The sequence below is a fragment of the Embleya sp. NPDC001921 genome (genome assembly GCF_053594475.1).
The window spans coordinates 1-57,671 of record NZ_JBSFEO010000046.1 but is presented as its reverse complement, the minus strand read 5'-3'; the positions used below and the strand labels follow the sequence as shown (position 1 = coordinate 57,671).

At 72.0% G+C, this 57,671-nt stretch carries 53 protein-coding genes (1 of these 53 running past the window's edge); 41 read left to right on the top strand and 12 right to left on the bottom strand.

The genetic code is table 11. The features are described 5' to 3' along the window. Positions 1-1,315: the 3' portion of a phosphocholine-specific phospholipase C gene (locus ACWCPW_RS39625; RefSeq protein ID WP_449766449.1), read on the top strand. 698 nt of this gene lie to the left of the window's left edge; only the last 1,315 of its 2,013 coding nucleotides appear in the window; its start codon lies off the left edge, out of view; its stop codon occupies positions 1,313-1,315. 123 nt (positions 1,316-1,438) lie between these two features. Here the strand turns inward: ACWCPW_RS39625 and glgX are convergent, their stop codons facing one another. Beyond that, complete coding sequence (gene glgX / locus ACWCPW_RS39620; protein WP_449766448.1) at positions 1,439-3,553, bottom strand: glycogen debranching protein GlgX; 2,115 nt, start codon at positions 3,551-3,553, stop codon at positions 1,439-1,441. 280 nt (positions 3,554-3,833) lie between these two features. Between glgX and ACWCPW_RS39615 the strand changes: the two genes are divergently transcribed. Beyond that, entirely contained in the window at positions 3,834-6,032 is a 2,199-nt protein-coding gene (locus tag ACWCPW_RS39615; RefSeq protein ID WP_449766447.1) for an MMPL family transporter, read from the top strand. A gap of 75 nt (positions 6,033-6,107) precedes the next feature. Here the strand turns inward: ACWCPW_RS39615 and ACWCPW_RS39610 are convergent, their stop codons facing one another. Further along, on the bottom strand, positions 6,108-6,620 hold the full coding sequence (locus ACWCPW_RS39610) for a type II toxin-antitoxin system RatA family toxin (RefSeq protein WP_449766446.1): 513 nt from the start codon (positions 6,618-6,620) through the stop codon (positions 6,108-6,110). Positions 6,621-6,784: 164 nt separating this feature from the next. On the opposite strand from ACWCPW_RS39610, the gene ACWCPW_RS39605 reads away from it, so the two are divergent. From ACWCPW_RS39605 to ACWCPW_RS39595, 3 genes are all read left to right on the top strand, one after another. Next, entirely contained in the window at positions 6,785-6,976 is a 192-nt protein-coding gene (locus ACWCPW_RS39605; RefSeq protein WP_355541728.1) for a hypothetical protein, read from the top strand. Beyond that, complete coding sequence (locus tag ACWCPW_RS39600; RefSeq protein WP_449766445.1) at positions 6,969-7,946, top strand: hypothetical protein; 978 nt, start codon at positions 6,969-6,971, stop codon at positions 7,944-7,946. Before ACWCPW_RS39605 ends, ACWCPW_RS39600 begins: the two co-directional genes overlap by 8 nt. A 125-nt stretch (positions 7,947-8,071) precedes the next feature. Further along, positions 8,072-8,905: a hypothetical protein gene (locus tag ACWCPW_RS39595; protein WP_449766444.1), complete on the top strand. Its 834-nt coding sequence runs from the start codon at positions 8,072-8,074 to the stop codon at positions 8,903-8,905. A gap of 108 nt (positions 8,906-9,013) precedes the next feature. Here ACWCPW_RS39595 and ACWCPW_RS39590 read toward each other — a convergent pair whose 3' ends face one another. The 3 genes from ACWCPW_RS39590 to ACWCPW_RS39580 form a co-directional block, all read right to left on the bottom strand. After that, a complete protein-coding gene (locus tag ACWCPW_RS39590; RefSeq protein WP_449766443.1) occupies positions 9,014-9,277 on the bottom strand; it encodes a hypothetical protein in 264 nt (87 codons plus the stop codon). A gap of 94 nt (positions 9,278-9,371) precedes the next feature. Next, a complete protein-coding gene (locus ACWCPW_RS39585; protein ID WP_449766442.1) occupies positions 9,372-9,692 on the bottom strand; it encodes a hypothetical protein in 321 nt (106 codons plus the stop codon). Positions 9,693-9,738: 46 nt separating this feature from the next. Then, complete coding sequence (locus ACWCPW_RS39580) at positions 9,739-11,175, bottom strand: MFS transporter (RefSeq protein WP_449766441.1); 1,437 nt, start codon at positions 11,173-11,175, stop codon at positions 9,739-9,741. A 184-nt stretch (positions 11,176-11,359) separates the two neighbouring features. Between ACWCPW_RS39580 and ACWCPW_RS39575 the strand changes: the two genes are divergently transcribed. From ACWCPW_RS39575 to hypE, 15 genes are all read left to right on the top strand, one after another. After that, positions 11,360-12,070, top strand: coding sequence for a TetR/AcrR family transcriptional regulator (locus ACWCPW_RS39575; RefSeq protein WP_449766440.1), 711 nt, complete (start codon positions 11,360-11,362; stop codon positions 12,068-12,070). A gap of 217 nt (positions 12,071-12,287) precedes the next feature. Then, complete coding sequence (locus ACWCPW_RS39570; protein WP_449766439.1) at positions 12,288-13,373, top strand: NADH-quinone oxidoreductase subunit B family protein; 1,086 nt, start codon at positions 12,288-12,290, stop codon at positions 13,371-13,373. 83 nt (positions 13,374-13,456) lie between these two features. After that, positions 13,457-15,241, top strand: a complete 1,785-nt coding sequence (locus ACWCPW_RS39565; RefSeq protein WP_449766438.1) for a nickel-dependent hydrogenase large subunit — start codon at positions 13,457-13,459, stop codon at positions 15,239-15,241. Then, positions 15,238-15,771 carry a hypothetical protein gene (locus ACWCPW_RS39560; protein ID WP_449766437.1) on the top strand — a complete coding sequence of 178 codons (534 nt, stop codon included), beginning with the start codon at positions 15,238-15,240 and terminating at the stop codon, positions 15,769-15,771. The genes ACWCPW_RS39565 and ACWCPW_RS39560 overlap by 4 nt, the downstream gene beginning before the upstream one ends. Beyond that, positions 15,768-16,418 (top strand): DUF5947 family protein, encoded by a 651-nt coding sequence (locus ACWCPW_RS39555; protein WP_449766436.1) that lies wholly within the window; start codon positions 15,768-15,770, stop codon positions 16,416-16,418. The genes ACWCPW_RS39560 and ACWCPW_RS39555 overlap by 4 nt, the downstream gene beginning before the upstream one ends. Beyond that, positions 16,415-17,149, top strand: coding sequence for a DUF6084 family protein (locus tag ACWCPW_RS39550; RefSeq protein ID WP_449766435.1), 735 nt, complete (start codon positions 16,415-16,417; stop codon positions 17,147-17,149). The genes ACWCPW_RS39555 and ACWCPW_RS39550 overlap by 4 nt, the downstream gene beginning before the upstream one ends. Continuing rightward, positions 17,146-18,567 carry a hypothetical protein gene (locus ACWCPW_RS39545; protein ID WP_449766434.1) on the top strand — a complete coding sequence of 474 codons (1,422 nt, stop codon included), beginning with the start codon at positions 17,146-17,148 and terminating at the stop codon, positions 18,565-18,567. Before ACWCPW_RS39550 ends, ACWCPW_RS39545 begins: the two co-directional genes overlap by 4 nt. Beyond that, entirely contained in the window at positions 18,564-19,193 is a 630-nt protein-coding gene (locus tag ACWCPW_RS39540) for a hydrogenase maturation protease (RefSeq protein WP_449766433.1), read from the top strand. Before ACWCPW_RS39545 ends, ACWCPW_RS39540 begins: the two co-directional genes overlap by 4 nt. Further along, positions 19,178-19,276 (top strand): DUF6893 family small protein, encoded by a 99-nt coding sequence (locus tag ACWCPW_RS39535; protein WP_449766432.1) that lies wholly within the window; start codon positions 19,178-19,180, stop codon positions 19,274-19,276. Before ACWCPW_RS39540 ends, ACWCPW_RS39535 begins: the two co-directional genes overlap by 16 nt. A 176-nt stretch (positions 19,277-19,452) precedes the next feature. After that, on the top strand, positions 19,453-19,842 hold the full coding sequence (locus ACWCPW_RS39530) for a hydrogenase maturation nickel metallochaperone HypA/HybF (protein WP_449766431.1): 390 nt from the start codon (positions 19,453-19,455) through the stop codon (positions 19,840-19,842). Between the two features lie 6 nt (positions 19,843-19,848). Then, positions 19,849-20,745, top strand: coding sequence for a hydrogenase nickel incorporation protein HypB (hypB, locus tag ACWCPW_RS39525; protein ID WP_449766430.1), 897 nt, complete (start codon positions 19,849-19,851; stop codon positions 20,743-20,745). Beyond that, positions 20,742-23,102, top strand: coding sequence for a carbamoyltransferase HypF (gene hypF / locus ACWCPW_RS39520; protein ID WP_449766429.1), 2,361 nt, complete (start codon positions 20,742-20,744; stop codon positions 23,100-23,102). Before hypB ends, hypF begins: the two co-directional genes overlap by 4 nt. 71 nt (positions 23,103-23,173) lie before the next feature. After that, a complete protein-coding gene (locus ACWCPW_RS39515; RefSeq protein WP_449766428.1) occupies positions 23,174-23,521 on the top strand; it encodes a HypC/HybG/HupF family hydrogenase formation chaperone in 348 nt (115 codons plus the stop codon). After that, entirely contained in the window at positions 23,518-24,645 is a 1,128-nt protein-coding gene (gene hypD, locus ACWCPW_RS39510; protein WP_449766427.1) for a hydrogenase formation protein HypD, read from the top strand. Before ACWCPW_RS39515 ends, hypD begins: the two co-directional genes overlap by 4 nt. A 70-nt stretch (positions 24,646-24,715) precedes the next feature. Next, on the top strand, positions 24,716-25,792 hold the full coding sequence (gene hypE, locus ACWCPW_RS39505) for a hydrogenase expression/formation protein HypE (protein WP_449766490.1): 1,077 nt from the start codon (positions 24,716-24,718) through the stop codon (positions 25,790-25,792). A gap of 62 nt (positions 25,793-25,854) precedes the next feature. On the opposite strand, the gene ACWCPW_RS39500 is transcribed toward hypE, so the two are convergent. The 3 genes from ACWCPW_RS39500 to ACWCPW_RS39490 form a co-directional block, all read right to left on the bottom strand. Further along, positions 25,855-26,583, bottom strand: coding sequence for a gamma-glutamyl-gamma-aminobutyrate hydrolase family protein (locus ACWCPW_RS39500; protein ID WP_449766426.1), 729 nt, complete (start codon positions 26,581-26,583; stop codon positions 25,855-25,857). Positions 26,584-26,640: 57 nt separating this feature from the next. Next, positions 26,641-28,092, bottom strand: a complete 1,452-nt coding sequence (gene eat / locus ACWCPW_RS39495; protein ID WP_449766489.1) for an ethanolamine permease — start codon at positions 28,090-28,092, stop codon at positions 26,641-26,643. Positions 28,093-28,269: 177 nt separating this feature from the next. Further along, positions 28,270-29,013 carry a FadR/GntR family transcriptional regulator gene (locus ACWCPW_RS39490; RefSeq protein WP_449766425.1) on the bottom strand — a complete coding sequence of 248 codons (744 nt, stop codon included), beginning with the start codon at positions 29,011-29,013 and terminating at the stop codon, positions 28,270-28,272. A gap of 83 nt (positions 29,014-29,096) precedes the next feature. On the opposite strand from ACWCPW_RS39490, the gene ACWCPW_RS39485 reads away from it, so the two are divergent. From ACWCPW_RS39485 to ACWCPW_RS39475, 3 genes are all read left to right on the top strand, one after another. Continuing rightward, on the top strand, positions 29,097-30,464 hold the full coding sequence (locus ACWCPW_RS39485; protein ID WP_449766424.1) for a glutamine synthetase family protein: 1,368 nt from the start codon (positions 29,097-29,099) through the stop codon (positions 30,462-30,464). 11 nt (positions 30,465-30,475) lie between these two features. Continuing rightward, positions 30,476-31,882 (top strand): aldehyde dehydrogenase family protein, encoded by a 1,407-nt coding sequence (locus ACWCPW_RS39480; protein ID WP_449766423.1) that lies wholly within the window; start codon positions 30,476-30,478, stop codon positions 31,880-31,882. A gap of 295 nt (positions 31,883-32,177) precedes the next feature. Further along, the gene (locus ACWCPW_RS39475) at positions 32,178-32,963 is read left to right on the top strand and encodes a 3-oxoacyl-ACP reductase (RefSeq protein WP_449766422.1); all 786 of its coding nucleotides are present in this window, start codon (positions 32,178-32,180) and stop codon (positions 32,961-32,963) included. Positions 32,964-33,102: 139 nt separating this feature from the next. Here the strand turns inward: ACWCPW_RS39475 and ACWCPW_RS39470 are convergent, their stop codons facing one another. Beyond that, positions 33,103-33,780 (bottom strand): transglycosylase family protein, encoded by a 678-nt coding sequence (locus ACWCPW_RS39470; protein WP_449766421.1) that lies wholly within the window; start codon positions 33,778-33,780, stop codon positions 33,103-33,105. Positions 33,781-34,551: 771 nt separating this feature from the next. Here ACWCPW_RS39470 and ACWCPW_RS39465 point away from each other — a divergent pair. Together ACWCPW_RS39465 and ACWCPW_RS39460 are read left to right on the top strand one after the other, a co-directional pair. Continuing rightward, positions 34,552-34,962 carry a RidA family protein gene (locus tag ACWCPW_RS39465; protein ID WP_449766420.1) on the top strand — a complete coding sequence of 137 codons (411 nt, stop codon included), beginning with the start codon at positions 34,552-34,554 and terminating at the stop codon, positions 34,960-34,962. Between the two features lie 101 nt (positions 34,963-35,063). Next, on the top strand, positions 35,064-35,882 hold the full coding sequence (locus tag ACWCPW_RS39460; protein ID WP_449766419.1) for an SAM-dependent methyltransferase: 819 nt from the start codon (positions 35,064-35,066) through the stop codon (positions 35,880-35,882). A gap of 114 nt (positions 35,883-35,996) precedes the next feature. Here ACWCPW_RS39460 and ACWCPW_RS39455 read toward each other — a convergent pair whose 3' ends face one another. Then, complete coding sequence (locus tag ACWCPW_RS39455) at positions 35,997-36,875, bottom strand: PaaX family transcriptional regulator (protein ID WP_449766418.1); 879 nt, start codon at positions 36,873-36,875, stop codon at positions 35,997-35,999. Between the two features lie 284 nt (positions 36,876-37,159). Here ACWCPW_RS39455 and ACWCPW_RS39450 point away from each other — a divergent pair, with 284 nt between their 5' ends. The 6 genes from ACWCPW_RS39450 to ACWCPW_RS39425 all read left to right on the top strand — a co-directional run bounded on the left by ACWCPW_RS39450 (position 37,160) and on the right by ACWCPW_RS39425 (position 42,718). Beyond that, entirely contained in the window at positions 37,160-38,095 is a 936-nt protein-coding gene (locus tag ACWCPW_RS39450) for an SDR family NAD(P)-dependent oxidoreductase (RefSeq protein WP_449766417.1), read from the top strand. Continuing rightward, positions 38,092-38,997, top strand: coding sequence for an amidohydrolase family protein (locus ACWCPW_RS39445; protein ID WP_449766416.1), 906 nt, complete (start codon positions 38,092-38,094; stop codon positions 38,995-38,997). The genes ACWCPW_RS39450 and ACWCPW_RS39445 overlap by 4 nt, the downstream gene beginning before the upstream one ends. 64 nt (positions 38,998-39,061) lie before the next feature. Further along, positions 39,062-40,609: an acyl-CoA synthetase gene (locus ACWCPW_RS39440; protein WP_449766415.1), complete on the top strand. Its 1,548-nt coding sequence runs from the start codon at positions 39,062-39,064 to the stop codon at positions 40,607-40,609. A gap of 131 nt (positions 40,610-40,740) precedes the next feature. Further along, a complete protein-coding gene (locus ACWCPW_RS39435; protein ID WP_449766414.1) occupies positions 40,741-41,208 on the top strand; it encodes a MaoC family dehydratase in 468 nt (155 codons plus the stop codon). Positions 41,209-41,317: 109 nt separating this feature from the next. Next, a complete protein-coding gene (locus tag ACWCPW_RS39430) occupies positions 41,318-41,554 on the top strand; it encodes a hypothetical protein (RefSeq protein WP_449766413.1) in 237 nt (78 codons plus the stop codon). Positions 41,555-41,716: 162 nt separating this feature from the next. After that, on the top strand, positions 41,717-42,718 hold the full coding sequence (locus ACWCPW_RS39425) for an XdhC family protein (protein WP_449766412.1): 1,002 nt from the start codon (positions 41,717-41,719) through the stop codon (positions 42,716-42,718). A gap of 93 nt (positions 42,719-42,811) precedes the next feature. Here ACWCPW_RS39425 and ACWCPW_RS39420 read toward each other — a convergent pair whose 3' ends face one another. Continuing rightward, positions 42,812-43,816, bottom strand: coding sequence for a LacI family DNA-binding transcriptional regulator (locus ACWCPW_RS39420; protein WP_449766411.1), 1,005 nt, complete (start codon positions 43,814-43,816; stop codon positions 42,812-42,814). A gap of 576 nt (positions 43,817-44,392) precedes the next feature. Between ACWCPW_RS39420 and ACWCPW_RS39415 the strand changes: the two genes are divergently transcribed. The 9 genes from ACWCPW_RS39415 to iolD all read left to right on the top strand — a co-directional run bounded on the left by ACWCPW_RS39415 (position 44,393) and on the right by iolD (position 54,320). Beyond that, complete coding sequence (locus ACWCPW_RS39415) at positions 44,393-45,445, top strand: Gfo/Idh/MocA family protein (protein WP_449766410.1); 1,053 nt, start codon at positions 44,393-44,395, stop codon at positions 45,443-45,445. Then, on the top strand, positions 45,445-46,386 hold the full coding sequence (locus ACWCPW_RS39410) for a TIM barrel protein (RefSeq protein ID WP_449766409.1): 942 nt from the start codon (positions 45,445-45,447) through the stop codon (positions 46,384-46,386). The genes ACWCPW_RS39415 and ACWCPW_RS39410 overlap by 1 nt, the downstream gene beginning before the upstream one ends. Before the next feature lie 215 nt (positions 46,387-46,601). Next, the gene (locus ACWCPW_RS39405) at positions 46,602-47,597 is read left to right on the top strand and encodes a sugar ABC transporter substrate-binding protein (RefSeq protein ID WP_449766408.1); all 996 of its coding nucleotides are present in this window, start codon (positions 46,602-46,604) and stop codon (positions 47,595-47,597) included. Then, a complete protein-coding gene (locus tag ACWCPW_RS39400) occupies positions 47,594-48,718 on the top strand; it encodes an ABC transporter permease (RefSeq protein WP_449766407.1) in 1,125 nt (374 codons plus the stop codon). The genes ACWCPW_RS39405 and ACWCPW_RS39400 overlap by 4 nt, the downstream gene beginning before the upstream one ends. Continuing rightward, positions 48,715-49,635, top strand: coding sequence for an ATP-binding cassette domain-containing protein (locus ACWCPW_RS39395; protein WP_449766406.1), 921 nt, complete (start codon positions 48,715-48,717; stop codon positions 49,633-49,635). Before ACWCPW_RS39400 ends, ACWCPW_RS39395 begins: the two co-directional genes overlap by 4 nt. Continuing rightward, a complete protein-coding gene (iolC, locus tag ACWCPW_RS39390; RefSeq protein ID WP_449766405.1) occupies positions 49,632-50,627 on the top strand; it encodes a 5-dehydro-2-deoxygluconokinase in 996 nt (331 codons plus the stop codon). The genes ACWCPW_RS39395 and iolC overlap by 4 nt, the downstream gene beginning before the upstream one ends. Continuing rightward, the gene (locus ACWCPW_RS39385; protein WP_449766404.1) at positions 50,624-51,541 is read left to right on the top strand and encodes a Cgl0159 family (beta/alpha)8-fold protein; all 918 of its coding nucleotides are present in this window, start codon (positions 50,624-50,626) and stop codon (positions 51,539-51,541) included. Before iolC ends, ACWCPW_RS39385 begins: the two co-directional genes overlap by 4 nt. Beyond that, positions 51,538-52,440 carry a 5-deoxy-glucuronate isomerase gene (iolB, locus tag ACWCPW_RS39380; protein ID WP_449766403.1) on the top strand — a complete coding sequence of 301 codons (903 nt, stop codon included), beginning with the start codon at positions 51,538-51,540 and terminating at the stop codon, positions 52,438-52,440. The genes ACWCPW_RS39385 and iolB overlap by 4 nt, the downstream gene beginning before the upstream one ends. Then, positions 52,437-54,320 carry a 3D-(3,5/4)-trihydroxycyclohexane-1,2-dione acylhydrolase (decyclizing) gene (gene iolD, locus ACWCPW_RS39375; protein WP_449766402.1) on the top strand — a complete coding sequence of 628 codons (1,884 nt, stop codon included), beginning with the start codon at positions 52,437-52,439 and terminating at the stop codon, positions 54,318-54,320. The genes iolB and iolD overlap by 4 nt, the downstream gene beginning before the upstream one ends. Positions 54,321-54,406: 86 nt before the next feature. Here the strand turns inward: iolD and ACWCPW_RS39370 are convergent, their stop codons facing one another. After that, positions 54,407-55,234, bottom strand: coding sequence for an inositol monophosphatase family protein (locus tag ACWCPW_RS39370; RefSeq protein WP_449766401.1), 828 nt, complete (start codon positions 55,232-55,234; stop codon positions 54,407-54,409). Between the two features lie 1,271 nt (positions 55,235-56,505). On the opposite strand from ACWCPW_RS39370, the gene dnaK reads away from it, so the two are divergent. Then, the coding region (gene dnaK / locus ACWCPW_RS39365; RefSeq protein ID WP_449766400.1) for a molecular chaperone DnaK at positions 56,506-57,671 on the top strand (1,166 nt) is incomplete at its 3' end.

Genomic DNA, 57,671 nt, shown 5'->3' with positions numbered 1-57,671 from the left:
GGTGAGCTGGCGCGTCTACCACAACCCGAGCAAGGACGAGCGCTACGGCGACTACGACGACAACGGCCTGTCCTACTTCAGGCAGTTCCACGACTTCCCCAAGGACGACCCGCGTTACATCAACGCGATGACCAAGTTCGACCTGACCGCGTTCGACGCGCACTGCAAGGACGGCACGCTGCCCACGGTCTCCTGGCTGGTCGCGCCCTACCTGTTCAGCGAACACCCCGACGCGGGGCCCAACTACGGTGCGCACTGGGTGAACACCGCGCTGCAATCGATGTTCGCCAACCCCGAGGTGTGGAAGCACACCGTGTTCCTGTTGATGTACGACGAGAACGACGGCTACTTCGACCACGTGGTACCGCCGATGCCCGAGCCGGGCACGCCCGAGGAGTTCGTCGGCGGCCGTCCGATCGGCCTCGGCTCACGCGTACCGCTGTGGATCGCCTCGCCCTGGTCGCGTGGCGGGCATGTCAACTCCCAGGTGGCCGACCATACTTCGGTGCTGCGCTTCCTGGAGACGGTGACCGGGGTGAACGAACCCAACATCTCCGCGTGGCGTCGCGCCGTCTGCGGCGACCTGACCTCGTGCTTCGACTTCGGCAAGCCCGACTACACGATCCCCACGCTGCCCGACACCAACGTGCTGATCGCCAAGGCGGACGCGGCCAAGGCGCTGCCCGGCGTCAAGTTGCCCGCCGCCGGGGCCCAGCAGGTGCCCACCCAGGAAGCCGGCCACCGACCGCACCGACCGCTGCCCTACCGACCCTCGGCCGATGCGACCGTGGACCGGGGCAACGGCCGGGTGACGTGCACGCTGGTCAACGAGGGCACGGTGACCTACCACTTCACCGTCTTCCCCAACGTCGTCCTCCCGTTCGCGGGCACCCCGTTCACCGTCGGCCCCGGCAAGAGCGCGACCTACGTGTGGGACGCCGCCGGCACCGACGGCGCCTACGACTTCAGCGTGCACGGCGCGGACGGCTTCGTCCGACGCTTCGCCGGCACCGTGGTCCGCGACCCGCAGCGCGACGTCGCCGTCCCGTCGGTCCGCGCCACGCTGCACGGACGCCGGCCCGACGCCGCCCGGCTGGACCTGCGACTGAGCAACGACGGCGACACCGACGTGCGCTTCACGATCACGCCGAACGACTTCGGCGGGGCGGCCCGGGAGCAGTGGGTGAGCGCCCGGAACCGGGACACCGTGGCATGGCCGACCGACGCGTACGGCCGGTACGACGTCACCGTCGCGGCGGCGGACGGCTTCACCCGCCGCTACGCCGGTACCGTCCACCCGTCGAACCGGGACTGATCGGCACACCGTCCACCCGTCGAACCGGGACCGGCCGACGCACCGTTCGCCGGTCGAACCGGGACCGACCGGCGGGACGGACCGCGGGTGCCGCTGCTTCGAGGGCACCCGCGGGTCCGGGCCTCACTCCGGGCGGCGCCGGCGGATCAACACGAGGGCGCTGTGCGCCTCGACCGCGCGTAGGGCGCCCGCCTTGACCTCCACCTCGTCCGCGCCGTCGGGGTCGGTGGTGTCCACGGCGACGTGCCACACGTCGCCGTCCCCGAAGGACGGCACCCGTACGTCGACGCTCTCGTAGTGCGCGTTGAGCACGAACAGGAACGAGTCGTCCACGATCGGGCGGCCACAGGAGTCCCGTTCGGAGATCGCGTCCCCGTTGAGGAAGACCACCACGGAGCGGGCGTCCGGGCGGTCCCAGTCCTTTCGGGTCATCTCCTTGCCGTCCGGACGCAACCACAGCAGGTCGGCCGGGCCGTCCGCGCCGTCGCCGCGGAAGAAGCGCCGCCGACGCAGCACGGGGTGTGCCGCGCGCAACCGGACGAGGCCGCGGGTGAACTCCAACAGGTCCCGTCGGGCCGGGTCGGCGGCCGAGTCCCAGTCCATCCACGCGGTCTCGTTGTCCTGGCAGTACACGTTGTTGTTGCCGTGCTGGGTGCGGCCCAGTTCGTCGCCGTGCGAGAGCATGGGCACACCCTGCGAGACGAACAGGGTGGTGAGCAGGTTGCGCTGTCGGCGCTCGCGCAGCGCGAGCACGCCGGGGTCCCGGGTGTCGCCCTCGGCGCCGGAGTTCCACGATCGGTTGTCCTCGGCCCCGTCGCGACCGTCCTCACCGTTGGCCTCGTTGTGCTTGTCGTTGTACGACACCAGATCGCGCAGGGTGAAGCCGTCGTGGGCGGTGACGAAGTTGACGCCGGCCAGCGGTCGTCGGTGCTCACTGGTGTACAGGTCCGACGAGCCGGTCAGGCGGCCCGCGAACTCGGGCAGGACGCCGTCGGTGCCGCGCCAGAAATCGCGCACGCTGTCCCGGTACTTGCCGTTCCACTCGCTCCACAACGGCGGGAAGTTGCCCACCTGGTAGCCGCCCTCACCCACGTCCCACGGCTCGGCGATCAGTTTGACCCGGCTGACCACGGGGTCCTGCTGGACCAGGTCGAAGAACGCGGAGAGCCGGTCCACCTCGTGGAACTGCCGGGCCAGGGTGGCCGCGAGATCGAAGCGGAAGCCGTCCACGTGCATCTCGGTGACCCAGTGGCGCAGCGAGTCCATGATCAGTTGGAGCACGTTCGGGTGCCGCATCAGCAGGCTGTTCCCGGTGCCGGTGGTGTCGTAGTAGTGCGCCGGGTCGTCGTCCACCAGGCGGTAGTACGAGGCGTTGTCGATGCCTCGGAAGGACAGTGTCGGGCCCAGCTCGTTGCCTTCGGCGGTGTGGTTGTAGACGACGTCGAGGATGACCTCGATCCCGGCCGCGTGCAGGGCCTTGACCATCGCCTTGAACTCGGTCACCTGTTCGCCGCGCGTGCCGGAGGACGAGTAGGCGTTGTGCGGCGCGAGGAAGCCGATGGTGTTGTAGCCCCAGTAGTTGGACAGGCCCCGGGCGAGCAGTGATCCGTCCTGGACGAACTGGTGCACCGGCATCAGCTCGATCGCGGTGACGCCGAGCGTGCTCAGGTGCTCGATCACGGCGGGATGGGCGAGGCCGGCGTAGGTGCCGCGCTGGTGCTCGGGGACGGCGGGATGGGTGCGGGTCATGCCCTTGACGTGCGCCTCGTAGATCACCGTCTCGTGGTACGGCCGGTTCGGGCTGCGGTCGTCGCCCCAATCGAAGGTCGAATCCGTCACCACCGAGAGCATGGTGTGCCGCAGGTTGTCCGCGGTGTTCTGCTCGTCGGGCGCCTCGGGCCGGTAGTCGAGCAGCGACAGGTCGCCGTCCGTGCTGCCGTCGATCGCCTTGGCGTAGGGGTCGATCAGGATCTTGGCCGGATTGCAGCGGTGACCCCGGTCGGGGTCGTGCGGCCCGTGTACGCGGTACCCGTAGCGCCGCCCGGGCCCGACGCCGGGCAGATAGCCGTGCCACACGAAGCCGTCGACCTCGGGCAACGGCACGCGCCGCTCGGTGCCGTCGTCGTCGATCAGCGCGACCTCCACGCGTTCGGCGACCTCCGAGAACACCGCGAAGTTGGTGCCGGAGCCGTCGAATGTGGCGCCGAGGGGATAGGACCTGCCATTCCATGCCTGCATGAAGTGACATTAACCGCTCATATCGGGCGAAAATTCGATCGTCGGCACGGCGGAATGTCGTGTCCCGCCGCAGAGTCCCGGCGGGATGGCCGTGCCTGGGAGTACCGCCTCGGGGTCGGGGCGGTCGACGTTCCCTCGGCGCGTCGATGGGGGTTTTATCAGATCAAAGACGACAAAATAGGGCGAGATTGCTTGCTTTGTGTGTCCTTGTGGTCGCGGGTCGCCGTGTGGTGGTTCGCGTGCCGGTTGCGGCCTGTCGGTCGGTGCGGAGGGAAGCGGCTTGTCCACCTATCTGTTCCGGCTGGGGAAATGGGCGTTTCGGCGTCGGCGGTGGGTCCTGGGAGTCTGGCTGGCCATCGCGGTGGCCGCCGTCGTCCTCGCCACGGCCAGTGGCGGCCAGACCAACGACAGCTTCACCATTCCGGGTACCGAGTCGCAGCAGACGACGGACCTGCTGGAGCAGAAGCTGCCCGCCCTCGGCGGCGCGCAGACCCAGGTGGTGTTCGCCGTGAAGAGCCCGGCCAAGGTCACCGACCCGGGCCCCAGCGCGGGCATCGAGGCCGCCATCGCGCAACTGCGGACCGTGCCGCAAGTGGCTTCCGTGTCGGACCCGTTCACCGATCAGGGGGTCGCGCCCGACCAGCAGGTCGCGCTGGGCTGGGTGCAGTACACGCCGCAGCCGGCGGACATCGAGGACTCCACCCTGGACAAGCTCGAGGATGCCGTGGCGCCGGCCAAGCAGGCCGGTGTCCAGGTCGAGTACTCGGGCAGTGTGTACCCGGGCTGGCGGATCACCCCCTCCGAACTGCCGGAGCTGATCGGTCTGGCGATCGCGCTGATCATCCTGCTCATCACCTTCGGCGCGGTGGTGGCCGCCGGCGTGCCGATCATCAACGCGATCATCGGTGTGGTGATCGCCCTGATGGGGGTGACCGCGCTCGCGTCGGTGGTGGACATCGCGTCGGCGTCCACGACGGTGGCCATCATGCTCGGACTGTCCTGCGGGATCGACTACGGCCTGTTCATCCTGTTCCGGCACCGGAACAACCTGATCGGCGGCATGACACCGGAGGAGTCCGCCGCCCTGGCCCTGGGCACCGCCGGCAGTTCGGTGGTCTTCGCCGGGCTCACCGTGATCATCGCCCTGTGTGGGCTGGCCGTCGTGGGTATCCCGTTCCTGACCCTGATGGGACTGTGCGCGGCCGCGGCGGTGCTGGTCGCGCTGTTGATCGCGCTCACCCTGCTCCCGGCGGTCCTGGGCTTCGCCGGTACGAAGCTCGTGTCGTTCATCGACACGCGGCTGCGGCCCGGCCACCACGAGGAGGTCGCCCGGATCACCGCGACCGAGCCGGCCCGGACGTTCGGCGCGGCCTGGGCGCGCTTCGTGGTGCGCTACCGGATCCCGGCCCTGGTCGTCGGTGTCGGCCTGCTGCTCCTGATGGCGGTGCCCGCGGCGAGCATGGAACTGGGGCTGCCCAGCGCCGCCTCGCAGCCCGAGTCCTCCACCCAGCGCAAGGCGTACGACCTGACCGCGGAGAGCTTCGGGCCCGGCTTCAACGGGCCCCTGCTGGTGGTCGCCGACGGGCCCGTCGACCAGAGCGGCGTGACGGCGCTGACGAATGCGCTGAAGCAGCAGCCGGATGTCGTGGCGGCGGGTCCACTCGCCGTGAACAACGAGGTCGCCGTGGTGCGGGTGATCCCCGCCACCGGACCCAACTCCGAGACCACCGCCGACCTGGTGCACCACATCCGGGACAACCGCGAGGCGATCGAGGCCGGCGTCGGCGCGCCGATCCTGGTCGGCGGCAGCACCGCCTCCAACATCGACGTGTCCACCAAACTCCTGGACGCGCTCCCGGTGTTCCTGCTCGTGGTGGTCGGCCTGGCCTTCGTGCTGCTGACCTTCGCCTTCCGAACCATCCTGGTGCCGATCAAGTCGATCCTCGGCTTCCTGCTGTCGGTCGCGGCGGCCTTCGGCGCGCAGGTCGCGATGTTCCAGTGGGGCTGGGGCGAGGACATCTTCGGCATCACCCCCACCGAGACGATCAGCTTCCTGCCGATCCTGATGCTCGCGATCATCTTCGGGTTGTCCAGCGACTACGAGGTGTTCGTCGTCTCGCGGATCAAGGAGGACTACACCACCACGGGCGACGCCCGAGGCGCGGTCGCGCGCGGGACCGGGTTGTCGGCGCGGGTGGTGACGGCGGCGGCGCTGATCATGTTCTCGATCTTCGTGGCGTTCATGTTCACCGACGACCCGACCATCAAGGCGATCGGCTTCAGCTTCGCGGTCGGTGTCTTCCTGGACGCCTTCGTGGTCCGGCTGACCCTGGTCCCGGCGACGATGGCGATCGTCCGGGCCAAGCTCTGGTACCACCCGCAGTGGTTCGCCAAGTACGTCCCCGACCCGGACATCGAGGGCAAGCGCCTGGAGGAACGCCTGGCCGGCTCCGCGTCCACCGGCGGCGCGGCGCACTGACACCCGCCGACGCGGGGCCCGGGCCGGCGCGGGCAGGGCACGCGGGCAGGGCCGATGCGAGCCCCGGGCCGGCGCTCAGCCCGGCGCGGGTCCTTCGGCGGCACCGTCGCCGCCGCCGATCGCGGCCAGGACCACCGGATCCGAGCACGCGCGGGCGTAGCGCGCGATGCGGTGTTCGATCTCACGCCGGAGCACGACCGTGCCGATGCGGTCGGCGAGCGGCGCCAACCAGCGCGGGCGGCAGCCGAAGTTGTAACGCCACACCGCGCGAGTGCGGTTCGGCTCGCCCTCGACGGCGGTGAACCGCCAGCCGCCGCCCATCTTCGCGAAGAACCAGGATCCCTCGACCATCCGCATCCCCACGTTCGTCGGCGGGTGATACGAGACGTATTCGCTGATCATCCGAAAGCCCGCGCGGTGCACCGTGAGCGTGCGCACCCCTTTGCCCGGCTCGGTGGCCCCGTCCAGGAAGCGCTGGCTGCGGATGAACGGGTCCCAACGCCCCCGCACCGCGCCGGTCGTCTGCGACACGGCGAACGCCGTCGCGGCGTCGACGGGGACCTCCACTGACGCTTCCACCGTGGGCATGACGGTCATCCTGCCAGGATTACTCGCGGGACGCCGGGGGAGACGTTCGCCGGAGGCGTCGGGGTCTTTTTCCGCGGAGATGCAACTGACCGACCCCATCCGGGCGTTGATGAACATGACGCACCGTGTTTCGGTACGTCGGACACCCACAGTCAGGAGAGGTCATGCCCGGTCCTTTGATTCTCGGCCGCAGGGCCCCGGTCCCCACTCGAGGCGCGCCCGCGCTGCCCCGGCATCACTACGATCCCGATCTGTGTGTCAACGTCACCCCGGGCGGGACGCTGCTGATCCACGCGGTGGACTCCGGCACCTACACCGGGACGCAGGAGCCCAGGGGATACAAGAAGGATGACTGATCACGACGCGAGCGTCGTGATCGTGGCCACCGAGGAGGATCTGACCGCCGACATGGTGGCGGCGCACCTCCTCGGCGGCCCGGTGGCCCTGCTCCGCCTGGATCCGGGCCGCCTGCGCGAACGTCCCTTGGTGACCGGCCGGTTCGCCGCCGGACGCTGGCATACCGTGCTCACCTCCGGGCGGGCGACGGTGACCCTGGACGAACGTTGCGCGGTGTATTGGCGCAAACCCACCCGGCCCGACGCGTTCGGCACCGCGGAGGAGCGGTGGCGCGCGGACGAGAACACCACCGCGCTGCTGGGCCTGCTGCGCGCGCAGCCGCTGAAGGTGTGGATCGACGACCCCACGATCGTCGCGGCGTCGCTGCACAAGCCCACCCAACTGGCTTCGGCCGCGCGCGTCGGCTTCGCGGTGCCCGACACGCTGTTCACCAGCGATCCGCACGCGGCCCGCGCGTTCATCGCCGCGCACCGGGACAAGGTCGTGGTCAAGGCGCTCACCCAGCGGCACACCACCTTCATCCCCACCACGCGCATCCGTCTCTCGGACGACCTGAGCGGCATCGCCGGCACCCTGCACTACCTGCAGGCACTGGTCGAGGACCGACTGTTCGACGCGCGGGTGACCGTCGTGGACGATCGGGTGTTCACCGCCGCGATCATCACGAACGGCGCGCTCGACTGGCGGGCGGTGCCGTTGGACATGTGCGAGTACCGGGCGATCGAGGCGCCGGCGGAGATCGCGAGGGCGTGCGTCGAGCATGTGCGCGACCTCGGCCTGGGCTACGCCGCACTGGACTTCGTGGTCACCTCGGCCGGGTGGACGTACCTGGAGAGCAACTGCGTCGGCGAGTTCGGCTGGATCGAGAGCGCGACCGGGCTGCCGATCTCGGCAGGGCTGGCCCGGGTCCTGCGCGAGGGGCCGGCCCGCCGCGGGACCGCGGCGTGCCGCGCGTCCGCCCGAACGTGAGGATGGGTCCGCTGAATCGAGAGTGCGACGGGGCCGGCGATCCGGGTGCGACCGGCCCGGTTCCCGCGCGCGGGGCCGCGACACCACAGCGTCGGCGCGTCGTGGGCGTCGGCCAGAATGTGAGGATGGATCCCCTGCTCGCCGCCGCGTTGGAGACCCTCGGCATCACCGAACGGCCACGCCCGCTGACCTCGCACCACACCAACGCCTGGCGCGCCGGCCAGTGGCGGATCAAGACCGCCGAGGGAGCGGACGTCGCCGCGCTGCATCACGAGGCGCGGGTGCTGACCATGCTGCGCGAGCAGGGCCTGTACCCGGTCGGCGGCAGGCACGGGCACGTCGGCGGCGGACTGTGGACGGCGGTCGAGTGGCGCCCCGGGGTGACCCTGTGGCGCTGGTGCGAGTCGGCCCGCCGCAACGGGCCCGTCCCGGCGCACCCGTTGCCCGATCTGGCCCGGCGGGCGTTCTCGGCGCTCGGCCGGCTGCACGCGCTGGGGTGGCACCACGGCGATATCCAGCCGATGAACATACTGGTCACGCCGGGAGGCGGGATCGAGTTCATCGACCACGACCTGGCCCACCATCCGGACCGGCTGCCGCTGCCGAATCCCTACCGGGGCGGGATGGACCTCACCACCGCGCCCGAGATAGCGCGGCAACTCCTGGAGACCGGGGCCGGACAGCACGTGCGCTTGACCGACGCCGCCGAGGTGTACAGCCTGGGCGCCTCGTTCCGGGCGGCCTGGACGGGCACCGCCCCGGCCACCGATCGGGCGATCGGCGGGCGGATCACCGCCGCCGACATCCTGGAGGACATCGCCACCGGGCGACACCGCCCGCCGCTGGAACTCGCCCGCCCGTGGCCGGACCCCGACCTGGAGGCGCTGATCGAGTCGACGATGGCACTGGACCCGACCACCCGAGCCAGGACACTCCCGGCGACGCCGTACTCGAATTGACACGCGGCGCCCCCGCCGCGTTCGCCGGTCCGCGGGCCGGGTGCCCGTCCCACGCCCGCGAGCGCGGACATCGGGCGCCCGGCCGGAGTGCGGCCCGCGGCGGTGCGGTCACAGGCGCAGGTACGACAGGTCCACGGCTTCGGCCATCGCCCGCGCTCCCGCGTCGTTGAGGTGCAGGTGGTCGCCGCTGTGGTTGGGGAGGCGCCGGTTGCTCCCGGTGGAGGTGCCGCCGCCCTCGAACCACGAGTCGCCGAAGGCCACGGCGATCGCGGTGCCCTCGGCTACGAGGACGTCGACGCCGGCGACGAAGTAGCGGTTGGCCGCCTCCTCCGCGTCGGCGAAGCTCGCCGAGACCGCGTTGCCCGGTGCCACGTACGCGATTTGCGACGGGGGGCGGCGTAGGTGGCCGGTCCGGTGTCCTGGGGCAGGTACAGGCTCAGCACCAGGTCGCTCCCGGCGGCGACGGTCAGGTCGACCGGGTCGCGCGGAGTTGTCCGCCCGCCGGGATGGTCGCCTCGGCCGAGCCGCCGAAGGTCGGCACGGTGTCCGGGTCGGGGTCGATCGTGCTCCCGCCGGTGCCCACGGCCACCCGGGCGGCGCCGATGACGAGCGGGTCCTTGCCGTATTCGTTGCCGAGCAACACCCGTAGTGCGCCGCCACCGCCGTCCAGGTGCAGGATCTGGCGCACGCTCTGGTCGCGGAAGCCTCGCGAGGGCTGGATCAGGAAGCTCTCGGTCGGGTCGAGCACGGCGGAGCGGAAGCCCGCGACCCAGGTCGTCGTCGTCATGATCGGTAACTCCTTCGGGGGTGGGGTGGTCGGGGGGAGGGGATGGTCAGGCCCGGACGGGCCCGGGGTCGGGGGTACGGCTGCCGCGTGGGCGGCGGCCCCGCAGGCTCACCGAGGCGAGCGCGGCGAGGGCGAACAGCACCGCCGCGGCCTTGAAGGCGAAGGTGTAGCCGTCGGTGGCGGCCTGTTCGGGGGAGGGACCGGCGCCGGTGTGCGCGTCGGCGAGCGAGCTGAACAGGGCGATGCCGACGGTGGGGCCCATCAGCATCGTGGTGTTGAACGCGCCGCCGGCGAGCGCGGCCTGGGCGGGCGGCACACCGCGGGTGGCGGCGACCACGGCGGCCGCGGCGGTCAGGCCGATGCCGATCGGCAGGGCGAGCATGGCCGCGAGCGGGAGTCCGAGGTAGGCCGCGTCCGGGCTGATCCGGGAGAACAGCAGGAAGGCACCGGCCATCGTGGCCAGACCCAGCGCGGCCGTCCGGCGCACGCCCAGCCGGGCCACGATCGGCACGCTGCCGGCGCTGACCACGACCAGCATCAGCGTGTACGGGACGAAGCCCATCGCCGAGCGCAACGCGGACCACCCCAGCACCCGTTGGAAGTACAGCGACATCAAGAACGCGGCGGTGGAGCCGGCGATCGGCGCGAGCATGCCGGTGGCGAGCGCTGCCACGCGGCGGCGGGAGGCGAGGAAGGGCAGCGGCATCAAGGGTGCCGCGACCTTGTTCTCGGCCACGCCGAACGCCACCAGCAGGACGACGCCGCCGGCCAGCGGCACCAGCACCGCCGGGTCCATCCAGCCGTGCGTGCCCGCCGCGACCAGTCCCAGACTGAGCACCGCGACACCGCCGGTGACCAGGGCGGCGCCGAGCACGTCCACCCGGCCGGTGACCCGCTCCGGGCCGGTGGGCAGGTACCGGCCGGCGAGGGCGGCGACGGCGAAGCCGATCACCGCGAGCACCACGAACGACCAGCGCCAGGACGCCCAGGTGGCGGTCGCGCCGCCGAGTTGCATGCCCAGTGCCGCGCCCACGCCGGAGAGTCCGCCCCACGCGGCCATCGCCCGGCGGCGGGTCGCGTCGGTCGCGAACACGTCCCCGACCAGGGCCATGGCGGCCGGCGCGGCGAGCGCGGCGCCGGCGCCCTGGAGCAGGCGGGCGCTGATCATCCACGCGCCGCCGGGTACGAGGGCACCGGCCAGCGACGCGGCGGCGAACAGCGCGGCGCCGGCCCGGAAGGTCTCGCGCCGTCCGCGCAGGTCGGCGATCCGGCCGCCGAGCAGCAGCAGGCCGCTGAACGCCAGCGTGTAGGCGGCTCCCGTCCAGACCAGTCCGGAGGAGCCCAGGTCGAGATCCGCGGCGATGTCGGGTCCGGCGGCCGAGGTGATGGTGACCGAGGTGTTGAGGATTGCCTGCACCGCGGCGAGCAGCGCGAAGGCCGCCCCCGTTCGGGCCGGCCGCACGGTCGTCCGGACGTGTTCCATGGCTGATCCCCTTTCCGGAGAGCCGCTCGTTCGAGAGCGGGTCGCTCGTTCGAGAACCGAACCATACAGTGCAGTTCAGTTGAACTCAACAGTGCGGTTCAGTTGAACCGAACGGTATGGTTCTGATGAGCCGATCGGCTCGGTTCGCACTCGTTAGACTGCGCGCGACGAACGGAGACACCACGTGTGGGCAGCCGAGCAGACTCCCAAGCGGATCCCCTCGGGTGATCGGGCCGCGCGCAAGCGCGCGGCGATCCTGGAGGCGGCCACCCAGGCGTTCCTGCGCGAGGGCTACCAGGTGGGCATGGACACCATCGCCGCCGAGGCGGGCGTCGCGAAGGTGACCGTCTACAACCACTTCGGCAACAAGGAAGCCCTGTTCACGGCGATCGTCGGCGAGATCCTGGACCGCGCCCTGGCGGAGTCGACCCGCCTGATCCAGGAGCGGCTGGGATCCTCCACGGACGTCCGGGCCGACCTGGTGGCCATCTGTGAGGCGTGGGTGGCGGGCCACGCCACGCCGGAGGTGCTCACCCTGCACAACGTGGTGATGGGCTCGATGCCGCGCCTGCCGGAGCTGGGACGCACCTGGCGCGAGTCGGGACCGGACCGCTTCCACGTGGTGGTCCGCACGGCCCTGGAGGAACTCGTCGAGCGCGGCGAACTCGCGATCGACGACGTGCCGTTGGCCGCGATCCAACTCTCCGGCCTGGTGCTGATGCCGCACATCGCCTTCGGCTCCTCCGGCGCCGTGCCCGACGCGGATCTGACCGAGCGGCTGATCACCGGCGGCGTGGACATGTTCCTGGCCCGCTACCGCCCGACGGCGGCCCCGGCCGCTTCCGGCGACTCGCCCCTTCGCGCCGACCCGGCGCCGGAGTCGCCCGCGCCCTGACGCGGGCCGGCCGACGGCGGTGGTCCCGCCCGCCGCCGTAGTGGCGTGGCACGAACGGGCCGATCGGGCCTGACGCGGCCCGAGTCCGTCGCGCGCGGAGTGGGTGCGGCACGACTCGCCCGAACGGACCGAATGTGAGGCGCGTCACGCGCCGGCCTGATAGGAAGGTTCAGGAGTCCGTTATGTCGGACTCGTAACCTTTCGAGGAGGCGTCCTCATGCGCGCCACGCCCGGAAACACCGCCGAGAGCTCGACCGCCGCCACGCCGGTCGAGGAACCGTCCCCGATCCACATCCTCTGGATCAACGCCGGTCTGAGTTGCGACGGCGACTCCGTCGCGTTGACCGCCGCGATGCAGCCGTCGATCGAGGAGATCGTCACCGGCGCGCTGCCCGGACTGCCGCCGATCGCCGTGCACTGGCCGCTGATCGACTTCGAGTGCGGACCGGTCCAGGGCGCGGACACCTTCATCGAATGGTTCTTCAAGGCCGAACGGGGCGAACTCGAGCCGTTCGTGCTGGTGATCGAGGGATCCATCCCGAACGAGTCGATCAAGTCCGAGGGCTACTGGAGCGGATTCGGCGACGACCCGGCCACCGGCCAGCCGATCACCACCAGCGAATGGCTGGACCGGCTCGCGCCCAAGGCCACCGGAGTGGTGGCGATCGGCACCTGCGCGACGTACGGCGGCATCCACGCGATGGCCGGCAACCCCACCGGTGCGATGGGCGTGCCCGACTACCTGGGCTGGGACTGGAAGTCCAAGGCGGGCCTGCCGATCGTGTGCGTGCCCGGGTGCCCGATCCAGCCGGACAACTTCGCCGAGACGCTGACCTACCTGCTCTACCAGCTCGCCGGGTCCGCGCCGATGATCCCGTTGGACGACAAGCTGCGTCCGACCTGGTTGTTCGGCGCCACCGTCCACGAGGGCTGCGACCGCGGCGGCTACTACGAACAGGGCCAGTTCGCCGACGAGTACGGCTCGCCGCTGTGCCTGGTGAAGCTGGGGTGCTGGGGCCCCGTGGTCAAGTGCAACGTGCCCAAGCGCGGCTGGATCAACGGTGTCGGCGGTTGCCCGAACGTCGGTGGCATCTGCATCGCGTGCACGATGCCCGGCTTCCCGGACAAGTTCATGCCGTTCATGGACGAACCGCCCGGCGGCAAGGTCTCCGTGACCGCCAGCGGTGCGTACGGCCTGGTGATCCGCAAGCTGCGCTCGATCACCGCGAAGACCGTGGACAAGGAACCCAAGTGGCGCCATACCGGTCGTGAGCTCACCACCGGCTACCGCCCGCCCAGGTGAGCGGATCGCCTTCGCGCAGTTCCCGACCCCGCGGCCGGCCCCACGCGTGCCGCCGTCCCCACCGCAGAAGGGCACGACACACGATGGCACCCTCCACCAAGACGGCCGCCGACGGCAGCGGCCTGACCGAGATGTCCTGGGATCCGATCACCCGGATCGTCGGCAGTCTGGGCATCCACACCAAGATCGACTTCAAGCAGAAACGCGTCGCCGAGTGCTACAGCACCTCGTCGGTCTTCCGCGGCTACAGCGTGTTCATGCGCGGCAAGGACCCGCGCGACGCGCACTTCATCACCAGCCGGATCTGCGGCATCTGCGGCGACAACCACGCCACCTGCTCGGTGTACGCGCAGAACATGGCCTACGGCGTGAAGCCGCCGCACCTGGCCGAGTGGATCATCAACCTCGGTGAGGCCGCCGAGTACATGTTCGACCACAACATCTTCCAGGAGAACCTGGTCGGGGTGGACTACTGCGAGCGCATGGTCCGCGAGACCAACCCCGGCGTGCTGGAACTGGCCGAACGCACCGAGGCGCCGCACGCCGACGAACACGGCTACCGCACCATCGCCGACATCATGCGCTCGCTCAACCCGATCGAGGGCGAGTTCTACCGCGAGGCGCTGGCGGTCAGCCGCTACACCCGGGAGATGTTCTGCCTGATGGAGGGCCGGCACGTCCACCCCTCCACGCTCTACCCGGGCGGGGTGGGCACCGTCGCCTCGGTCCAGTTGTTCACCGACTACCTGTCCCGACTGATGCGCTACGTCGAGTTCATGAAGCGCGTGGTCCCGCTGCACGACGACCTCTTCGACTTCTTCTACACCGCCCTGCCGGGCTACGAAGAGGTCGGCCGGCGGCGGGTGTTGCTCGGTTGCTGGGGCGCGCTCAACGACCCCGACCACTGCGACTTCACCTACCGCAACATGACCGACTGGGGCCGGCGGATGTACGTCAGCCCCGGCGTCGTGGTCGACGGCAAGCTGATCACCAACGACCTGACCGAGATCAACCTGGGCATCCGGATCCTGCTCGGCAGCTCCTACTACCAGGACTGGGAGGGCCAGGAGCAGTTCGTCACGCACGACCCGCTGGGCAACCCGGTCGACCCGCGCCACCCGTGGAACCAACACACCATCCCCGCACCGCAGAAGCGGGACTTCGCGGGCAACTACAGCTGGGTGATGTCGCCGCGCTGGTTCGACGGCACCGACTACCTCGCCCTGGACACCGGCGGCGGCCCGCTCGCCCGACTGTGGTCCACCGCGCTCAACGGCCTGGTCGACACCGGCTTCGTCAAGGCCACCGGACACAGCGTGGTGATCAACCTGCCCAAGTCGATGACCAAGCCGGAGACCACCTTCGAGTGGAAGATCCCGCAGTGGAGCAACGCCCTGGAGCGCAACCGGGCGCGCACCTACTTCCAGGCGTACATGGCCGCCATGGCGGTGTACTTCGCCGAGAAGGCGCTCGAGGAGGTGCGCTCGGGCCGGACCAAGACCTGGGAGAAGTTCGAGGTGCCCGACCAGGCGGTCGGCGTCGGCTTCACCGAGGCCGTGCGCGGTGTGCTCTCGCACCACATGGTGATCCGGGACGGGAAGATCGCCAACTACCACCCGTATCCGCCCACTCCGTGGAACGCCAGTGTCCGCGACACCCTGGGCACCCCCGGGCCGTACGAGGACGCGGTGCAGAACACGCCGATCTTCGAGGAGAACTCCCCGGAGAACTTCAAGGGCATCGACATCATGCGGGCCGTGCGCAGCTTCGACCCCTGTCTGCCGTGCGGCGTGCACATGTACCTCGGCGACGGCAAGACCCTGCAGAAGCTGCACGTACCCACCGGCCTGAGCGGGCTGAGCGGATGAACGCCGAGCAGACCGGACTGCGGGTCGAGGAGATCCTGACCCGCCTGGACGACGGCGCCGACCCGGGTGTGCGCGCCGGCGCCGAGGAACTGGTCCGCGCCCTGATGGACTTCTACGGCGCCGGCCTGGCCCGGCTGGCCGCGCTGTTGCGCGACGCCGACGTGGATCGGCGCGCCGTGCTCGACGACGAACTGGTCACCGCACTGCTCGTCCTGCACGACCTGCACCCCGACGACGTGCCCACCCGCGTCGCGCGCGGCCTCGCGGCGCACCCCGAACACCGGGCCGAACTCCTCGACTACGACGAACACAGTCGGACCGTGCGGCTGCGGATCGCCGCCGCGAGCGGCGGGTGCGGATGCGGGAGCGGGAGCGCCGAGGGTTCGCGCGCGGGTGTGGAGGGCCTCCTGGCCGGCTGTGCGCCCGAGATCGAGCGGATCGAGATCGAGGAGACCCCGGCCCCGCCGCCGGAACCCGCGCTGCTCCAGATCGGCACCCGACCGGCCGACCCGGCCCGGGCCGCCCGGTGAGCGCGCCGCCCCCGACGACCGTGCGGCCGGCGGGCGGGCTGCGCCGATTCCGCCGCCCCACCGGGCCGCAGCCGGAACGCTGCGAGTTGTGCGCCCAGGAGGTCGGCGCCGGACATCGCCATCTCGTCGACACCGACGCGCGGGTCCTGGCCTGCGCGTGCCGGGGCTGCGCGATGTTGTTCGAGCGGCGCGGCGCGGCCGGCGGTCGTTATCGGGCGGTGCCCGAGCGCTACCTCGTCGACCCCGGGCACAGCCTGGACGACGGCGCCTGGGACGCCCTGCAGATCCCGGTCGGCCTGGCCTTCTTCCTGCACAACGCCGCGCTCGACCGGCTGATCGCGCTCTACCCGAGCCCGGCCGGTGCCACCGAGAGCGACCTGGACCCCGAGCAGTGGCAGGCGGTGCTCGGCGAGAGCCGGCTCGCCACACTGCTGCGACCCGACGTCGAGGCGTTGTTGCTGCGCCGCACGGACGACGCGAGCGAGTGCTTCCTGGTCCCGATCGACGTCTGCTACGAGCTGGTCGGCCGGATGCGACTGCGCTGGCGCGGCTTCGACGGCGGCGCCGAGGCCCGCGAGGACCTGGCCGCGTTCCTCGCCGACGTGCGCTCGCGCGCGCGGGTGCCGGGAAGGGACGACGCGCCGTGACCGAGTTGGACTTCTCCTGCGTCGGCGTGCGCGCGGACGGCTACGCGGCCGGACCCACCCTGGTCTTCCGGCTGCGGATCACCGCCGCCGAGCAGGCCCGGGTGCACGCGCTCGCGCTGCGCGTGCAACTGCGGATCGAGCCGGCCCGGCGCCGCTACGGGACGGCCGAAGGCCGGCGGCTGGGCGTGCTGTTCGGGGAGCGTTCGCGCTGGGGCGGCACGCTCCACCCGATCGAGTTCGCCCAGGTGGCGTTGACCGTACCGGGCTTCACCGCGGAGACCGAGGTGGACCTGGTGGTGCCGTGCACCTACGACATGGACATCGCCTCGTCCCGCTACTTCCACGCGCTGGGCGAGGGAGAGGTGCCGCTGCTGATGCTCTTCTCCGGAACCGCGTTCACCGGCCCGGGCGGCTTCCGGGTGGAACCGGTGCCCTGGCACAAGGAGGCCGCCCACCGGATGCCGGTGGCGGTGTGGCGCGAGATGGTCGAGCAGCACTTTCCCGGCTGCGGCTGGCTGCGGCTGCCGCGCGAGGCGATGGACGCGCTGCTCGCCTACCGGGCCCGGCACGCGCTGCCCTCCTGGGAGGCCACCATGCGGGCACTGCTGGCGACCGCGGAGCCGGGTACCGCCGCCGATCGGGTCCTCGGCCTTTCGGGCGACCGCACCGGCGGGTCGGACCGGACCGGCGGGTCGGACCGGACCGGCCCCACCGGGGAGAGAGTGCGATGACGCTGTTCGGGCCCGCGATCCGGGAGCGGTTCGCCGCCGCGCGACAGATCGCCGACGCCGTGCTGTTCGAGGGCTACGTGCTCTACCCGTACCGGGCCTCGGCCGCCAAGAACCGCATGCGCTGGCAGTTCGGCGTGCTGGTGCCGCCCGCCTGGGGGCAGGGCAGCGGCGAGCACCACGACCAGCGCACGGAGTGCCTGATCGAACCGCGCGCGGACGCGAACCTCTCGATCGAGCTGCGTTTCCTGCACGCCCAGCGGCGCACGGTGCAACAGGTCGGCCCCGACGGCGGGTTCGCCGCGGTGGACATGCTGGAGCTGCCCGATCGGGTACTCGTCCCCTGGGACGAGGGCGTCGAGGAGCGGGTCGAACTGGTGCTGCCCGTCGCGGCGTCGGCCGGGGACGGGCTGGTCCTGCCGTTCGATCGGGTCGAGCACGAGGAGACCGAGGAGGTCGAACTCGACGGCCGGGTGTGCGGGCGGCTGGTCCGCCGGCGGGCACGGATCGAGGGGGAGATCCGGGTGCGGACCACCGAGATCCCCGGCCCGTACCGCACCCTCAAGCTGACCGTCGAGGTGGTGAACACCAGTGCGTGGACGCCGGATCCGGGCGCCGAGCGGGACGCCGCGCTGCCGTACGCGCTGGTGTCGGCGCATGTGCTGCTCGGTCTGGACACCGGCGCGTTCCTGTCCATGACCGACCCGCCGGAATGGGCCACGGGCGCCGCAGCGTCGTGTGCCAACCTGCGGACCTGGCCGGTGCTGGTGGGGGACCGGGACGACGTGGTGTTGTCCTCGCCGATCATCCTGGAGGATCACCCTCGAGTGGCCCCGGAGAGCCCGGGCGCGCTCTACGACGCGACCGAGATCGACGAGATCCTCGCGCTGCGCACCTCGGCCCTGACCGAGCGGGAGAAGCGCGAGGCACGCGGCACCGACGCCCGGGCGGGCGCCGCCGTGGACCTGGTCGACTCGCTGCCCCCGGAGGTGTGGGACCGGCTGCACGGCACGGTGCGGGCGCTGCGCGAGAACACCGGGCCGAGCGGGCCGACGACCCTGATCGAACCGGGCGCTCCGGGCGCTCCGGGTGCGCGGGGCGAGCCGGGTGCCGATCGGCCCTGGTGGGATCCGGCGAGCGACGCCGGGTTCGATCCCGCCGTGGATCGGGTGCTGGTGGACGGGCGTTCGATCGGCGCCGGCAGTCGGGTGCGGCTGCGGCCGGGGCCGCGCCGTACCGACGCCCAGGACCTGTTCCTGCACGGTCGGGACGCGCTGGTCGAGGCGGTGCTGCACGACGTCGACGGCGCGGTGCACCTCGCGGTGACCGTGGACGGCGACCCCGGCGCGGACATCCGGCGGGCCCAGGGCCGGTTCCTGTACTTCCAACCGGACGAACTCACCTTCCTGGAGGACGCGTGACCGGCCAGGGCCCGCCGGCCGACGGCGTCGAGCGGGTGCTCGTCGCCGGAGTCGGCAACATCTTCCTCGGCGACGACGGCTTCGGGGTGGAGACCGTGGCCAGGCTGGCCGGGCACCCGCTGCCGGCCGGCGCCGAGGTGGTCGACTTCGGCGTGCGCGGCGTGCATCTGGCCTACCAACTCCTGGAAGGCTACGAGACGTTGATCCTGGTGGACGCCACCGCGCGCGGCGGCGCACCGGGCACGGTGTACCTGATCGAGGCCGCCGTACCGGGCTCGGTCGAACCCGGGGCGGCCCTGCTGGACGGCCACCGGATGGGGCCCGACGCGGTGCTCGCGCTGCTGGGCACGCTGAGCGCGGGTACCGGCGGGACGCCGCCGCGCCGGGTGCTGGTCGTCGGCTGTGAGCCGGCCGACCTGGACGAGCGCCTGGGCCTGAGCCCACCGGTCGCGGCCGCCGTGGACGAGGCGGTCGCGCTGATCCTGCGGGTGCTGCGCGGGCAGACGCCCCTGGAACCACCGACCGGCGCACCGGACGCGCCGGATGCGGTCGATGTCCGACCCGCCGCCGTGGACGCGGCGCGCGGTCCCGAGCCTGGAGAGGTACCGGCGTGCGAAGGATTGTGATGGGTGGAGTGGCCCTGTTCGGGCTTGTCGTGCTCGCGAACCGGGGGGACATCCTGCGCTACCTGCGGATGCGTGCCATGTAGCCCGTTCCGCGCCGGGTCCCGGGGCGGGGCCCGGCGCACTACGGCGAATGGCGTACGCGCGGCGTCGCACACGGCGTGGGTGCCGGGACGCGTCGCCGGTGGTGCCTGTAATGGAGCGTGGGCTCGTCGAGTCGGTGGGCTCCCAGCGGTGGATCGTCGAACCCGGGAGAGGGCCGATGCACGAGATGTCGATTGCGCTGGCCGTCATCGAGCAGGTCGAGGCGGCGGCGGCGCGCGGCGGTGAGCGCGCCGCGCTGACCGTCCGGCTGCGGGTCGGCGAACTCGCCGGGGTGGTTCCCGACGCGCTGGCCTTCGCCTTCGAGGTCGCGCGGGCCGAGACCGTGCTGCGCGACGCGGAGTTGGTGGTCGAGAGCATCCCGGGCCGGGCCCGCTGCGCGGGGTGCGCCGTCGAGTGGGCGGTCGGCGTGCCGCCGGACCTGTGCTGCCCGAAGTGCGCGGGCGCGACCGCCGAACTGCTGTGCGGGCGCGAGTTGCAGATCGTCGACGTGTGCTGGGCCGATCCGGTCGAGGACGTCGGATACGCCGAGGCCACTCAGGAGGGTTGATCCGTCATGTGCCGAGTCGACGAGTTGCGGCAGGCCGTGCTCGCCCACAACGATCGCGGCGCGAGCGACCTGCGCGCCGAACTGGCCGCGCGCGGGGTGATCGCGGTCAACCTGCTGTCGAGTCCCGGCAGCGGCAAGACCGCACTGCTGGAGGCCGAACTGCGGCTGGCCGGCGAACGCGGGGTGCCGGTGGCGGCGTTGACCGCCGACCTGGCCACCGACAACGACGCGACCCGGCTGGCCCGGGCCGGCGCACCGGTCAAGCAGATCCTCACCGACGGGTTGTGCCACCTGGAGGCGGCGATGTTGCGTCGACAACTCGCCGGCTGGTTGCCGGCGAGGACGCGGCTGCTGTTCGTGGAGAACGTCGGCAACCTGGTCTGCCCGGCCTCCTACGACCTGGGCGAGAGCCTGCGGGTCGCGCTCGCGTCGGTTACCGAGGGGGAGGACAAGCCGCTCAAGTATCCGTCGGCGTTCGGTCTGGCCAACCTGGTGGTGGTGACCAAGATCGACCTCGCCGAGGCGGTGGAGTTCGACGAGGTCGCCTTCCTGGCCAACGTCCGGCGGGTGAACCCCGGGGTCGAGGTGTTGTTCACCTCGGCCAGGACCGGTCGCGGTGTGGGCGACCTGCTGACCCGCGCGGTCGCGGTGCTCGACGGGGCGGCGGTGCACACGCCGGTGATGGCGCGGCACGCGGCCGAGGGGCACACCCACACGCACGGATCGCCCGGGAGCGGGGCGGAGAACGAGTCCGGACACGGGCACTTGCATGCCCACGCCCATGCCCATGCCCCTGCGCACGAGCCCGGGCACGCGCATGCCCCTGCGCACGAGCCCGGGCGTGCCCATGTCCACACGCACGGGATCGACCCGCGTCCGGCTCCGGCGCGGGAGTCGTCTTGACCGCCGGCCTACCGCCCGAGGTGGCGCAGCGGCGTCGGATCATCGTGCGCGGCACCGTACAGGGCGTGGGTTTTCGGCCGTTCGTCTACACGCTGGCCACCGAACTGGGCCTGGCCGGACATGTCACCAACACCGGTGCCGGCGTGCTCGTCGAGGTCGAGGGCGGGTCCGCCGAGGTGGCCGCGTTCTGCCGCCGGATCGACAGCGACGCGCCGGCGCTGGCCCGGGTCGAGTCGATCACCCACGAGGAACTCGCGATCGGCGGCGACACCGGGTTCACGATCGTGGCGTCCGCGCCGCCGAAGCCGGGCGCCGCGCACCGTACCCGAATCCCGCCGGATGTCGCCACGTGTGATCGCTGCCTGGGCGAACTCGAGGACCCCGCGGATCGCCGGTACCTGCACCCGTTCATCACGTGCACCGACTGCGGCCCCCGGTTCACCATCGTCACCGCGCTGCCCTACGACCGGGCGCACACCACGATGGCCGACTTCCCGATGTGTCCGGACTGCGCCCGCGAGTACGGCGATCCCGGCGATCGGCGCTTCCACGCGCAACCCATCGCGTGCCACGCCTGCGGCCCCCGGCTGTCCCTGGTCGACGCGGACGGGGCGCCGATCGGCTTCGGCACCCTGGACGAGGCCCGCCGGATGCTCGCCGAAGGGGCGATCCTGGCGGTCAAGGGCATCGGCGGCTACCACCTGGCCTGCGACGCGGCCGACGAGGACGCGGTGTCGCGGCTGCGCGAGCGCAAGGGGCGCGGCGACAAACCGTTCGCGTTGCTGGCCCGCACCCTCGCCGAGATCGAGCCGTACGCCGCGATCACGGACGCCGAACGGGAGCTGCTCACCGGCGCCGCCCGGCCGATCGTGCTGCTCCGGCGGCGTAGGGCGGCCCGGGCCGCGCTGCCGGAGGCGATCGCCCCGCGCTGCCCCGACCTGGGCTTCATGTTGCCGTACACACCCCTGCACCACCTGCTCCTGGGGCTGCTCGACGATCGGCTCGGGCCGCGCCTGCTCGTGCTCACCAGCGGGAACGCGGCCGGCGAGCCGATCGTGACCGACGACGCCGAGGCGCTGACCCGGCTCGCTCCGCTCGCGGACGGCTGGCTCACCCACGACCGAGCGATTCGGGTGCCGCTGGACGACTCGGTGGTGCGGGTGGTGGACGGCGAACCGCTGTTCCTCCGGCGCTCTCGGGGCTGGGCCCCGTTGCCGATCCGGCTGCCGGTGGCGGTGCCCGCGACGCTCGCGGTCGGCGGGGACCTGAAGAACACGTTCGCGCTGGCCGAGGGCCGCGAGGCGTGGTTGTCCGGGCACATCGGCGACATGGACGACCTGGCCACGCAACGTGCGTTCGAGCACGCGGTCGGGCACCTGGGCACGATCACCGGCGTGCGTCCCGAGGTGCTGGTCGCCGATTGCCATCCGGGCTATCGGTCCACCGGCTGGGCCCGGCGCACCGCGGCGCGGCGGCCGGTGCGGCTGGTCCAGCACCACCACGCGCACATCGCCGCCGCGATGGCCGAACACGGCGCGGACGGCGCCGCGCCGGTGTTGGGTGTCGCCTTCGACGGGACCGGCTACGGGGACGACGGCGCGGTGTGGGGCGGCGAGTTCCTGCTCGCCGACTACGCCGGCTTCCAGCGGGTGGCGCACCTGCGCTACGCGCCGCTGGCCGGTGGCGACGCCGCGGTGGCCCGGCCGTACCGGATGGCGCTGGCCCATCTGCACGCCGCCGGGATCGAGTGGGCGGACGACCTGCCGTGTGTGCGGGCCGGATCCGACGAGGAACGCCGGGTGTTGGCGCGTCAACTCGAACGTGACCTGAACTGCGTGCCCACGTCCAGCATGGGCCGGCTCTTCGACGCGTTCGCGTCGCTGATCGGCGTCTGCCACTTGGCCGGTTACGAGGCGCAGGCGGCGATCGAGTTGGAGGGCGCGGCCGTTCGCCGGCCCGGACCGGTCCCCGGGTACACGTTCGCGCTGCTCCCGGGGGACGGCGAGGGCGATCCGCTGATCGCCGACCCGGGCCCGGTGTTCGCGGCGGCGATCGCCGACCTGCGCGCCGGGTGCGACCCGGAACTGCTCGCGGCCCGCTTTCACCACGCGGTCGTCGACCTGGTGGTCGCGGTGGCCGAGCACACGCGGGAGCGGTACGGGCCGACGCCGGTCGCGCTCACCGGCGGCGTGTTCGCCAACGCGATCTTGTCCTCGGCCTGCGGACGGGCCCTGCGCGCACGGGACTTCACCGTGCTGCGGCATCGCCTGGTGCCGCCGAACGATGGCGGGCTGGCGCTGGGCCAAGTGCTGGTCGGGGCGGGTCGGCGGGTGCCGAGCGAGACGGGCGGCGCGTGAGCGGGCGCCCGCAGACCCACGAGTGGACGGTCCGCGAGCCGCGGTCGTCGTCGGATGACGAGGAGAGACCGATGTGCCTGGCGGTGCCCGGCAGAGTGACGAAGATCGAGGAACGGGACGGAACCCGGATGGGCCTCGTCGACTTCGGCGGCGTGGTCAAGGAGGTGTGCCTGGAGTACGTCCCCGACCTGAGGGTGGGCGAGTACGCCATCGTGCACGTGGGCTTCGCGCTGCAACGGCTGGACGAGGAGTCGGCCCTGCGCACGCTTGCCCTGTTCGACGAGATGGGGCTGCTCCAGGAGGAGTTCGGCGATCCCTGGGAAGCGGCCGGCGCGGTGTCGGGGGAGTTCGTCCGGCCCGAGCCGGTGGTCGTTCCCGACCCGATTCCCAGTGCTGTGTCGCAGGAGGCCCGGCGGTGAAGTACCTGGAGGAATTCCGCGATCCGGACGTCGGTCGCCGACTGCTGGACGAGATCCGGGCCGCGGTGACCCGGCCGTGGTCGATCATGGAGGTCTGCGGCGGGCAGACGCACACCATCATCCGGCACGGCATCGACCAACTGCTGCCCCCCGAGGTGGAGCTGATCCACGGGCCGGGTTGTCCGGTGTGCGTGACGCCGCTCGAGGTGATCGACAAGGCGCTGGCCATCGCGGCCCGCCCCGGGGTGATCTTCTGCTCGTTCGGCGACATGTTGCGGGTGCCGGGCACCGATCGCGACCTGTTCCGGGTGCGCGCCGAGGGCGGCGACGTGCGGGTGGTCTACTCGCCGCTGGACGCGCTCGCGATCGCCCGCGACAACCCCGACCGCGAGGTGGTGTTCTTCGGCATCGGCTTCGAGACCACCGCGCCGCCCAACGCGATGACGGTGTATCAGGCCAGGCGGCTGGGCATCCGCAACTTCAGCCTGCTGGTGTCGCACGTGCGGGTGCCGCCGGCGATCGAGGCGATCATGAATTCGCCCGACTGCCGGGTGCAGGGCTTCCTGGCGGCCGGTCACGTGTGCAGCGTGATGGGTGTGGAGGAGTATCCGGAGTTGGCCGAGCGGTATCGGGTGCCGATCGTGGTCACCGGATTCGAGCCGCTGGACATCCTGGAGGGCATCCGGCGTACGGTCCACCAACTCGAGCGGGGCGAGCACACGGTGGACAACGCGTACGCCCGGGCGGTGCAGGCGCGAGGCAACCCCGCGGCGAAGGCCATGCTGGCCGACGTGTTCGAGGTGACCGACCGGGCCTGGCGCGGCATCGGGGTGATCCCGGACAGCGGGTGGCGGTTGTCCTCGCGCTATCGCGACCACGACGCCGAGTACCGCTTCGACGTGACCGGGATCGAGACCCTGGAATCGGCCGAGTGCCGCAGCGGCGAGGTGTTGCAGGGCCTGCTCAAGCCCAACGAGTGCGCGGCGTTCGGCACCACGTGCACCCCGCGCAATCCGCTCGGGGCGACGATGGTCTCCAGCGAGGGCGCGTGCGCCGCCTACCACCTCTACCGCCGGCTCGACGTCGCCGGCACCGCGCCCCGGGAGGCGACCCCCGTTGTCTGAGCTCATTGATCTCGCCGATCTCGCCGATCTCGCCGATCTCGCCCCGGTCGCCGAGTCCGTGGTGACCGCGGTGCCCGACGCGCCTGCCGGGCCCGCCGCGCCGGACTTCTCCGGGTGGACCTGTCCGGCCCCGTTGCGCGACCACCCGCGGATCGTGACCGGCCACGGCGGCGGCGGCGCGCTGTCCGCCGAACTCGTCGAGCACGTCTTCGCGCCCGCGTTCGGGGGACCCCTGCTCGCCTCGCTCGCCGACTCCGCGGTGGTCACCCTCGGCGGAGCCCGACTGGCTTTCTCCACCGACTCGTTCGTGGTCCGTCCGCTGTTCTTCCCCGGCGGGAGCATCGGCGGACTCGCGGTCAACGGGACGGTCAACGACCTGGCCATGAGCGGCGCCAAGGCGGCCTACCTGTCCGTCGGGTTCATCCTGGAGGAGGGTGTCGAGACGGCGGTCGTCGCCCGGGTCGCCCAGGCGATCGGCGACGCGGCCCGAGCCGCCGGAGTCGAGATCGCCACCGGAGACACCAAGGTGGTCGAGGCCGGGCACGGGGACGGCATCTACCTCAACACCGCCGGGATCGGCCTGGTCCCGGCCGGCGTCGATCTGCGCCCGCAGCGCGCCGCCCCGGGCGACGTGGTGATCGTCAGCGGCGACATCGGCGTCCACGGGGTGGCCGTGATGAGCGTGCGCGAGGGCCTGGACTTCGATGTCGAGATCCGCAGCGACTGCGCCGCGCTGGGCGGGCTGGTCGAGGCCATGCTGGCGGTCACCCCGGACCTGCACGTGCTTCGCGATCCCACCCGGGGCGGCCTGGGCGCGGCGCTCAACGAGATCGCCGCGGCGGCCCGGGTCGGCGTGGAGATCGCCGAACGCGACGTCCCGGTGCCGCCCCAGGTGGCCAACGCGTGCGCGATCCTGGGCCTGGATCCGCTGTATGTGGCCAACGAGGGCAAGCTGGTCGCCTTCGTGCCGCGCGAGCATGCCGACGCGGTGCTCGCGGCGATGCGGGCGCATCCGCTGGGTGCGGGGGCGGCGGTGATCGGCGAGTGCGTCGCGGCGCATCCGGGGATGGTGGTGGCGCGTACCGGGTTGGGCGGAACGCGGGTGTTGGACATGCCGATCGGCGAGCAACTGCCCCGGATCTGTTGAGCGGTGACCCCACTCGCGCGCGACGGCCGCCTCGAACGCGAGCCGGCCGTCGCGCGCGGACCTCACACGGCCGGGGTCGGGACCAGGCGGGGCCGGCGGGCGGCGGCGATCAGGGCGCGGGCCACCCGGTCGTCCAGCCCGGACTCGGGATGCCACTGGACGCCCAGAACGAAGGTGTCGCCCGGAAGCTCCACCGCCTCGACGATGCCGTCCTCGGCCCGGGCTCCGGGCACCAGGCCGCGGCCGAGCCGCTCCACGCCCTGGTGGTGGTAGGTGGGCACCTCGTACGGCTCGGCCCCGAGCGAGGCGAACAGCGTGCCCGGGATCGGCGCGACGATGTGCGCGGAGAGCCGGCCGGGCGGGCCGGTGTGCCCGTCGTGGCCGACCACGTCCGGCAGGTGCTGGAACAGGGTGCCGCCCAGCACCACGTTCAGCAGTTGCATGCCGCGACAGATCGCCAGGAGCGGTGTGTTCGAGGCCAGCGCCGCCTCGATCAACGCGCTCTCCCACACGTCCCGGGCCTCGTTCGCGGGACCGGTGCGCGGATGCGGCTCGGCGCCGTAGCGGGTGGACCCTACGTCCGGACCACCCGCGATCACCACCGCGTCCACCCGGGCCACCGTCTCGGCGGCGGCCTCCGGGACGTCCGGCGGCAACATCACCGCCAGGCCGCCGGCACGCTGGATGTGGGTCGGGTAGTCCAGGGGGAGCAGCACGGCGGGCAGGTGCCACACCCCCCATCGCACGGATTCCTCGTGATAGGTGCTGATACCGATCAAGGGCTTGGGCATGTGGGGTCGCTCGGTTCCTCGAGGTCGCGGCGGCGGTGTGGGGGCACGGTCGCGGGGTCAGTCCCGGCCGAGTTCGGCCTCGGCCGCGGCCAGAGCGGCGAATTCCTCCTCGGGGGCGTTCGCCACCAGATGATGCCGGCTGTAGAAGGCGAAGTAGGCGAGTGCGACGGCGTAGACGCCCAGCGCGATGAACGCCGCCCGCTTGTCCACCAGGAACGTCGCCGCCAGCGCGGAGCAGGCCAGCACGAACGCCACGGAGGAGGTGGCGACGCCGCCGGGGGTGCGGTACGGCCGGGGCAGGTCGGGCTCGCGGCGGCGCAGCACGATGTGCGACAGCGACATCAGCGCGTAGGAGATGGTGGCGCCGAACACCGCGATGTTCAGCATCCGGGCGCCGTCCCCGCTCCACGCGGCCAGCGCGAAGCCCAGCGCGCCGGGCACCAGCAGGCCGAGGTAGGGGGCCTTGCGTCGGCTGGTCAGGGACAGGAAGCGGGGCAGGTAGCCGGCCCGGGACAGCGCGAACAACTGCCGGGATCCGGCGTAGATCAGCGAGAAGAACGAGGCGACCAGCCCGGCCAGGCCCGCGTAGTTCACGAAGCGGCTGAGCGGGGTCGGGTCGCCGTCGCCCTGGAGCGCGGTCACCAGCGGGTTGCCCGCCTCCTGGACCGCACTGGAGCCGTGCGCGCCGGTCGCGGCCAGGAAGGTGAGCACGGCCAGGAGCAGCAGTACGCCGATCGACAGGCTCATCGCCCTGGGCAGCGTGCGGGCCGGGTCCTTGGTCTCCTCGGCGGCCAGCGGCACCCCCTCCACGCCCAGGAAGAACCACATCCCGAACGGGAACGCGGACCAGATGCCGAGCAGGCCGAACGGGAGCCAGGAGTTGGAGCCCAGCGCGTCGTGGTCGACCGGGATGTCGTTGAGCCCGCCGGCGTCGAACTCGGTGAACGCGCCGACCGCGAAGATGAGCAGCGCGGCCACCGCGATCCCGGTGACCACGAAGCTGAACCGCAGCGCCTCGCCGACGCCCCACAGGTGGATGCCGATGAAGACGACGAAACAGGCGAGGTAGACCGGCCAGGACGAGGTCAGGCCGAACAGGTTGAGGGACTCGACGTAGTCGCCGATGAAGATGACGATCGCGGCGGGCGCCAGCACGTACTCGATCAGGATCGCGGTGCCGGTCAGGAAGCCGCCCCAGGTGCCGAGCGCGCGGCGGGCGAAACCGTAGCCGCCGCCCGCGGCGGGCAGGATCGAGGACAGTTCGGCCAGCGAGAACACCATGCACGTGTACATCAGGCCCATCAGCGCGGCGGCGATCGCCAGGCCGCCGAAGCCGGCCTCGGCCAGGCCGAAGTTCCAGCCGGAGAAGTCGCCGGAGACGACGTACGCCACGCCCAGACCGGTGAGCAGGAGCCAGCCCGCGCTGCCGCGACGCAGCGCCCGCTTCTCCAGGTAGTTCTCCGCCTCGGCGGACGCGCCGCCGCTGCCCTGCTTCGTGCGCGCTTGGATGTCGTCGACCACGAGCCACTCCTGACGGGAGGGAGGAGAGGGAGAATTATTGGTTCGAGCGCATACCTTTGCTCCTCGGGTCGACACGGCGCAAGGTTTCCGGGCGGATGTCTTTTTTGGCCCGCGTCCGCGCTCGGGCCGGCCGAGGGCCCGCCGAGGGTCGCCGGCGCGGGCGGCTCAGGCCAGAAATCCGCGCAGCAGCGCGGCCGTTCCCGCGCAGTGCTCGCGCATCACCTCGGCCGCGGCGTCCGGGTCGCCGTCCAGGATCGCCTCGACCAGCGCGGTGTGCTGGTGCTGCGAGTGCTCCAGGTTGCGCACCAGCAGCGGGATGCAGTCCAGCAGGTCGTTCACCGTGGCCCGGACCGCCGCGTACTGGCCGGCCAGGGTCGGCGAGCCGCACAACTGGGCCAGCGTCAGATGCAGCAGCGTGTCCCGCCGCCGGTACTCCGCCAGCGGCGCCTCCCGGGTGTGTGCCAGCGCCGCCCGCAACCGCGCGGCCTGCCCCTGGTCCAGGCCCTGCGCCGCGCACAGCCCGGCCGCGCCCACCTCCAGCACCTCGCGAAAGCGCAGCGTGTCCTCCACGTCCACCTTCGCGATCCGGCGCCGCAGCTCGGCGGCCGAACCGTCGCCGACCGGGTTCGGGCGCTCGCGCACGAAGGTGCCGCCGTAGCGGCCCCGGCGGCTTTCCACGATGCCCTGGTCGGCCAGCACCTTGAGCACCTCGCGCAGGGTGACCCGGCTGACCCCGAGCCGGTCGGCGAGGTCGCGTTCGGCGGGCAGCCGGCCGCCGTCGGAGACCAGTCCCAGCCGGATCACCTGGAGGATCTGCTCCAACGCCTCCTCGAAACCGTTGCCCGCGCGCACCGGCCGCAGCAGCGGCGAGAGCCCGTCCTTGGGCTCCGCTTCGGATCGCTCGTCCACGATCCCTCCCCTCCGGCTCTTCCCAATCAATGGTTCACGGCCATACCTTATGGCTTCCGGTTGGACCGACAGGAGGCATTCCCTTGGCAGACCGAACGCCCCCGCTGTCCGTCGACGAGCTGCGAGCACTCGTCGACGCCGGGGAGATCGACACGGTAGTCCTGGCCTTCACCGACATGCAGGGCAGGCTTCAGGGCAAGCGATTCGCCGCCCGTTTCTTCCTCGACGACACGCTCGCCCACGGCACCGAGGGCTGCAACTACCTGCTCGCGGTGGACACGGACATGAACACCGTGGCCGGGTACGCGATGTCGTCCTGGGAACGCGGCTACGGTGACTTCGTGATGCGTCCCGACCTGGCCACCCTGCGTCGCACGCCGTGGCACCCGGGCACCGCGCACGTCAACGCGGACCTGCTGTGGCACGACGGCTCCCCGGTCGCGGCGTCGCCGCGACAGATCCTGCGCCGCCAACTCGACCGACTCGCCGAGCACGGCTGGACCGCGCACGCGGGCACCGAACTCGAGTTCATCGTCTTCAAGGACACCTACGAGGCCGGTTGGGACCGCGCGTACCGCGGCCTGACACCGGCCAACCAGTACAACGTCGACTACTCGATCCTGGGTACCGGCCGGGTCGAACCGCTGCTGCGCCGCATCCGCAACGAGATGGGCGCGGCCGGGATGACGGTGGAGTCCGCCAAGGGCGAGTGCAACTTCGGCCAGCACGAGATCGCCTTCCGCTACGACCACGCGCTGACCACGTGCGACCAGCACAGCGTCTACAAGACCGGGGCCAAGGAGATCGCCGCGCAGGAGGGCATGTCGCTCACCTTCATGGCCAAGTACGACGAGCGCGAGGGCAACTCGTGCCACATCCACCTGTCCCTGCGCGACACCGACGGCCGGCCGGTGCTGGCCGACGAGGACGGTGCGTACGGGATGTCGAAGACGATGCGGCACTTCCTGGCCGGACAACTGGCCGCGATGCGCGAGTTCACCCTGCTGTACGCGCCCAACATCAACTCGTACAAACGTTTTCGGCCCGGCTCGTTCGCGCCCACCGCGGTCGCGTGGGGTCCGGACAACCGCACCTGTGCGCTGCGGGTGGTCGGTCACGGGCACTCGCACCGCTTCGAGAACCGCCTCCCCGGCGGCGACGTGAACCCCTACCTCGCGGTCGCCGGCATGATCGCGGCCGGTCTGTACGGGATCGAGCACGAGCTCGAACCGGGCGAGGCGTGTACGGGCAACGCCTACGCGGGCGACGCGCCGCACGTGCCCGGCACGCTGCGCGAGGCCGCCGAGCTGTGGGGCGGTTCCAAGATCGCCCAGGACGCCTTCGGCGCGGACGTGGTGGCCCACTACCTGCACATGGCGCAGGTCGAGCAGGACGCGTACGACACGGCAGTCACCGACTGGGAGCGGTTCCGCTCCTTCGAGCGCATGTGAGGATCAAAGCGTTGTCCCAGCACCACGAACAGCCGCACCGGCCCGAATCGGACGGTCCGCACGAGCACGCGATCCTCGACCCCGCCACCGAGGAGATCATCGCGACCATCCGGGCGAGTTCGGCGGCCGACGTCGACGCGGCGGTGGCCCGGGCCACCCGCGCCGCCGCGCACTGGGCGGGCCTGGCCCCCGGCGACCGGGCCCGGCTCCTGCGCCGATTCGCCGTCGTGGTGGACGAGCACCTCGAGGAGCTCGCCCGGCTCGAGGTCCGCGAGGCCGGCCATCCGATCGGCAACGCCCGCTGGGAGGCGGGCAACGTCCGCGACCTGCTCGACTACGCCGCGGGCGGCGCGGAACGGCTGAACGGCCGACAGATCCCGGTGGCCGGCGGCCTGGACGTGACCTTCCACGAACCGCTCGGTGTGGTCGCGGTGATCGCCCCCTGGAACTTCCCGATGCCGATCGCCGCGTGGGGCCTGGCCCCCGCGCTCGCGGCCGGCAACGCGGTGTTGCTCAAGCCTGCCGAGACCACGCCGCTGACCGCTCTGCGACTGGCCGAACTCGCCCTGGTCGCGGGGTTGCCCGAGGGCCTGTTCCAGGTGTTGCCGGGCGCCGGACCGGTGGCCGGCCGGGCCCTGGTGGAGCACCCGGGTGTGGCCAAGGTGGTCTTCACCGGCTCGACCGCGGTCGGCAAGGACATCATGGCCAGGTGCGCGGCCGGCGTGAAGCGGGTGACCCTCGAACTGGGGGGCAAGAGCCCGAACATCGTCTTCGCCGACGCCGACATCGAGGCCGCCGCGGCCGCCGCTCCGGGCGGGTTCCTGGACAACACCGGACAGGACTGCTGCGCACGCACCCGCATCCTGGTGCAGCGCGAGGTCTACCACCGGTTCATGGACCTGCTCGAACCGGCGGTGAGGGCCTTTCGGGTCGGCGACCCCAACGACCCCGACACGCGGATGGGTCCGCTCATCTCCGCCGCGCATCGCGAACGGGTGCGCTCGTACGTACCGCAGGACGCGCCCGCCGCGATCCGCGGCGAGGTTCCCGAGGGCAAGGGCTTCTGGTATCCGGCGACGGTGCTCACTCCCGAGTCCGCCGACGACCGCGCGGCCGTGGAGGAGATCTTCGGCCCGGTGGCGGTGGTCCTGCCATTCGACGACGAGGCGGACGCGATCCGCCTGGCCAACGCCACCAACTACGGCCTGTCCGGCTCGTTGTGGACCCGGGACGTGGGCCGCGCGCTGCGCGTCTCGCGGGGCGTGCGGGCCGGGAACCTTTCCGTCAACTCGCACAGCAGCGTGCGCTATTCGACACCGTTCGGCGGGTTCGGACAGTCCGGGCTGGGCCGGGAGTTGGGACCGGACGCGTTGGCGGCCTTCACCGAGGTCAAGAACGTGTTCATCAGCACCGAATAGCGGGTTCCGCTCGGCGCCCAGCGGTGGGTGCCGTCGGCACCGACCGGTGGCAAGTGCCGTTCGGCACCGGGTCGTAAGTGCCGTTCGGCACCGGGTCGCAAGTGCCCGCCGGCATCGAGCGGTTGGACCGAGCGGTCCGTCGGCTCCGGGTTCATCGGGGGTATCGATGTCCTAGCACGTCGATTTCCGGACGCCGATTTCAGCGACACCGATTCACCGACACCGATTCACAGACACCGATTTCGTCGACACCGAGTCCATCGGGATCGACTCCATCAGCATCGAGGAGCGTCAAGTGACCGAGCAGACCCCCGTGTGCCGCCGCCTGGTCGGCCGTACCGCCGTCGTCACGGGTGCCGGCAGCGGTATCGGCCTGGCCTCGGCCCGGCGGCTGGCCTCCGAAGGCGCCAACGTGGTGTGCGCCGACATCGACGAGGCCGCCGGCAAGGCCGCCGCCGCCGAGGTGGGCGGGCTCTTCGTGCGCGTCGACGTCACCGACGCCGAGCAGGTCGAGGCCCTGTTCAAGACCGCGTTCGACACCTACGGTTCGGTCGACGTCGCGTTCAACAACGCGGGCATCTCGCCGCCCGACGACGATTCGATCCTGACCACCGGACTGGACGCCTGGCGCCGGGTCCAGGAGGTCAACCTCACCTCGGTGTTCCTGTGCTGCAAGGCGGCGTTGCCGTACATGCGGCGCCAGGGCAAGGGTTCGATCATCAACACCGCGTCGTTCGTGGCCCGGATGGGCGCGGCCACCTCGCAGATCTCCTACACCGCGTCCAAGGGCGGCGTTCTCGCGATGTCGCGGGAGTTGGGTGTGCAGTTCGCCCGCGAGGGCATCCGGGTCAACGCGTTGTGCCCGGGCCCGGTGAACACCCCGCTGCTCAAGGAGCTGTTCGCCAAGGACCCCGAGCGCGCGGCCCGTCGGCTCGTGCACATCCCGGTCGGCCGCTTCGCCGAGCCCGAGGAGCTGGCCGCCGCGGTCGCGTTCCTGGCCAGCGACGACTCGTCGTTCGTCAACGCCGCCGAGTTCCTGGTGGACGGCGGCATCGCCGGGGCGTACGTCACCCCGATGTAGCCGCCGTCGGGCCGGCGGCCGTTTCGACCACGCCCGAACTCCCGCGGTCCGGTACACGCCGCCGTGATCGCGGGCCCACCGCCGCCGATCCGTCGCGCAACCCTGCGCGACGGGTCGGCGGTGCGGCGGTGTGGCGGGTTCAGCGGAGGGACAGGCGTTGCCCGGGGCGGATGAGGTCCGGGTCCGGGCCCACGGTCGCGCGGTTCTTGTCGTACAGGGCCGGCCAGCCGCCCGGCAGGTTGTGCGCCGCGGCGATGCCGCTGAGGGTGTCGCCGGGCCGGACGAGGATCTCCGCGTCGCCCTCGGACGCCGGGAACGGCGCCGGGGAGGTGGCGAGTTCGTTCCGGCGATCGGTGGCAGACCCGGCCGACGGCGTGGCCTTCGCGGCACGCCGGCGGCGGTCGGCCGCGGAGCGTTCGGCGCGGCGGGGCGCGTCGGCCCCGGCCAAGCCGGCTTTTCGGGAGCACACCGGCCAGGCGCCCGCTCCCTGTGAGCGCAGTACGTTCTCGGCGACGCGGATCTGCTCGGCCTTGGGCGCGTCCTGGGCCCTGCCCTTGCCGCCGTTGGCCTTCCACGTGCTGTCTTTGAACTGCAGCCCTCCGTGGTACCCGTTGCCGGTGTCGGTGGACCAGTTGCCGCCGCTCTCGCATTGCGCGACCCGGTCCCAGGTGGCGTCGTCCGCGGCCCGGGCCTGGGTCACCGTCGCGAAGCCCAGGAGGGAGGTCGCGACGACACCGACGACGGCCGAGTCTCGCAGGCGGCGTCGGCTGCAGGCTCGACGCGATTCGTCCCGGTGCGAAGTGCTGTGAGAAAGCATGGATTCCCTTCGGAATTCCCCTGCGGGGCCCGACCGGCGGCGATCCACGAGGAATCCGTCCCGATCATCCGAATCGCCCGATCGCTGGTGATGAGCGTTTCGGTGCCTCCACCTCGCGACGGGTCGCGAGTTCGGCCGTGACTACACGGCGAAAACGGGGGTGCGGTCTGCACTTGGCGCAGACGCTAGACAAGTCACCTCGCCGATATCAACGACCAATGACGTTTTCGCAGGCCACGTCGGCATTTCCTGTCGTCCGGCGGGGCGTGTCGCGAACACGTCACGGATCGCTGAATTCGCCGCATCCACACCATTCGGAGGGCGACTATACGGGTGAATTTCGGGCATCTCGCGGATGCTCCGTCGGGTCGGTCGGCTCGCATTTGCGGCCACCGATCGGGCCCGAGCAGCGATTTCGCCGAGAAAGGACTTTGCGATGGGTCGAGCAATGTGGGAGGCGTCATAAACCTCGGTGGGTTCCGCAAAGATTTCCCGGCGCGGGGGCCCGGATGTTTCCGGGAGATGTTCCGCGCACCCGGTACCCTCCGCGCGCGATCGGCGATGGGTGCGCATTGCGGAGAGGGGAAATCACCGAGGTGGATCGCATAATAGTAATTGATGGTGTGCCGCATATCGGGATTCCCACGCCCCACTCGCCGAATGGTGGGCGGGTGGTGTTCGACCGCAGGTGTCGAGGCATGCGAATCCGGCATGACCGTCCTGCGCAACATGCGCTGGTGCCATGGGTTTCGGGCGGGTGAGGATGTCGCCATGACGAAGAACCGGCGGCTGACGCGTATCTCCTCGCCGGCGGGCGTATCGCCCGCGCACGGCTACAGCCACGTGGTGACCGGTCCCGGTCGGCTGGTCGTGATCTCCGGGCAGGTGGCGACCGACGAACACGGCGAAACGGTCGGCGCGGGGGATCCGGCCGCCCAGGCGCGGCAGGTGTTCACGAATCTGCGCCGGTGCCTCGCGGCGGTGGGCGCGACGTTCGACGACGTCGTCAAACTCACCCACTTCACCACCGATATCGCGTACTTGACGAGCATCGGCGCGGCCTGGGACGAGTTCGTCGATCCCGAGCACGAACCGGCCAGTTCGACGGTCCAAGTGGCCGCGTTGGTCCGGCCCGAACTGCTCCTGGAGGTCGAGGCACTCGCCCTGGTGCCCACCCCGTAGCGGCGACTTCCCTTCCGCATAACGGAGTTCGCTATTTCCGAGCGTCCCGGCGGCTAGGATCGGCGCGACATTTCGACGCCGCTCGGCGACCTGGGGGATCTGTGCGTGAGCAGGGCGAAAGTCGGCGGGAGTGGAGCGCGCGCGGAGTCGACGTGAGCGTGCCCAGCATCGCGCGGGTGTACGACGCGGCGCTCGGCGGCAAGGACAACTTCGCCGTGGACCGGGCCGTGGCCGACCGTTTGACGAGCGCGGTGCCCGGAGCCCGCGAGTGCGCGTTGTCGAACCGGGCGATCCTCGCGCGCGGGGTGCGCTTCCTGGTGGAACAGGGCATCGACCAGTTCATCGACCTGGGTTCGGGCCTGCCGTCGGCGGAGAACACGCACCAGATCGCGCAGCGCCACCAGCCGCACTCGTCGGTCGTCTACGTCGACATCGACCCGATCGTGCTCGCGCACGGACGGGCGCTGCTCGCGGAGAACTCGCGCACGCGCGTGGTCACGGCCGACGCGCGTGATCCCAAGGCGGTGCTCGCGCTTCCGGCCGTCCGCGAACTCATCGACCTCGACCGCCCGGTGGGCCTGCTGATGGTCGCGATCGTGCACCACCTGGAGGACGACGAGGACCCGGCCGGCATCGTCCGCGCGTACCTGGAGCAACTCCCGTCCGGAAGCTACCTGTTCCTGACCCACTTCTGGGCCAACGGCACGCCGGAGGCCGCGGTGATCGAGGAGGTGCTGCACGGCGCGCACAACACCGGGCGGTTCCGGTCCCGGGAGGAGATCGCCGGCTTCTTCGACGGCCTGGACCTGGTCGAACCCGGCCTGGTCAACCTCCCGTTGTGGCGTCCGGAGGAGAAGGTTCCCGATCCGCTGCCGGTGTCCGGCACGCTGCTGCTGGGCGGGATCGCCCGCAAGCCGTAGCCGGTTGGCGGCCTGGTCTGCCTGGTCTGCCTGGTCTGCCTGGGCGGCCTGGGCAGCTTTCCGGTCGCCTTCCCCGTTCGGCGGCCGGTCAGGCGGTTCGGGCGGTGGTTCGGGTCAGTTCGTCGTGGCGGTGCGGGCCGGCCGCAGGGACGCGTCGAACGCGTCGCGGGCGAGTTGTTCGCAGCGGTCGTGGAGTGCGTGGAAGGCGGCGGCCGAGCGGGCGGCGGGCCAGTCGGGTCCCAGGTGCGCGGCCGGCAGGCCCGGGTCGGTGCGCAGCAGGTGGATCCAGTCGGCCAGGACCGAGGCCAGCAGCGGCAACGGGTCGCCGGTGTCCGGGTCGTGCCGTTCCCACCGGGAGAGGAAGGCCTCGTGGGCGGCGCGTAGCGCGTCGGGGTCCCAGGCGCGGCGGACCAGGCGATGCATCCGTGTGGGCGGCAGCGGTTGGGCGGCGAACGCGTCGAGGAAGGAGTCCTCGGCGTCGGGCAGGTCCAGACCGGCCAGGGCCTCGGTGATGTCGACGGTGCCGGGTGCGATCCACAATCCGTCCCGGGCGCAGCCGAATCCCGCCCATTGCAGCCGGGACCGCAACTGGTGGCGCAGGTCCCGGTGGTGTTCGGGGAGCGAGAAGGACAGCAGGGTCCACCGATCGTCGCGGTGTTCGAACGGGGTGCGGGACAACACCCGACCCTTGCCCTGGAGCAGCACGTTTCGGCAGGCCGGACTGATCGTGTAGACGGCTTCGCGGCCGTCGCGACCGCGGTGCAGCAGGTCGCGGTGCACCATGCGGTTCAAGGTCGCGCGTGCGGCGGGGGCGGCGACGCCGAGGCGGTCCAGCGCGTCCAGGAACACGCGCGAGGGCAGGGGCGTGGTGTGCCGGTCCAGGACTACGCCGGCCAGCAGTGCGAGCAGCAATTCCTGCGGGCGCGACACGACCGGAAGCACGGTCGCGGCGGACGGGGGCGCCGGGGTCGACGGCGGGGCGGTGCTCGACATCGCGGTGTGGGTTTCCCTGACTCTCGGGGCCTTCGAGGCACGGTGTTCGAGGCGGCGGCAACGTACGGCGCGGGTGGCCGGACGGACCGGCGCGCCCGGGTCGACCGTACCAAGACCCACGTCGAGATGTGAAACACAATCTTGACGGGCGTGAGAATCATGCCTAACTTCAGGGGTGTGGCGGAGCGCCGAGGCAGGCTCCCGCCCTTCCCGTTCGCCATTCCCGAGCCCTCGCCCGGTGCCCGACGGCACCGGCGGGCGGGCATCTTCCGAAGGACGTGCGCATGGACGCATCGAACCCGCTGGACCTGCACGGCAAGGTCGCCGTGGTCACCGGCGCGGGCCGAGGCCTGGGCCTGGCCTACGCGTCCGCGCTGGCCGAGGCCGGTGCGGCGATCGTGGTCAACGACCTGGACCCGGCCGTCGCCGAGGCCGCCGCCGCGCGGATCGTGTCCGCCGGCCACCGTGCCGTCGCCGTGCCGGGCCCGGTCGACTCCGCCGAGGTCGCCGACGAACTGGTGGCCCGCGCGGTGCGCGACTTCGGGCGCCTGGACGCGATGGTCACCAACGCGGGCATCCTGCGCGACAAGGTGCTCTGGAAGATGAGCGACGAGGACTTCGACGCCGTCGTCGCCGTCCACCTGCGCGGCACCTTCACCTGCGCCCGGGCCGCCGCCCGGCAACTGCGCGAACAGGGCGAGGGCGGCTCGCTGGTGATGGTCGGCTCCCCGGCGGGCCAGCGCGGCAACTTCGGGCAGACCAACTACGCGGCGGCCAAGGCCGGCATCGCCGCGATGGTGCGCACCTGGTCGATGGAACTGGCCCGGTCCGCGATCACGGTCAACGCCGTCGTCCCGATCGCCGCCACCGCCATGACCGAGTCGATCCCCGCCTTCGCGCCGTACGTGGCGGGGCTGCGCGAGGGCGTGCCACTGCCGGACTTCCTGCGCAAGGGCGAGGGGTTCGGCACCGTCGAGGACTGCGCCGCGCTGGTGCCGTTCCTGGTCTCGGACGCGGCGCGCGCGGTCACCGGCCAGTGCATCGGCATCGGCGGCGACAAGCTGGCCCTGTGGTCGCACCCCCAGGAGGTCGCCGTCGCCTACGCGGACGGCGGGTGGAGCCCGCGGGGCATCGCCGACGTGTGGGCGACCGGACCCGGCCGCGAGCCGCAGACCGTCGGGATCCCCGCCCCGCGCGTCCCGGACGGGGCGACCCGATGAGCGCCGCGCCCTACCGCCCCGCGTTCGACCTCGACGCGCTGACCGCGATCGACGTGCACACCCACGCCGAGGTCTCCACCCGGGGCGCCGCATCCCTGGCGGACGACCTGCACGACGCGTCGTCCGCGTACTTCAAGGTGGCCGGGAAGCGCAAGCCCACCCTGCCGGAGATGGCCGCCTACTACCGCGAACGCCGCATGGCCGCCGTGGTGTTCACGGTCGACGCGGAGCACGCCACCGGCACCGCGCCGGTGCCCAACGACGAGGTCGCGGAAGCCGCGGCCGCCAATGCCGACGTGCTCATCCCGTTCGCGTCCATCGACCCCTTCCGCGGCCGCGCCGGGGTGCGCGAGGCCCGACGGCTGATCACCGAGTACGGCGTGCGCGGCTTCAAGTTCCATCCCTCGATCCAGGGCTTCCACCCCAACGACCGCATGGCGTACGGCCTGTACGAGGTGATCGAGGAGCTCGGCGCGATCGCGCTGTTCCACACCGGGCAGACCGGCATCGGCGCCGGCCTGCCCGGTGGCGGGGGGATCCGGCTCAAGTACTCCAATCCGATGCATGTCGACGACGTGGCCGTCGACTTCCCGCATCTGAAGATCATCCTGGCGCACCCCTCGTTCCCGTGGCAGGACGAAGCGCTCTCGGTCGCCACCCACAAGCCGGAGGTCTACATCGACCTGTCCGGCTGGTCGCCGAAGTACTTCCCGGCGCAACTGGTGCAGTACGCCAACACCCTGCTCCAGGACAAGGTGCTGTTCGGCTCCGACTACCCGGTGATCAGCCCGGAACGCTGGCTGGCCGACTTCGCGCAACTGCCGATCAAGGACCACGTCCGTCCGAAGATCCTCAAGGACAACGCCGCCCGCCTGCTCGGTCTGTCCGGTCTGTCCGGCTGACCCACGCGTGCCGGTCGGCACCGCCCCGCTCCGCCCGACCGGCCCTCACCTCTCAGGGGGAACCGTGCGCCACACCGCGCGCAACCAAGGACTGGGTTCGTGGACCGCGCGCCGCGCCCGCAGGAGTCCGGACCGCACCGCACTCGTCCACCAGGGTCCGGACGGCCGGCCCGTTCGGCACAGCTACGCCGAACTACACGCCCGTACCCGCGCGATCGCCGCCACCCTGCGCGAGCGACACGGGGTACGGCCCGGCGACCGGGTCGCCTATCTGGGACCCAATCACCCAACGTTCCTGGAGACGCTGTTCGCGACCGGCCGGCTGGGCGCGGTGTTCGTACCGCTGAACACCCGCCTGACCGTATCGGAGATCGCCTACCAACTCGCCGATTGCGGTGCGCGGGTGCTCGTGCACGCGCCCACTCACGACGCGCTGGTGCGCGAACTGCCCACCGCACCGGGCTCGCCGACGCCGCTGCCACTGGCCCGACTGGCGGCGACGGATTCGCTCCCGGGCGACCTGGACGCCGAACTCGACGACGCGCCGGGGACGTTGGACGACCCGTGCATGATCATGTACACCTCCGGCACCACGGGCCGACCCAAGGGCGCCGTGCTCACCCACGGCAACATCACCTGGAACAGCTTCAACGTCCTGATCGACCAGGATCTGGCCGCGGACGAGGTCGCGTTGGTGTCCGCGCCGCTGTTCCACACCGCCGCGCTGAACATGCTCGCGCTGCCCGTGCTGCTCAAGGGAGGGGCCTGTGTGCTCGCCGAACGCTTCGACGTGGACGCCACGTTCGACGCGATCGCCCGGCACCGGGTGACCGTGATGTTCGGCGTGCCGGCGATGTTCCGGCAACTGGCCGACGCGCCGCGCTGGGTCGACGCGGACCTGTCCTCGCTGCGGCTGCTCAACTGTGGTGGCGCACCCGTGCCCCCGGCGCTGATCACCGCCTACCAACGGCGCGGCCTGAACTTCTGCCAGGGCTACGGGATGACCGAGGCCGCGCCGGGAACGCTGTTCCTGGCCGCCGAACACGCCGTCGACAAGGCCGGATCCGCTGGAGTCCCGCACTTCTTCACCGACGTGCGCGTCGCGCGCCCGGACCTGACCGAGGCCGCTCCCGGCGAGGTCGGCGAGGTCGTCGTACGCGGCCCCAACGTGATGCCCGGCTACTGGGGCCTGCCGCGCGAGAGCGCCGACGCGTTCACGGACGGCTGGTTGCGCACCGGTGACGCCGCCCGTACCGACGAGGACGGTCACGTCACCATCGTCGACCGGATCAAGGACATGATCATCTCGGGTGGCGAGAACGTCTACCCGGCCGAGGTGGAGAACGCCATCGCCGGCCACCCGGACGTCGCCGAGTGCGCCGTCTACGGTGTCCCCGACGCCCGCTGGGGCGAAGTCCCGCACGCAACGGTGGTGTTGCGGCCGGGAGCGAGTGCCGGCGGGGACGACATCCTGAGCTTTCTCGACGGCCGACTGGCCCGGTACAAGCTGCCCAAGGCCGTCCACGTACTGCCCGTGCTGCCTCGCAACGCCGCCGGCAAGGTGCTCAAGGCCGAGCTGCGCGGCGGGGGCGACTCCGCCGCGGACCGCTGAAGCGCCTCATCTCCCGGCGGGGTTCGCCTTCCTTGCCCTCCTCCTTCCTTCCTTCCGCCGCCGGTTCGCGCTGTCGCGCCCGCACTTCCTCCCGATCCGGACTCCGGCTTTCGCCGGGTCACCGACAACCGATGGAGCAACCCGTGACCCTGATCGTGCACTTCGACGAACTCGCCACCCTGGCAGGCAAGGATCTGGGCGCCAGTGCCTGGATCGACGTCACGCAGGAACGCATCGACACGTTCGCCGACGCCACCGACGACCACCAGTGGATCCACGTGGACGTCGCCCGTGCCGCGACCGGGCCGTTCGGCGGTCCCATCGCACACGGCTACCTCACGCTGGCGCTGTTCATCCCGGCCTTCGGCGAGTTGTTGGAGGTCGAGGGCGTCACCACCAAGGTCAACTACGGCCTCGACAAGGTGCGCTTCCCCGCTCCCGTCCCGGCCGGCGCCCGGATCCGGCTGACCGCCCGGGTCGCCGACGTCGAGGCCGTGGCGGGCGACGGTGTACAGATCACCGTGGACGGAACCATCGAGATCGACGGCGGCACGAAGCCGGCATGCGCCCTGCGGAGCATTTCGCGTTTCTATCGCTGATCGTCGGCGGTACGCGCCCGTGCCTCGCGTCGGCGCCGCCCCGGGAGCGTGTGGTGGGTCGCACGCGAGGCTCCCGGGGCGTCGATCGTCGTCGTTGGGGTCTTCGGCCATGACGATCAGACTCACCGACGCCGAGATCAATCATCTGGTCCCCCGCCCCGAGGTCGACTTCCACGAACTCGATGTCCCACAGCCTCGGCCCCGGGACGCCGAGCCTGCCGCCCGGCTGCTGGTGGACACCCTGCGCGCGCATGACCTACCGCTCGATGATCTGCGCTACTCGGCGTGGTTGAACAGGAGCGACCGCATGCTGAACCTCTACGGACTGGGCCTCGCGGCCGAGTGACTGCGATCCCGAAAATGCGTGGCAGATGCGAGGTTGATATGATATTCGGCTTGCATATGCCGAGGATTTCATATGGCCCTGCCGGCGGATGCCGACTTCTATCCTGGGTGCCTGCGGTGCGGCGGTGGGCCGTGCGGGCTGGGCGGGCGAGAGGGGTCGGCGATGCGGGAGTTGGCGGAGAGCGCGCTGCGGTGGGTCGCGGAGGGGCGGCCGGGGCTGTTGGTTCGGGCGGTGACCGAGCAGGGCTTCGGGCCCCGGCGTCCGTACGATGCGCTGCTTGTGGACGGGGGCAGCGATGCGGTCGGGTCGCTGTACCAGGGGGCGTTCGACGCCCACCTCGGCGACGAGGCGTCGCGGGCGCCGTTGCACGGGTCGTCCTGGATCTGCCCGGTCGCGATCCACGACCGTGAGGCGGCCGACGCGGGCCTGACGTGTGGCGGTCAGGCCGAGGTGCTCCTGCAGCCGCTCGACTCGGTGCCGCGGCAGTGGTGGGAGCTGCTGTCGCGCGGGGAGGGCGCGGCACTGATCACCGGATTGGACGAGACGGGCGCACGCTGTACGTCGGTGGTCGCCACGGCGGACGGCGTGGTCGTCCCGGAGGGGCCGGTCGATCCGTCGGCGGTCGAGCACGCGGTCGGGATGTTGCGGCGGCACCGGGCCGGGCGCGACGTGCGGTACACGGAGGGCGGGCTGACGCTGATCGAGGTCGCTCCGCCGGTACCGCGCCTGCTGATCGTCGGGAGCGGGGAGCTGGTGACCCTGCTCGTCGCCCAGGGGCGGCTGCTCGGCTGGATGGCGACCGCCGCGCGGGACGCGGACCCGGCACTGCGCTGCGTCGCCGAGCACCCGGACTCGGTGTGCCTGGTGATGTTGAGCCACGACGCGGACGTCGACGTCCCGGTGCTGAGCGCCGCCCTGGGCGCCGGGGTGCCGTACGTGGGCGCCCTGGGCTCGCGCCGCACCCAGGGGCGGCGGGCCGAACGGCTCCTGGCGGCGGGCGTACCCAAGGCCCGGGTGGAGTCGGTGCACGGGCCGATCGGCCTCGAACTGGGCGCCCGCACCCCGGCCGAGACGGCACTGGCGGTGTGCGCGGAGATCCTCGCGGTCCTCGACGGGCGCACCGGCAGGTCGCTGAGCGAGGCGACCGGTCCGATCAACGCCTGAGCGAGGCGAACGGACGATCAACTCAACGCCTGAGCGAGGCGGCCGGTCCGATCAACGCCCGAGCGGTGTGGTGCCGGTCGTGGGGCGGGCGGGTCAGGGGCAGCGGGGTGGGGCCGTGCTGGTGCGGATCACCAGTTCCGGGTGGAGCAGGTGGCGGGCGGCCTTGGTGCGTTCGCCGCGCAGGCGTTGCAGGAGGGTTTCGGTGGCCAGTCGGCCCATCTCCTCGCGCGGCTGGTTGATCGTGGTCAGGCCGATGTGTCGCAGGCCGGCCAGGTGGGTGTTGTCGTAGCCGACCACCGAGACGTCCTGGGGCACCCGCACGCCGGACGCGGACAGTTCGCCGATGATGCCCACCGCGTTGAAGTCGTTGGCGGCGACGATGGCGGTCGGCAGGGTGTCGCCCTCCAGCAGGTCCCGCGCGGCCCGGGCACCGCCCGTGTCGGTGTATTCGCTCGGCACGACGCACAGGTGGCGGTGCAACGCCAGGCGTTCCATGGCCTGTTCGTAGCCGCGGCGGCGGACCGCGGCCTGGGAGCCGGCGCCGCCGTCCACGTGCACGATGTCGCGATGGCCGAGCGCGGCCAGGTGTTCGACGGCCAGGGCCGATCCGGTGGCACCGTCGTCGTTGACGGTGTCCACCCGGGCGGACCGGACGCTCCGGGCCACCAGCACGGTGGGCACCTGGGCGCCGGCGTCCTCGATCGCGGCGGTCTCCACGACCGGGCCGAGCAGGACCAGGCCGGCGGGGTGGAATTGCAGCAGGCGTTCCAGACTGCGGCGTTCGTGCGCGGGGCGGCGTCCGCCGGTGCCCAGGATGATGTCCATGCCGCAGGCGTGCGCGGCGGCCTCGACGCCGTCGACCACCTCGGCGAAGTACGGGTTGTGCAGATCCGAGATCATCACGCCGAGCGTGCTGCTGCTGCCGGTGGCCAGGGTGCGGGCGTTGAGGTTGGGGCGGTAGCCCAACTCGCGGGCGGCGGCCAGGACGGCCTGCCGGCGGGCCTCGCTGACCTTGGGCGAGTCGCGCATCACCAGCGACACGAGCGAGCGGGAAACCCCGGCGCGGGCGGCGACGTCCTCGAGGGTGGGACCGGACACTGATGCTCACCTTTCTCCCGATGCGGAGCCGTCGGTCGGATCGTTCGACACCGCGGCGATCGGCTCTTCGCCGACCCGGGGGTTCGACGTTCGCCGATGCGACGCGTACGACGACACGGTGGATCCGCGACCCGCACCTCCGCGACCCCACCCCACGCGCTGCCGCACCTCGGCGACCGCGCGACCGGGCCGTCGGCCACACCGCGACCCGACGACCGACAGCCGTGGAACCGAGATTACACGGATGGAGCGCTCCAAAGAATGGAGCGCTCCACAGGGGTGCGGCCCGGGTCCGGCGCGGGTGGCCCGCACCGATCGGCCGAGTGGCTGTATTGCCCATCGATTCACGGGTTTCGGCGGCGTTAAGCGAACGTTACGAGTGACTCTTGACACGCTCGGACGGCGGGTATCAGTCTTGGGGCGTTCCCGGATTGGAGCGCTCCAAAAGTGGAGCGCTCCAATCCGAAGGCTCCGGGATTCCGCTCGTCGAACGAGCCGGCCGCCGGTCGGCCGCCGACAACCCGCTCGGCGGCCCACTCGCGGCCACCCGCCCACTGTCCACTGTCCACGGGAGAAATGAATCTGATGCGTATCGGAGTCGCAGGTGTGGGGCGGATCGGCGCGATGCACGCGCGGAACCTCACGAGCCTGGAGACGGTCGACAAGCTCGTCCTGTTCGACCCGCAGCCGGGTCGCGCGGACGCCCTCGCCCGGGAACTCGGCGCCGAGGCGGTCGGTGACCTGGAAACCCTGCTCGCCGAGGTCGACGGGGTCGTGGTGGCGACCCCGACCGACACCCACCCGCAGATGTTGCGGCGGACCGTGGCCGCCGGCGTCCCGACCCTGTGCGAGAAGCCGATCGCCTCGGACATCGCCGCGATGATCGCCCTGATCGCCGATGTGGAGGCGAGCGGGGTGCCGGTCCTGGTCGGTTTCCAACGCCGCTTCGACCCGGCCGTGGTGGAGTTGAAGCGCCGCCTCGACGCGGGCGAGACCGGTACGCCCTACCTGGTCCGCGCGGTCGGCCAGGACGCCGCGCCACCCGATTTCGGCTACCTGCCCGCGTCCGGCGGGATCTTCCGCGACCTGCTCATCCACGACCTGGACGCGGTGCCGTGGTTGCTCGGCGAACCGGTCGTCGAGGTGTTCGCCAGCGGCTCGGTCCTGGTGGACGAGGCGTTCGCGAAGGCCGACGACGTGGACAACGCGGTCGTGGTGCTGCGCTTCGCGAGCGGGGCGCACGCGGTGCTCACCGGCGGCCGGCACGACCCGGCGGGCTACGACCACCGGATCGAGGTGCTGGGCTCGGCCCAGTCGCTCGCGGTGGGCCTGGACCCCCGGACGCCGGTGACCTCGCTCGAGGCGGACGGCCCGCAGGCCGGTCCCGACGCCTACCCCGGCTTCCCCGAGCGCTTCGCCCTCGCGTACGGCAACGAGATGCGGGTGTTCGTCGAGGTGGTCGCCGGCCGGATGGCCAACCCGTCCCCGATCGGCGACTCGCTGGGCAGCCTGGTGTTGGCCGACGCGTGCGAGCGGTCCCGGCGCGAGGGCCGGCCGATCGACCCGGCCGCCGTACTCGCCGCCGCGAGCGCGGGCCCCGTCGCACCGATCGGCTCGGAGGTGGCGTGATGACCAGCCCGACCACGCCGTCCGCCGCGACCACGCCGGCCGCCCCGACCGCCTCGTCCGCCCCGGCCCCGCTCGATCCGCGGCTCGCCGGTGCGCCGATCTCCTGGGGAGTGTGCGAGGTGCCCGGCTGGGGTCCGGTGTTGCCCATGGACACCGTGCTCGGCGAGATGGCCGCCCTCGGCCTGACCGCCACCGAACTCGGCCCACCCGGCTACCTCCCGGACGACCCCTCGGTGCTCAAGGGTGTCCTGGAAGCCCACGACCTCACCCTGGTCGGCTCGTTCGCCGCGCTCGTGCTGCACGAGCGCGACCGCGTCGCCGAGTCGGCGGCGAGCGCCGAGCGTACGGCCGAGTTGATCGCCGCGGCCGGTGGCGAGGTGCTCGTGCTCGCGGCGGCCACCGGCCTGGACGGCTACGACACCCGGCCCGAACTGTCCGACGCCCAGTGGCGGTGCCTGATCGACACGGCCGCCCACGTCGCGCGGATCGCCCGGACGTACGGCCTGCGCGCCACGCTGCATCCGCACGTCGGCACGCACGTGGAGACCGCCGCGGAGGTCGAGCGCTTCCTGCGGGACAGCGAACTGCCGCTGTGCCTGGACACCGGTCACCTGCTGATCGGCGGGACCGATCCGCTCGACCTGGTCCGCCGGCACCCCGAACGCATCGGGCACGTCCACCTCAAGGACGTCCACGAGGACACCGCCGCGCTGGTGCGATCCGGCGCGCTGACCTACGCCGACGCCGTCGGGCGGGGCCTGTACCGTCCGCTCGGCGACGGCGACGTCCCGGTCGCCGAGATCGTCGCGTCGCTGCGGACGGCCGGGTACCGCGGCTGGTACGTGCTGGAACAGGACACCCGGCTGACCGACGACCCGGCCGACGCCGACCTGCCGCGCCACGACACCGCGCGCGGCCTGGCCCACCTGCGCGGCAACTGACGCCGCCGGTTCGCCCCCACACGTTGCGCGGGGCCGGCGGGTCGTCGCGCCCTTGCCGGCCGCCCGGCTGGGTACGACACCCCCAGCGAATCGCCGCCCGCACCCGCCGCAGCCGTCCACCCGCCGACGCCGACGCCGACCCGTACCGATCCAGGACCGACTCCCGACGCGACCCGTTCGTCCCGACCGCCCACCGTCTTGACGAGGAGTAATCGATGCCCCGACGTTCTCTCGGATTCGCCGCCGCCCTGGGCGTTTCCGCGCTCGTCCTCGCCGCGTGCAGCAGCCCGTCCGGCAGCGACCCGGATACCAAGAACACCCCCAACGGCGCCCCGACCGGCGCGCCCAAGGGCAACAACACCGTGGCCGTGATCACCCACGGCTCGGCGGGGGACGCGTTCTGGAGCGTCGTCCAGAACGGCGCCCAGGACGCGGGCAAGAAGCTGGGCGTGGACGTCCAGTACCAGGGCAACGGCGACCCGGCCGGTCAGGCCCGGTTGATCGACAACGCGGTCACCCAGGGCGTGGGCGGCATCGTGGTCTCGATGGCCAATCCGGACGCGCTGGCCAATTCGATCAAGGCGGCCGGCGCCAAGGGCATCCCGGTGATCACCATCAACTCGGGGCAGGCCAAATCCACCGAGTTCGGCGCGATCGCGCACGTCGGCCAGGACGAGTCGATCGCCGGCGAGGCGGCCGGCGCCAAGCTCAAGCAGGCCGGCCGGACGAAGATGTTGTGCGTCATCCACGAGGCGGGCAACATCGGCCTGAACCAGAGATGCGACGGCGCCAAGGCCGGCTTCGGCGGTGCGACGCAGACCCTCCAGGTGGACATCGGCAACCCCACCGACATCCAGGCCCGCATTCGCGGCGCGCTCCAGTCGGACTCCTCGATCGACGCCGTGCTCGCGCTCAACCCGCAGGTGGCCGCGGTCGCGGTGGGTGCCGTGGGCGACGCGAACTCCAAGGCGCAGATCGCCACCTTCGACCTCAACCCGGACGTGGTCACCGGGATCAAGGACGGCAAGATCGTCTTCGCGGTGGACCAGCAGCAGTACCTCCAGGGCTACCTGCCGGTGATGATGATCAAGCTCTACCGGGACAACGCCAACACCGTCGGCGGTGGCAAGCCCGTACTGACCGGTCCCGGATTCGTCGACAAGAACAACGTCGGCGCGGTGGCCGAGTACGCGCAGCGGGGGACCAGATGACGATGAGTCCCTCGACACCCTCGATGCCGTCCGAGGCGGCGGGCCCCGCGCCCGGCGCCGCCGGCAGCGCACCCGGTGCCGCGCCGCCCACCGCGTCCGGCAAGGACGAACGGGTCGCGCCCGCCACCCTCGCGCACCGGCTGCTGATCCGGCCCGAGCTGGGTTCGCTGATCGGCGCCGTGCTGGTCATGTGCTTCTTCTCGATCGTCGCCGACGGGTTCTTCACCGCGTCCGGGGCGGCGACCTGGCTGGACGACTCGGCCACGCTGGGCATCATGGCGGTGGCCGTGGCGCTGCTGATGATCGGCGGCGAGTTCGACCTGTCGGCCGGCGTGATGACCGCCTCGACCGCGCTCATCACGGCGATGCTGGCGACCCGGGCGGGCTGGTCGGTGTGGCCCGCGCTCGCGGTGTCCCTGGTGTTCGCGCTCGCGGTCGGCGCGCTCAACGGCTGGCTCGTGGTGCGTACCGGACTGCCCAGCTTCATCATCACGCTGGGCACGTTCCTGGCCCTGCAGGGCCTCAACCTCGGCGTCACCCGGCACGTGACGAACAGCGTCCAGGTCAGCGGGATGCGCTCCACCGACGGCTACGAGTCGGCCGGGCGGTTCTTCGCCTCGACGATGGCCGTCGCCGGTACCGAGATCCAGGTCTCGGTGTTGTGGTGGCTGCTGCTGGCGGCGCTGGCGACCTGGGTGCTCGCGCGGACCCGGTTCGGCAACTGGATCTACTCCGTGGGCGGCGCGCCGGTCAGCGCGCGCAACGTCGGCGTCCCGGTCGACCGCACCAAGATCGTGCTGTTCATGACGACCGCGGGCGCCGCCTGGCTGGTCGGCTCGATCAACATCCTGCGCTACACCTCGGTCCAGGCCAATCAGGGCATCGGCCTGGAATTCCAGTACATCATCGCCGCGGTGATCGGCGGTTGCCTGCTCACCGGCGGCTACGGATCGGCGATCGGCGCCGCGGTGGGCGCGCTGATCTTCGGCATGGCCCGTCAGGGCATCGTCTACGCGAAGTGGAACAGCGACTGGTTCCAGCTCTTCCTGGGCGTGATGTTGCTGGCGGCCGTCCTGGTCAACAACTCCTTCCGGCGCCGCGCGGAGAGGTCCCGTCGATGACGAATCCGGAATCCGGCCCGACGGCCGAAGAGCCGACCACCGTCGAGAGCGCCGCGGCACGGGAGCCGGGCGCGACCGGGGCCGCCGTCGAGGCGGCGGGCGCCACCCGGGTCGGGGCGAGCACCCGCGCCGCCGACGCGCACCTGCTCGAACTGCGCGGTGTCGGCAAGCGGTTCGGCAGCGTGATCGCGCTCGACGAGGTCTCCACCTCGGTCGACGCCGGCGAGGTGACCTGCGTCCTGGGCGACAACGGCGCGGGCAAGTCCACCTTCATCAAGATCCTGGCCGGCGTGCACGCGAACGACAGCGGCGAATACCTCGTGGAGGGCGCGCCGGTCCGGTTCTCCTCGCCCCGGCAGGCGCTCGATCGGGGCATCGCCACGGTCTACCAGGACCTGGCCGTGGTGCCGCTGATGAGCGTGTGGCGCAACTTCTTCCTCGGCTCGGAACCGCGCAAGGGACGCGGTCCGTTCTCCCGGCTCGACATCGCACAGGCCCGGAGCACCGCCCGTCGCGCGCTGCTGGACATGGGCATCGACCTGCGCGACGTCGAACAGCCGGTGGGTACGCTCTCCGGCGGCGAACGCCAGTGCGTGGCCATCGCGCGGGCCGTGCACTTCGGCGCGAAGGTGCTGATCCTCGACGAGCCGACCGCCGCGCTCGGCGTCAAGCAGGCCGGCGTGGTGCTGCGCTACATCGCCCGGGCCCGCGACCGGGGTCTGGGCGTCGTGTTCATCACGCACAACCCGCACCACGCCTACCCGGTGGGAGACCGCTTCCTGCTGCTCAACCGGGGGCGCAGCCAGGGTTGTTTCGGCAAGGACGAGATCACCTTGGCCGAACTCACCCGACAGATGGCCGGCGGTGCGGAACTGGAGGCGCTGGCACACGAGTTGGGCGCGGGAGCGCAGACATGACGGCGCCCGAGCGAGCCCCCGCGTCCGCGGCCGGCGCCGGCATCGAGGTCCTCACCGTCGGGCGGGTGGGCGTGGACCTGTACCCGCAGCAGAGCGGCGTCCCGCTCGACCGCGTCGAGAGCTTCGCCAGATCGCTCGGCGGCACCGCCACCAACGTGGCGGTCGCCGCCGCCCGGCTCGGCCGTCGCTCCGCCGTGCTGACCAAGGTCGGCCCCGACCCCTTCGGCACGTTCGTGCGCACCGCGCTGGCCGACTTCGGCGTCGACCCGGCGTGGGTGGCCACGCACGAACGGCTGCTCACCCCGGTGGTCTTCTGCGCGCTCGACCCGCCCGAGGATCCGCCGCTGCTGTTCTACCGACTCCCGGTCGCCCCCGACCTCACGCTCACCGACGACGACGTGCCGTGGGACCTTGTCCGCGACGTGCCGGTGTTGTGGGTGACCGGCACCGGCGTGAGCACCGAGCCCTCGCGCGGCACCCACCGCCGGATGCTCGCCGTGCGCGGCCGGCGTACGCACACCGTGCTCGATCTCGACTATCGGCCGATGTTCTGGCCCGACCGGGAGACCGCCGCCCGCCGGATCGGCGAACTCGTCGACGAGGCCACGGTGGTGGTGGGCAATCGCACCGAGGTGGAGGTCGCGGTGGGCACCGCCGATCCGGACGAGGCGGCCCGGCGGCTGCTCGACCGCGGTGTCCGCCTGGTGCTGGTCAAGAAGGGCGCCGACGGCGTGCTGGTGGCCACCGCCGACGGCAGCGCCACGGTCGCCCCGCGCCGGGTCGAGGTGGTGTGCGGGCTCGGCGCCGGCGACGCCTTCGGCGGGGCCCTCGCACACGGCCTGCTCGCCGGCTGGGAGCCGACCCGGATCGCCGAGTACGCCAACGCCGCCGGGGCGCTGGTCGCCGGCCGACTCGCGTGCGCCGACGCGATGCCCACCGACGCGGAAATCGAGAAACTCGTGAACCACCCGATGCTGGAGACCCGAACGTGATCAGCGACCGCGACTGGACCAACCTGCTGGCGACCCGGGCGAATCGCCCCGACGCGGTGTTCGCGGCGTACGCCGAGCGCCGGCGCCGACCGCGGCTGCTCTCCGCGCGGGGCACGCTCTTCCTGGTCGCCGCCGACCACCCCGGGCGCGGCTCGCTCGGGGTGGGCGCCGATCCGCTGGCCATGGCCGATCGGCGCGACCTGCTCGGCAGGCTGGTCCAGGCGCTCGAACACCCGGACGTGGACGGCGTCCTGGGCACCCCCGACGTGATCGAGGAACTGCTGCTGCTGGGCGCGCTCGAGGACAAGGTGGTGATCGGCTCGATGAACCGGGGCGGGCTGGCCGGCGCCTCCTGGGAGATCGACGACCGCTTCACCGGCTACGACGCGGACGCCATCCGCCGCCATCGGCTCGACGGCGGCAAGATGTTGCTGCGCATCGTCGACCAGGACGCCGGCACGATACCCACGCTGGAGGGCTGCGCCCGGGCGGTGAGCGAACTGGCCGAGCACGGCATCCGCGCGATGGTCGAGCCGCTGCCGTACCGGCGCGACGCCTCCGGGCGGCTGATCCTCGATCGCGGCACCGCCGCGAACGTCCGCGCGGTCACCGTGGCCTCGGCGCTGGGCACCACGTCCGCCTACACCTGGCTCAAGCTGCCCGCGACCGAGGAGCCGGACAAGGTGGTCGGCGCGACCACCCTGCCCACCGTGGTGCTGGGCGGCGTGCCGTCCGCCGACCCGCGGGCCGACCTGTCCTCGTGGGGGCGCGCGCTCGCCCAACCGGCCGTGCGCGGCCTGGTGGTCGGTCGCGCGCTGCTCTACCCGCCCGACGGCGATGTGCGCGGCGCGGTGGACGCGGCCGCGCGGGTCCTGCGCGCGGCGAATCCGCGCGCGGTGGAGGTGATCGCGTGAACGAGCCGACCCTGTTCCACCCCTGGGGCACCGCCGGCGCCGGTGACGACCCGCTGCTGATCACCCCCGAACTCGCCGGATGGCGCTACAGCGGCCTGCGGGTGATCCACCTGCCGCCGGGCGGCGAGCGGGTCCTGGCGACCGGGGAGCACGAGGTCGCGGTGATCCCGCTGGCCGGCTCGGTGACCGTGCAGACCGAGGGACGGCGGTTCGAACTGGCCGGACGCGAAAGCGTGTTCACCGCCGTGTCGGACTTCGCGTACGTGCCGCGCGACGCCGAACTGCGGCTGTCCGCCGCGCACGGCTGCCAACTCGCGCTCGCCTCGGCCCGCGCGACCCGGCGGCTGGATCCGGCGTACGGTCCAGCGGCCGGCGTGCCGGTCGAGGTGCGCGGCGCCGGGCGCGCGACCCGACAGGCGAACAACCTGATGACCCCCGACGCGTTCGAGGCGGACAAACTGATCGTCTGCGAGATCCTCACCCCGGACGGCAACTGGTCCTCCCACCCGCCGCACAAGCACGACACCGCGAGCGCGCACGAGAGCGTCAACGAGGAGATCTACTTCTTCCGGGTGGCCGGCCGGGACGGCCGCACACCCGACCGGACCGGCTTCGGTCTGCACCGCACCTACACCACCGACGGCACGATCGACGAGACGGTGACCGTGCGCGACGGCGACGTCTTCCTGGTCCCGCGCGGCTACCACGGCCCGTGCGTGGCCACCCCCGGGCACCACCTCTACTACCTCAACGTGATGGCCGGTCCGGCCGACGAGCGCGCGATGCTCGCCTGCGACGACCCCGCCCACCACTGGATGCGCGCGAGTTGGGCCGAGGACGAACCCGACCCCCGCTGCCCGCTGACCCCGCTGCCCGCGCCGAACGGAGGAACCCGATGAGCCCGCCCACGACCGGCGCGACCGTACGGCTGACCACCGCCCAGGCCCTGGTGCGCTGGATGGTGGCGCAGGAGAGCGAACTCCTCGACGGCGGCCGGGCCGCACTGTTCCCCGGCGTGTTCGCCATCTTCGGCCACGGCAACGTGCTCGGCCTGGGCGACGCGCTGCACGAGGCGGGCGAGCGCATGCCGGTCTGGCGCGGCCAGAACGAACAGGGCATGGCGCTGGCCGCGGTCGGGTACGCGCGGGCCACCGGGCGCCGCCGGGTGTTCGCCGCCACCTCCTCGATCGGGCCCGGCGCGCTGAACATGGTCACCGCCGCGGGCGTCGCGCACGCCAATCGGCTGCCGCTGCTCCTGCTGGTCGGCGACACGTTCGCGAGCCGCGCCCCCGATCCGGTGTTGCAACAGGTCGAGCACTTCCACGACCCGAGCACGACGGTCAACGACGCCTTCCGCGCGGTGAGTCGCTACTGGGACCGGATCACCCGCCCCGAACAGTTGATCGCCACCCTCCCGCAGGTGGCCCGGGTGCTGACCGACCCGGCCGACTGCGGGCCGGTCACCCTCGCCCTGCCGCAGGACGTGCAGGCGCAGGCGTACGACTTCCCGCTGAGTCTGTTCGAGCCGCGTCTGCACCGGATCCGGCGGCCGCGCCCGGATCTGGCCGAACTCGAGGACGCGGCGGACCTGTTGCGCGGCGCCGAACGTCCGCTGCTGGTGGTCGGCGGCGGCGTGCGCTACTCCGGCGCCGCCGGCGAGGTGTTGCGGCTGGCCCGGGCGCACGGTGTCCCGTTCGCCGAGACAGTGGCCGGGCGCACCCTGCTGCCGCACGAGGACCCGCTGCACGCCGGACCGCTGGGGGTGACCGGCTCGGCCTCGGCCAACGCGCTCGCCGCCGACGCCGACCTGGTCCTGGCCGTCGGCACCCGTCTCCAGGACTTCACCACCGCGTCCTGGAGCGTCTTCGCCGCCGACGCGCGCCTGGTGTCGATCAACGCGGCCCGGTTCGACGCGGTCAAGCGGCGCGCCGCACCGGTGACCGGGGACGCCCGCGAGGCGTTGCGCGAACTCGGGCCACTGCTGGGCGAATGGCGGGCGGACCCGGCGTGGACCGCTCGGGCCGAGCGCGAACGGCGGGCCTGGGACGCCACGATCGACCGGCTGCGGGCGCCCGCCGACCCGGCCGAGCCGCCGACGTACGCGCAGGTGGTCGGCGTGGTGAACACCCTGGCCGGCGCCGACGACTACGTACTCACCGCCGCCGGCGGGCTGCCCGGCGAACTGGTCGGCGGCTGGCGGGCCTCGGGCGAGGTCGGGGCGGCGACGATGGACGTCGAGTACGGCTTCTCCTGCATGGGCTACGAGATCGCCGGCGCGTGGGGCGCGGCGATGGCCAGGCCGGCGGGCGTGGTCACCGCGCTGCTCGGTGACGGCTCCTATCTGATGCTCAACTCGGAGCTGTACTCGGCGGTCCTGTCCGGGCACCGGTTCGTCGCGGTGGTCTGCGACAACGGCGGCTACGCGGTGATCGCCCGGCTGCAACAGGGCCAAGGCGCGGCGCCGTTCAACAACATGATCACCGACTGCCGGGGCCCCGGCGCCGCCGCGGACGTGCGGGTCGACTTCGCCGCGCACGCCGCGGCCCTGGGTGCCGAGGTGTTCACCGCCGACACCGTCGAGGAGTTGACGAAGGCGTACGCGGCGGCGCGGGCGGCACGCGGGCCGGCCGTGGTGGTCGTCCGCACCCGGCCCGATCGCTGGACCGAGGCCGGCGCGTGGTGGGAGGTGGGGGTGCCGCAGGTGTCGGCGCGAGCGGAGGTGACCGCGGCGCGCGAGCGCATGGACCTGGCCCGGGCCGAGCGGGAACGCAAGGGCTGAGCACGTCGCGGGCCCGCGCTCGGTGGTCGCCCACCGAGCACGGGCCCGATCCGTCGGCTCCCGTTCGCTGCGGCGATCAGGCGGCGTCAGGCGGCGATCGGCCGGCTGGGCAGCCCGGCGCCGGCCCTGGCCTGGGCGAACGAACGCAGCAGGCGGTCGTGGATGGCGCCGTTGGAGGCCACCAACTCCCCGTCGCCGGGCTTCCAGTCGTCGCCCTCGAACGTGGTGGCCCGACCGCCGGCCTCACGCACCAGGATCGCGCCCGGGGCCCAGTCCCACGGACCGCAGCGCTGCTCCCAGTACGCGTCGAGGCGGCTCGCCGCCACCCAGGACAGGTCGATGCCGGCGCAGCCCAGGCGGCGCACGTCGCGGGTGTCGTTGACCACGGACAGGAACTCGGCCAGGTTGTTGTCCGGGTCGGTGGCCCGGGACGGCGGGAAGCCGGTGGCGATCACGCTGCGGCCCAGCGTGCGGGTGTCCGACACGTGCAGCCGCTTGCGGCCCTCGTAGGCGCCCCGGCCGGCCTCGGCCCAGTAGGTCCGACGCCGGGTCGCGTCGGCGACCACGCCGAGCGCGAGCCGCTCGCCGTCCCAGAACGCGATGGCGCACGCGTAGTGCGGCAGTCCGTGTGCGAAGTTGGTGGTGCCGTCGAGCGGATCCACGAACCAGGTCGGTCGGCGCAGGTCCAATTCGGCGAGCCCGCCGCCCTCTTCGCCGACCACCGCGTCCTGCGGGTAGTGGCTGCTCAGCCAGGCCCGGACCAGTTTCTCCACCCGTACGTCGGTCGCGGTGACCAGGTCCGCGGCTGAGGACTTGAGCCGGATCCGCCGGGGCCGCCCGGCACGGCGGATGATCTGGGCGGCCTCGCGCGCGATCCGCAGGGCCGCGAGCGTACGGGGAAGGGGGAAGACCACGGTTGTCGCTCCTTGCCTACGACGGTCGATGAGACCGATGCCCGATCGACCGCGGCCGTGGACCGGCCCGCGCGATCGCCCGCGACCCCCGCCCCACGCGAAAGTCGTCCCTGCATCGGGTCGCCGTCGTGCAATAGATTGCCCCTGCATTATGTCGAGGCCCGCCGCCGTCCACCACCAGGTTGGCCGCCCGCCCGGGGGCACGCGTCGCGACGCCGGTCCACTCGGCGGTGTACAGCCGGCCGCGCGCCGGGTCGACGGCCACCCACGGCACGCCCTTGTCGTGCGGAGGTTGCGGGAGTTCGTACGCGGTGCCGGTGAACTCCGGGGTCTGCGCGTCGAACAGCGCGACGCGTGGCGGTGCGGCTCGGGCGGGGACGTCGACGCATCGGGACGAACCTCCGACTCGGTCGTGGCACGCGGCATCCGTCACCGCGCGCACGGGAGTTACGGGACCCGGACGGTCACCGATCGAACTCGGACGCTGCCGGCAGATCCCCTCGGACCCACCGCTGCCGAGCCCGTTGCGATGAACACTCGCCGACCTCCACTGGACGCACCCGCCACCGGGCGTACCCGCCACCGGGCGTACCCGCCACCGGGCGTACCCGCCACTGGGCGCACCCGACCACCGGGCGGGCCCGCCACCGCACGACGCCGTCGACCCCGGCGGGGTCCGCAGGGTGTGCATCCGAAGGGTGACGGCGCGCTCACCCGACGGGCGGGGGCGCGCACCGTCGTCGGCGGTCCGCACCCGCCGGGCGGACGCGACGCGACGGCGGTGCCGGTGGGGCGGGCGGGTGTCCGCCGCCAGGGCGTGTCTTCAATCCCCCGCCGAGCTCCACGACGCCCGGCACCGCATCCGCCCTGCGGGCTCCTCGCTGCGCTCGCCGCCCCGGAGAAACGCCCGAATAGAACCTATGCGGGCGCTTCTCCGGCACGCCGATGCACGGCATCCGCCCTCCGGGCTCCTCGCTGCGCTCACGCCGCGGAGCCCGACGGGGGATTGAAGACACGCCCTGGAAGTGCGGCGTTCGCGGCGACGAACCGTGTGGTCGTGGTCACTGTTCGTGGGATGTGCGGGGTGGTTGGGCCGGTTGTGGTTGACATGGGGATGTGTGGGTCATATTCCGGAGGTAGTACCCGCACGGCCGCAAGGCACGAGAGCCCGGTGGCGGTCCCGTGGGTCGGGGGCGGTCGCGGCGTTCGGGGTGCCGGGGCGTGGGAGCGGGGTGAGCCACCGGAGCGCTCGACGTTCTAGGAGCGTCTTCATGGCACGTCCGGTCGGTATCGATCTCGGCACGACGAATTCGGTGGTCGCGGTTCTGGAGGCCGGTGAACCCACCGTGATCGCGAACGCGGAAGGAGCGCGGACGACGCCGTCGGTGGTGGCGTTCGCGAAGAACGGCGAGGTGCTGGTCGGTGAGGTGGCCAAGCGCCAGGCGGTGACCAACGTCGAACGCACCGCGCGGTCGGTGAAGCGGCACATGGGCGACAACACGTGGCACTTCCCCGACGTCGGCGACATCGACGGCAAGCGGTACACGGCGCAGGAGATCTCGGCACGGGTCCTGCAGAAACTCAAGCGCGACGCCGAGGCGTACCTGGGCGAGAAGGTCACCGACGCGGTCGTCACGGTGCCGGCGTACTTCGACGACGCGCAACGACAGGCGACCAAGGAGGCCGGGGAGATCGCCGGTCTGAAGGTGTTGCGCATCGTCAACGAGCCGACGGCGGCGGCGCTGGCGTACGGCCTGGACAAGGTGCGCGACCAGATGATCCTGGTGTTCGACCTGGGCGGCGGCACGTTCGACGTGTCGCTGTTGGAGATCGGCGAAGGCGTCGTGGAGGTCAAGGCGACGCACGGCGACACCCACCTGGGCGGCGACGACTGGGACCAGCGGGTGATGGACCACCTGGTCAAGCAGTTCAAGAACGCCCATGGTGTGGACCTGTCCAAGGACAAGATGGCCCTCCAGCGGCTGCGCGAGGCGGCGGAGAAGGCCAAGGTGGAGTTGTCCAGCGCGACGGAGACCTCGATCAACCTGCCCTACATCACGGCCTCGGCCGAGGGCCCGCTGCACCTGGACGAGAAGCTCACCCGGGCCCAGTTCCAGCAGTTGACGGTCGATCTCCTGGAGCGTTGTCGCGGGCCGTTCCACGCGGCGATCGAGGACGCGGGCATCTCGGTGAGCGAGGTCGACCAGGTGGTCCTGGTGGGTGGCTCGACCCGGATGCCGGCCGTCACCGAGTTGGTGCGCGAGTTGACCGGTGGCAAGGAGCCGAACAAGGGCGTGAACCCGGACGAGGTCGTCGCGGTGGGTGCCGCGCTTCAGGCGGGCGTGCTCAAGGGTGAGGTCAAGGACGTCCTGCTGCTGGACGTGACGCCGCTGTCGCTTGGTATCGAGACCAAGGGCGGCATCATGACCAAGCTGAT

Bases quoted from the DNA above. Each gene is read 5' to 3' on its own strand.
- ACWCPW_RS39455 (WP_449766418.1), bottom strand. From the start codon at position 36,875: ATGTCGAGCACCGCCCCGCCGTCGACCCCGGCGCCCCCGTCCGCCGCG.
- ACWCPW_RS39530 (WP_449766431.1), top strand. From the start codon at position 19,453: ATGCACGAGATGTCGATTGCGCTGGCCGTCATCGAGCAGGTCGAGGCG.
- ACWCPW_RS39500 (WP_449766426.1), bottom strand. From the start codon at position 26,583: ATGCCCAAGCCCTTGATCGGTATCAGCACCTATCACGAGGAATCCGTG.
- ACWCPW_RS39395 (WP_449766406.1), top strand. From the start codon at position 48,715: ATGACGAATCCGGAATCCGGCCCGACGGCCGAAGAGCCGACCACCGTC.
- ACWCPW_RS39565 (WP_449766438.1), top strand. From the start codon at position 13,457: ATGGCACCCTCCACCAAGACGGCCGCCGACGGCAGCGGCCTGACCGAG.
- ACWCPW_RS39580 (WP_449766441.1), bottom strand. From the start codon at position 11,175: ATGGAACACGTCCGGACGACCGTGCGGCCGGCCCGAACGGGGGCGGCC.
- ACWCPW_RS39610 (WP_449766446.1), bottom strand. From the start codon at position 6,620: ATGCCCACGGTGGAAGCGTCAGTGGAGGTCCCCGTCGACGCCGCGACG.
- ACWCPW_RS39545 (WP_449766434.1), top strand. From the start codon at position 17,146: ATGACGCTGTTCGGGCCCGCGATCCGGGAGCGGTTCGCCGCCGCGCGA.
- ACWCPW_RS39600 (WP_449766445.1), top strand. From the start codon at position 6,969: ATGACTGATCACGACGCGAGCGTCGTGATCGTGGCCACCGAGGAGGAT.
- hypB (WP_449766430.1), top strand. From the start codon at position 19,849: ATGTGCCGAGTCGACGAGTTGCGGCAGGCCGTGCTCGCCCACAACGAT.
- ACWCPW_RS39405 (WP_449766408.1), top strand. From the start codon at position 46,602: ATGCCCCGACGTTCTCTCGGATTCGCCGCCGCCCTGGGCGTTTCCGCG.
- ACWCPW_RS39465 (WP_449766420.1), top strand. From the start codon at position 34,552: ATGACGAAGAACCGGCGGCTGACGCGTATCTCCTCGCCGGCGGGCGTA.
- ACWCPW_RS39470 (WP_449766421.1), bottom strand. From the start codon at position 33,780: ATGCTTTCTCACAGCACTTCGCACCGGGACGAATCGCGTCGAGCCTGC.
- ACWCPW_RS39400 (WP_449766407.1), top strand. From the start codon at position 47,594: ATGACGATGAGTCCCTCGACACCCTCGATGCCGTCCGAGGCGGCGGGC.
- ACWCPW_RS39410 (WP_449766409.1), top strand. From the start codon at position 45,445: ATGACCAGCCCGACCACGCCGTCCGCCGCGACCACGCCGGCCGCCCCG.
- ACWCPW_RS39515 (WP_449766428.1), top strand. From the start codon at position 23,174: ATGTGCCTGGCGGTGCCCGGCAGAGTGACGAAGATCGAGGAACGGGAC.
- glgX (WP_449766448.1), bottom strand. From the start codon at position 3,553: ATGCAGGCATGGAATGGCAGGTCCTATCCCCTCGGCGCCACATTCGAC.
- ACWCPW_RS39425 (WP_449766412.1), top strand. From the start codon at position 41,717: ATGCGGGAGTTGGCGGAGAGCGCGCTGCGGTGGGTCGCGGAGGGGCGG.
- ACWCPW_RS39585 (WP_449766442.1), bottom strand. From the start codon at position 9,692: ATGACGACGACGACCTGGGTCGCGGGCTTCCGCTCCGCCGTGCTCGAC.
- ACWCPW_RS39570 (WP_449766439.1), top strand. From the start codon at position 12,288: ATGCGCGCCACGCCCGGAAACACCGCCGAGAGCTCGACCGCCGCCACG.
- ACWCPW_RS39415 (WP_449766410.1), top strand. From the start codon at position 44,393: ATGAATCTGATGCGTATCGGAGTCGCAGGTGTGGGGCGGATCGGCGCG.
- iolC (WP_449766405.1), top strand. From the start codon at position 49,632: ATGACGGCGCCCGAGCGAGCCCCCGCGTCCGCGGCCGGCGCCGGCATC.
- ACWCPW_RS39435 (WP_449766414.1), top strand. From the start codon at position 40,741: ATGGAGCAACCCGTGACCCTGATCGTGCACTTCGACGAACTCGCCACC.
- ACWCPW_RS39445 (WP_449766416.1), top strand. From the start codon at position 38,092: ATGAGCGCCGCGCCCTACCGCCCCGCGTTCGACCTCGACGCGCTGACC.
- ACWCPW_RS39430 (WP_449766413.1), top strand. From the start codon at position 41,318: ATGACGATCAGACTCACCGACGCCGAGATCAATCATCTGGTCCCCCGC.
- ACWCPW_RS39560 (WP_449766437.1), top strand. From the start codon at position 15,238: ATGAACGCCGAGCAGACCGGACTGCGGGTCGAGGAGATCCTGACCCGC.
- ACWCPW_RS39595 (WP_449766444.1), top strand. From the start codon at position 8,072: ATGGATCCCCTGCTCGCCGCCGCGTTGGAGACCCTCGGCATCACCGAA.
- iolD (WP_449766402.1), top strand. From the start codon at position 52,437: ATGAGCCCGCCCACGACCGGCGCGACCGTACGGCTGACCACCGCCCAG.
- ACWCPW_RS39605 (WP_355541728.1), top strand. From the start codon at position 6,785: ATGCCCGGTCCTTTGATTCTCGGCCGCAGGGCCCCGGTCCCCACTCGA.
- ACWCPW_RS39450 (WP_449766417.1), top strand. From the start codon at position 37,160: ATGGACGCATCGAACCCGCTGGACCTGCACGGCAAGGTCGCCGTGGTC.